Origin of the sequence: Hafnia sp. HMSC23F03, assembly GCF_001816025.1 — a bacterium.
In the GTDB taxonomy this organism is placed as follows: Bacteria; Pseudomonadota; Gammaproteobacteria; order Enterobacterales; family Enterobacteriaceae; genus Hafnia; species Hafnia paralvei.
This window is the reverse complement of the sequence record NZ_KV824240.1, coordinates 1-44,533: the sequence shown is the minus strand read 5'-3', so window position 1 is coordinate 44,533 and position 44,533 is coordinate 1. Positions and strand designations below refer to the sequence as shown.

The 44,533-nt window shown below is 48.3% G+C and carries 38 protein-coding genes and 1 tRNA gene; 27 read left to right on the top strand and 12 right to left on the bottom strand.

Features of this window, described 5'->3' with window-relative positions; genetic code table 11:
• The first annotated feature begins 321 nt into the window (after positions 1-321).
• From fdhF (HMPREF3091_RS18550) to hypE, 9 genes are all read left to right on the top strand, one after another.
• On the top strand, positions 322-2,466 hold the full coding sequence (gene fdhF / locus HMPREF3091_RS18550) for a formate dehydrogenase subunit alpha (RefSeq protein WP_083321466.1): 2,145 nt from the start codon (positions 322-324) through the stop codon (positions 2,464-2,466).
• 448 nt (positions 2,467-2,914) lie between these two features.
• Positions 2,915-3,460, top strand: coding sequence for an electron transport protein HydN (gene hydN / locus HMPREF3091_RS18545; protein ID WP_008815112.1), 546 nt, complete (start codon positions 2,915-2,917; stop codon positions 3,458-3,460).
• 122 nt (positions 3,461-3,582) lie between these two features.
• Entirely contained in the window at positions 3,583-5,844 is a 2,262-nt protein-coding gene (fdhF, locus tag HMPREF3091_RS18540) for a formate dehydrogenase subunit alpha (protein WP_083321465.1), read from the top strand.
• Positions 5,845-6,051: 207 nt separating this feature from the next.
• Positions 6,052-8,352, top strand: coding sequence for a carbamoyltransferase HypF (gene hypF, locus HMPREF3091_RS18535; protein ID WP_070717891.1), 2,301 nt, complete (start codon positions 6,052-6,054; stop codon positions 8,350-8,352).
• A gap of 109 nt (positions 8,353-8,461) precedes the next feature.
• Entirely contained in the window at positions 8,462-8,803 is a 342-nt protein-coding gene (gene hypA / locus HMPREF3091_RS18530; RefSeq protein ID WP_070717902.1) for a hydrogenase maturation nickel metallochaperone HypA, read from the top strand.
• Between the two features lie 17 nt (positions 8,804-8,820).
• The gene (hypB, locus tag HMPREF3091_RS18525) at positions 8,821-9,942 is read left to right on the top strand and encodes a hydrogenase nickel incorporation protein HypB (protein ID WP_035503519.1); all 1,122 of its coding nucleotides are present in this window, start codon (positions 8,821-8,823) and stop codon (positions 9,940-9,942) included.
• Positions 9,933-10,229 carry a hydrogenase maturation factor HybG gene (hybG, locus tag HMPREF3091_RS18520; RefSeq protein ID WP_004093282.1) on the top strand — a complete coding sequence of 99 codons (297 nt, stop codon included), beginning with the start codon at positions 9,933-9,935 and terminating at the stop codon, positions 10,227-10,229. The genes hypB and hybG overlap by 10 nt, the downstream gene beginning before the upstream one ends.
• Positions 10,230-10,242: 13 nt before the next feature.
• A complete protein-coding gene (gene hypD / locus HMPREF3091_RS18515; protein WP_070717888.1) occupies positions 10,243-11,358 on the top strand; it encodes a hydrogenase formation protein HypD in 1,116 nt (371 codons plus the stop codon).
• A gap of 13 nt (positions 11,359-11,371) precedes the next feature.
• The gene (gene hypE / locus HMPREF3091_RS18510) at positions 11,372-12,400 is read left to right on the top strand and encodes a hydrogenase expression/formation protein HypE (RefSeq protein WP_070717887.1); all 1,029 of its coding nucleotides are present in this window, start codon (positions 11,372-11,374) and stop codon (positions 12,398-12,400) included.
• A 56-nt stretch (positions 12,401-12,456) separates the two neighbouring features.
• Here hypE and hycA read toward each other — a convergent pair whose 3' ends face one another.
• The 3 genes from hycA to lysA all read right to left on the bottom strand — a co-directional run bounded on the left by hycA (position 12,457) and on the right by lysA (position 16,852).
• Entirely contained in the window at positions 12,457-12,921 is a 465-nt protein-coding gene (hycA, locus tag HMPREF3091_RS18505) for a formate hydrogenlyase regulator HycA (RefSeq protein WP_004093272.1), read from the bottom strand.
• A 311-nt stretch (positions 12,922-13,232) separates the two neighbouring features.
• A complete protein-coding gene (flhA, locus tag HMPREF3091_RS18500) occupies positions 13,233-15,392 on the bottom strand; it encodes a formate hydrogenlyase transcriptional activator FlhA (protein WP_070717899.1) in 2,160 nt (719 codons plus the stop codon).
• Positions 15,393-15,589: 197 nt separating this feature from the next.
• Entirely contained in the window at positions 15,590-16,852 is a 1,263-nt protein-coding gene (gene lysA, locus HMPREF3091_RS18495) for a diaminopimelate decarboxylase (protein ID WP_070717884.1), read from the bottom strand.
• A 148-nt stretch (positions 16,853-17,000) separates the two neighbouring features.
• On the opposite strand from lysA, the gene HMPREF3091_RS18490 reads away from it, so the two are divergent.
• Positions 17,001-17,927, top strand: coding sequence for a LysR family transcriptional regulator (locus HMPREF3091_RS18490; RefSeq protein WP_070717881.1), 927 nt, complete (start codon positions 17,001-17,003; stop codon positions 17,925-17,927).
• A gap of 89 nt (positions 17,928-18,016) precedes the next feature.
• Positions 18,017-18,208, top strand: coding sequence for a hypothetical protein (locus HMPREF3091_RS18485; protein ID WP_004093260.1), 192 nt, complete (start codon positions 18,017-18,019; stop codon positions 18,206-18,208).
• Positions 18,209-18,293: 85 nt separating this feature from the next.
• Here HMPREF3091_RS18485 and HMPREF3091_RS18480 read toward each other — a convergent pair whose 3' ends face one another.
• A complete protein-coding gene (locus HMPREF3091_RS18480) occupies positions 18,294-18,515 on the bottom strand; it encodes a putative periplasmic lipoprotein (RefSeq protein ID WP_004093259.1) in 222 nt (73 codons plus the stop codon).
• A gap of 763 nt (positions 18,516-19,278) precedes the next feature.
• Between HMPREF3091_RS18480 and HMPREF3091_RS18475 the strand changes: the two genes are divergently transcribed.
• The 14 genes from HMPREF3091_RS18475 to HMPREF3091_RS18405 all read left to right on the top strand — a co-directional run bounded on the left by HMPREF3091_RS18475 (position 19,279) and on the right by HMPREF3091_RS18405 (position 34,416).
• A complete protein-coding gene (locus HMPREF3091_RS18475; RefSeq protein ID WP_004093258.1) occupies positions 19,279-19,821 on the top strand; it encodes a fimbrial protein in 543 nt (180 codons plus the stop codon).
• A 78-nt stretch (positions 19,822-19,899) separates the two neighbouring features.
• The gene (locus HMPREF3091_RS18470; RefSeq protein ID WP_004093257.1) at positions 19,900-20,442 is read left to right on the top strand and encodes a fimbrial protein; all 543 of its coding nucleotides are present in this window, start codon (positions 19,900-19,902) and stop codon (positions 20,440-20,442) included.
• A 179-nt stretch (positions 20,443-20,621) separates the two neighbouring features.
• Complete coding sequence (locus HMPREF3091_RS18465) at positions 20,622-23,096, top strand: fimbria/pilus outer membrane usher protein (RefSeq protein ID WP_070717879.1); 2,475 nt, start codon at positions 20,622-20,624, stop codon at positions 23,094-23,096.
• A 47-nt stretch (positions 23,097-23,143) separates the two neighbouring features.
• Entirely contained in the window at positions 23,144-23,905 is a 762-nt protein-coding gene (locus HMPREF3091_RS18460) for a fimbrial biogenesis chaperone (protein ID WP_004093254.1), read from the top strand.
• A 20-nt stretch (positions 23,906-23,925) separates the two neighbouring features.
• On the top strand, positions 23,926-24,537 hold the full coding sequence (locus tag HMPREF3091_RS18455; protein WP_070717876.1) for a fimbrial protein: 612 nt from the start codon (positions 23,926-23,928) through the stop codon (positions 24,535-24,537).
• Positions 24,537-25,595 carry a fimbrial protein gene (locus tag HMPREF3091_RS18450; RefSeq protein WP_070717872.1) on the top strand — a complete coding sequence of 353 codons (1,059 nt, stop codon included), beginning with the start codon at positions 24,537-24,539 and terminating at the stop codon, positions 25,593-25,595. Before HMPREF3091_RS18455 ends, HMPREF3091_RS18450 begins: the two co-directional genes overlap by 1 nt.
• Before the next feature lie 18 nt (positions 25,596-25,613).
• Positions 25,614-26,162: a fimbrial protein gene (locus HMPREF3091_RS18445; RefSeq protein WP_004093248.1), complete on the top strand. Its 549-nt coding sequence runs from the start codon at positions 25,614-25,616 to the stop codon at positions 26,160-26,162.
• Positions 26,163-26,175: 13 nt separating this feature from the next.
• Positions 26,176-26,850: a helix-turn-helix transcriptional regulator gene (locus HMPREF3091_RS18440; protein WP_004093246.1), complete on the top strand. Its 675-nt coding sequence runs from the start codon at positions 26,176-26,178 to the stop codon at positions 26,848-26,850.
• 2 nt (positions 26,851-26,852) lie between these two features.
• Positions 26,853-28,508 (top strand): PglL family O-oligosaccharyltransferase, encoded by a 1,656-nt coding sequence (locus tag HMPREF3091_RS18435; protein ID WP_246840024.1) that lies wholly within the window; start codon positions 26,853-26,855, stop codon positions 28,506-28,508.
• Between the two features lie 186 nt (positions 28,509-28,694).
• Complete coding sequence (locus tag HMPREF3091_RS18430) at positions 28,695-29,876, top strand: MFS transporter (protein ID WP_070717868.1); 1,182 nt, start codon at positions 28,695-28,697, stop codon at positions 29,874-29,876.
• Entirely contained in the window at positions 29,845-30,804 is a 960-nt protein-coding gene (yidZ, locus tag HMPREF3091_RS18425; protein ID WP_004093241.1) for an HTH-type transcriptional regulator YidZ, read from the top strand. The genes HMPREF3091_RS18430 and yidZ overlap by 32 nt, the downstream gene beginning before the upstream one ends.
• 349 nt (positions 30,805-31,153) lie before the next feature.
• Complete coding sequence (locus HMPREF3091_RS18415; protein ID WP_070717865.1) at positions 31,154-31,792, top strand: OB-fold-containig protein; 639 nt, start codon at positions 31,154-31,156, stop codon at positions 31,790-31,792.
• Positions 31,793-31,828: 36 nt separating this feature from the next.
• Positions 31,829-33,559, top strand: a complete 1,731-nt coding sequence (locus HMPREF3091_RS18410; protein WP_070717863.1) for a flotillin family protein — start codon at positions 31,829-31,831, stop codon at positions 33,557-33,559.
• A gap of 215 nt (positions 33,560-33,774) precedes the next feature.
• Positions 33,775-34,416 (top strand): hypothetical protein, encoded by a 642-nt coding sequence (locus tag HMPREF3091_RS18405; RefSeq protein WP_070717861.1) that lies wholly within the window; start codon positions 33,775-33,777, stop codon positions 34,414-34,416.
• Between the two features lie 115 nt (positions 34,417-34,531).
• Here the strand turns inward: HMPREF3091_RS18405 and HMPREF3091_RS18400 are convergent.
• The 6 genes from HMPREF3091_RS18400 to xerD form a co-directional block, all read right to left on the bottom strand.
• A tRNA-Gly gene (locus HMPREF3091_RS18400) sits at positions 34,532-34,605 on the bottom strand.
• A gap of 302 nt (positions 34,606-34,907) precedes the next feature.
• Positions 34,908-36,425: a lysine--tRNA ligase gene (lysS, locus tag HMPREF3091_RS18395; RefSeq protein ID WP_004093230.1), complete on the bottom strand. Its 1,518-nt coding sequence runs from the start codon at positions 36,423-36,425 to the stop codon at positions 34,908-34,910.
• Positions 36,426-36,434: 9 nt separating this feature from the next.
• Positions 36,435-37,533 (bottom strand): peptide chain release factor 2 gene (gene prfB, locus HMPREF3091_RS18390; RefSeq protein WP_096079952.1). Its coding sequence is split into 2 segments (ribosomal slippage): positions 36,435-37,457 and positions 37,459-37,533, totalling 1,098 coding nucleotides; the frame shifts between segments, so codons are not numbered across the junction.
• A gap of 441 nt (positions 37,534-37,974) precedes the next feature.
• Positions 37,975-39,708 carry a single-stranded-DNA-specific exonuclease RecJ gene (recJ, locus tag HMPREF3091_RS18385; RefSeq protein ID WP_070717860.1) on the bottom strand — a complete coding sequence of 578 codons (1,734 nt, stop codon included), beginning with the start codon at positions 39,706-39,708 and terminating at the stop codon, positions 37,975-37,977.
• Positions 39,709-39,713: 5 nt separating this feature from the next.
• Entirely contained in the window at positions 39,714-40,430 is a 717-nt protein-coding gene (gene dsbC / locus HMPREF3091_RS18380) for a bifunctional protein-disulfide isomerase/oxidoreductase DsbC (protein WP_070717857.1), read from the bottom strand.
• 28 nt (positions 40,431-40,458) lie between these two features.
• On the bottom strand, positions 40,459-41,406 hold the full coding sequence (xerD, locus tag HMPREF3091_RS18375; RefSeq protein ID WP_004093224.1) for a site-specific tyrosine recombinase XerD: 948 nt from the start codon (positions 41,404-41,406) through the stop codon (positions 40,459-40,461).
• 156 nt (positions 41,407-41,562) lie between these two features.
• On the opposite strand from xerD, the gene fldB reads away from it, so the two are divergent.
• A complete protein-coding gene (gene fldB / locus HMPREF3091_RS18370) occupies positions 41,563-42,081 on the top strand; it encodes a flavodoxin FldB (RefSeq protein WP_070717855.1) in 519 nt (172 codons plus the stop codon).
• A 48-nt stretch (positions 42,082-42,129) separates the two neighbouring features.
• Here fldB and HMPREF3091_RS18365 read toward each other — a convergent pair whose 3' ends face one another.
• Positions 42,130-42,543, bottom strand: a complete 414-nt coding sequence (locus tag HMPREF3091_RS18365) for a protein YgfX (protein WP_035503505.1) — start codon at positions 42,541-42,543, stop codon at positions 42,130-42,132.
• Complete coding sequence (gene sdhE, locus HMPREF3091_RS18360) at positions 42,524-42,790, bottom strand: FAD assembly factor SdhE (RefSeq protein ID WP_008815042.1); 267 nt, start codon at positions 42,788-42,790, stop codon at positions 42,524-42,526. The genes HMPREF3091_RS18365 and sdhE overlap by 20 nt, the downstream gene beginning before the upstream one ends.
• A 374-nt stretch (positions 42,791-43,164) precedes the next feature.
• Between sdhE and ygfZ the strand changes: the two genes are divergently transcribed.
• Positions 43,165-44,151: a tRNA-modifying protein YgfZ gene (gene ygfZ, locus HMPREF3091_RS18355; protein WP_070717853.1), complete on the top strand. Its 987-nt coding sequence runs from the start codon at positions 43,165-43,167 to the stop codon at positions 44,149-44,151.
• The last annotated feature ends 382 nt before the right edge of the window (positions 44,152-44,533 follow it).

The following is a 44,533-nucleotide window of genomic DNA, read 5'->3' as shown; positions in this document are numbered from 1 at the left end:
TATGTGATATTCGATGCTTTAGGCGTACGAAACCACACACAGCCCCATTCCCCATTCCCCATTCCCCATTCCCCATTCCCCACCAAATATCGACAAAACTGTCGAACTCGTCACCTCTTTGATGATGTCGATCAGCACACTCTGCCCCCTAGACCCCTTATAGTTCAAGGTATTAGCCATCCCCCGCAAGGGGTATAAAACTGGCACAGTACATGCATATAAATAGGGTGAATAAACATTAAATAACGCTTGGATTGCCGAGCGGTATGAATATGAGCCGGGTTCTGTCCCTTCCGGCTGAATAAAATAGGAGCAATGTTGATGAAGAAAGTCATCACGGTCTGCCCTTATTGCGCATCAGGTTGCAAAATTAATCTGGTGGTCGATAACGGTAGAATCATTCGCGCTGAAGGTGCGAATGGCGTGACGAACCAAGGCGAGCTGTGCCTGAAAGGGTATTACGGCTGGGATTTTATCCACGATACTAAAATCCTGACTCCGCGCTTGAAGTCACCAATGATCCGTCGTGAACGCGGTGGAAAACTGGAAAATGTCTCATGGGAAGAAGCCATTGAGTTCGCCAGTTCCCGCTTACTGGCTGTGAAAGAGAAATACGGCCCTGACGCTATCATGACCACCGGTTCTTCCCGCGGTCCTGGTAATGAAGCTAACTATGTGATGCAAAAATTTGCCCGCGCAACCATCGGCACTAACAATGTCGACTGTTGCGCGCGCGTCTGACACGGCCCTTCGGTTGCAGGTCTGCAGCGATCGGTCGGTAACGGCGCCATGAGTAACTCAATCGTCGAGATTGAAGATACTCAATGCATTTTCGTCTTCGGTTATAACGCCGCGGACTCCCACCCTATCGTGGCTCGCCGCATCATCAAGGCGAAAGCGAAAGGGGCTAAAATTATTGTTTGCGACCCGCGTTTCATTGAAACCGCGCGTATCGCTGACATTCATGTTCCGCTGAAAAACGGTTCTAACATTGCACTGCTGAACGCTTTAGCACACGTCATCATCGAAGAAAATCTTCACGATCGTGAGTTCATCGAACAGCATACCGAAGAGTTTGAAACCTTCCGCGATTTGGTGATGCCATACACACCAGAATCGGTTGAAGAGATCACCGGTATCAGTGCTCAGATGATCCGTGAAACAGCCCGCATGTATGCGAAAGCACCAACGGCAACCATTCTGTGGGGCATGGGTGTTACCCAGTTCTATCAGGGTGTCGAAACCGTGCGTACCTTAACCAGTCTGGCATTGCTGACGGGTAATCTGGGTAAAGCACACGTTGGTGTAGGCCCAGTTCGTGGACAAAACAACGTTCAGGGTGCCTGCGACATGGGTGCGCTGCCAAACACTTATCCGGGCTATCAGTATGTGACTGACGAAGCCGCTCGTGAAAAATTCGCCAAAGCTTGGGGGGTTCCGTCCCTGCCAGCGAATATCGGTCACGCGTTGAGCGAAGTTCCACATAATATCGATCACGGCTTGATCAAAGCACACTACGTGATGGGTGAAGATCCGCTGCAAACCGAACCGGATCTGGCCACTATCCGCCGTACTTTTGAAAAGCTGGATATTCTGATTGTGCAGGATATCTTCATGACCAAAACCGCCGCAATTGCAGACGTTGTATTGCCTGCAACCTCTTGGGGTGAGCATGAAGGGGTATACACCGCAGCCGACCGTGGTTTCCAGCGCTTCTACAAAGCGGTAGAGCCTGAAGGTGATGTCAAACGCGACTGGGAGATCATTAGCCTGATGTCCACCGCGATGGGTTACCCGATGCACTACAACAATACGCAGGAAATCTGGGATGAACTGCGCGAACTGTGTCCGATCTACTACGGCGCGACCTACGAAAAAATGGCCGATTTGGCCTACATTCAATGGCCATGCCCAACGCTCGACAGTCCGGGAACGTCATACCTGTACGAAGGCGGTAACTTCGATACACCAAACGGTAAAGGTCAGTTCTATACCTGCGAATGGCGTCCACCGATTGATAAAGTCAGCGACGAGTTCCCAATGGTGCTCGCTACCGTACGTGAAGTAGGCCACTACTCTTGCCGCTCTATGACCGGTAACTGTAAAGCGTTGGCCGCACTGGCCGATGAGCCGGGGTATATCCAAATCAACACCGCAGACGCCGAACGTTTGGGCATCCGCGACCAAGAGCTGGTTTGGGTACGTTCGCGACAGGGTAAAGTCATTACCCGCGCAGCGGTCAGCGATCGTCCAAATAAAGGGGCGGTCTATATGACGTACCAGTGGTGGATCGGTGCCTGTAACGAATTAGTAGCAGAAAACCTGAGTCCGATTACCAAAACGCCGGAGTACAAATACTGTGCCGTCAGCGTTGATGCAATCAAAGATCAGGAAGAAGCCGAACAGTACGTAGTACGTGAGTACGACAACATCAAACGCCGCCTACGCGTAGCCGCTGAAGGATAAGTTTTTCAGCCAAAGTTGGAACCAACGCCCGACATTGCTTAGCTGCAATGTCGGGCGTTTTTTATCATATTCGTTTCTCATTTTAAGAAAGTTAATCATCGCTAACTCAATCACCTAAGCGATCAACATTTTCGATTTATCAAATTAACACGCCGATTATCACCACCAAGATCAACGAGCCACATTCCTAGACCAACGATAATGTGGCACATGGTAATAGCGAAAATGGTTCGACACTTCTGTCGAATCTCCTGTCGAGGTTGAATTTTCACGCTGTTCTTTTCATTCATCTTAAATAAGTGCTAGAAGCAACTCACTAATTTAAAACAAAAAAACACAAACAAAATACAGTTGGCATGATGTGTGCTTGCTAGTACCGATAAGCAATCTGAGCACGGGCAGTTCCGTTCTGCCCCACCAAATATAATGAGAAATCAGGAGTTAATTGATGAACCGGTTCGTCATTGCAGATCCTAAAAAATGTATCGGCTGCCGCACCTGTGAAGTCGCCTGCGTCATGGCTCACCGTGAAGATAGCGAACTTCACAACCTGTCCAAAGACAACTTCACTCCACGCATTCACGTGATTAAAGGGCAAAACGTTAGCACCGCTATCCTGTGTCGCCAGTGTGAAGACGCGCCTTGCGCAAACGTCTGTCCGAACGGTGCTATCTCTCGCCAGAAAGATTTCATCTACGTATCACAAGAAAAATGCATCGGCTGTAAAACCTGCGTGGTGGCTTGCCCATATGGCACGATGGAAGTCGTAACCTCGCCGGTCGTTCGCCAAAATGGTGCTTCCGCTATGATGGTTTCGTCTAAAGCCGAAGCTAACAAATGCGATCTATGCCACACCCGTGAAAATGGCCCCGCTTGCGTAGAAACCTGCCCAACCAACGCGCTGAAACTGATCGATCGCAATGCTATGCAGGATCTGATCAACGAAAAACGCCGCCGTGCCGCACTCGATACCACCATTGATTTCATGTTTTAACTCTTTTCGCTAAGCAGTTTTGGTCCCTATTGATTGACGTCGCAGTGAATTAACTGCGGCTTCAAACTGAAGGACTTGATTAACAACCATTCATTATCCCCGGTTCGGGGTAAGGTCTCGTTATGAATTCACCTATCGTGAATAATCAAATTGTTGTCAATAATCTTGATGTCGTGAACAACAACGTTGCAGTTAACGATGTTGTTGGGAAAAGCAAAGTTGTTACCGTCTGCCCATACTGCGGCGCAGGTTGCAAAATTAACCTGTGTGTTGAAAACGGCAAAATAGTACGCGCAGAGGGCGCCAATGGGGTCACCAATCAGGGCGAACTATGTCTGAAAGGGTATTTCGGTTGGGACTTTCTTAACGACACCAAACTGCTTACGCCACGCTTGAATGAGCCCATGATCCGCCGTGAGAAAGGTGGAAAGTTCGAGGTCGTCTCTTGGGACGAAGCCATTCGTTATACCGCTCAGCGTCTAAAAGAAATCAAACAAAAGTACGGTGCGAAATCGATTATGCATACCGGTTCCTCTCGCGGAACCGGTAACGAAACCAACTATGTCATGCAGAAATTTGCACGTGCGGTAACCGGCAATAACAACGTCGATTGCTGCGCGCGCGTATGCCACGGCCCTTCGGTTGCAGGCCTGCAACAAACGCTGGGTAACGGTGCCATGAGTAACTCCATCAGCGATATTGAAAACTCTCAATGTTTGCTGGTATTTGGCTATAACTGCGCGGATTCTCATCCTATCGTCGCCCGCCGCGTGATCAAAGCCAAAGAAAAAGGCGCCAAAATCATCGTGTGCGACCCACGAAAAATAGAAACCGCACGCATTGCCGATCAGCACCTGCAAATGAAAAACGGAACCAATATGGCTTTGGTTAACGCTTTTGCGCATGTGCTGATTGAAGAAAACCTCTACGATAAAAGCTACGTCGCTAATTTCACCGAGGGTTTCGAGGAGTATCGCAAAATTGTCGCCGACTACAGTCCAGAAGCGGTTGAAAAACTCGTGGGTATTCCTGCCGAAGATATTCGTCAAGCCATGCGCACCTACGCTGCAGCCCCTTCGGCTACCATCATGTGGGGCATGGGCGTGACACAATTTGGTCAGGCCGTTGACGTCGTGAAAGGCTTGTCGGGTCTAGCCTTGCTCACCGGTAACTTAGGCCGTCCTAACGTTGGTGTAGGGCCCGTTCGTGGGCAAAACAACGTGCAAGGCGCCTGCGATATGGGGGTGCTACCCAATGAGTTTCCGGGTTATCAGTCAGTCACCGATCCTGAAATACGCGCCAAATTTGCCAAAGCATGGGGCATCAACGTCGAAGACATGGATCCCGATGTCGGCTATCGGATCACTGAAGTGCCGCATCTGGCGTTAGAAGGTAAGGTAAAAGCCTACTACATCATGGGCGAAGATCCATTACAGACCGAAGCTGATTTAGGCCTAGTTCGCAAGGGCTTCGAGGCTTTGGAATTTGTCGTTGTGCAAGACATCTTCATGACTAAAACAGCCGAGCAAGCCGACGTGATTTTACCCGCCACCAGTTGGGGCGAGCACGGTGGAATCTTTTCCTGCGCCGATCGTGGTTTCCAACGCTTTGGCAAGGCCATCGAAGCGAAAGGGAACGTTAAACGCGACTGGGAAATTATCAGCCTGTTGGCGACCGAGATGGGCTACCCGATGCATTACAACAGCAACGAAGAAATTTGGGATGAATTACGTGAGCTATGCCCACTTTATTACGGTGCTACCTACGAAAAAATAGGTGAAATGGGCCATATACAGTGGCCGTGTCCAACGTTAGATCATCCGGGCACGCCTTACCTATATAAAGATAACCATTTCGATACACCAACCGGTAAGGGTCAGCTATTCGCCACCGCTTGGCGCGCTCCCGCTGAAGTACCCGATACAGACTATCCTTTGGTGCTCTGTACCGTACGCGAAGTCGGTCACTACAGCTGTCGTTCAATGACGGGCAACTGCGTGGCGCTACAGACGCTGGCCGATGAGCCTGGATTTGTTCAGATCCATCCCGAAGATGCGCAGAGAATGGGCATACTCGATCAACAGATTATTTGGGTTGAATCCCGCCGTGGCAAGGTTATCTCTCGCTGTAATTACAACGAACGCATCAACAAAGGCGCGATCTATATGACCTATCAGTGGTGGATTGGCGCTTGTAATGAGCTAACGCAGGATAATTTGGATCCGGTATCAAAAACGCCAGAAACCAAATACTGCGCGGTACGGATTGAGCCAATTATCGATCAGGATTGGGCTGAGACATACGCCTCTCAGACCTATAACGAGATGAAATCGCGGCTTCGCCATCACGTTGAAGATGCAGAGCGCAGGATGGTGCACGCTTAACCATTCTCAATCTGTTTAATATCCCCTCCCCGAATTTGGGGAGGGCATTAGCACTGCACAATGGGAAAGCTATCACTGTATTTATTTAACCCTTTTTGCATGCTCGCTGCCCCACATCAAAGATGTTTATCGCTTAAGTACGGAAAATAGGCTTCTTCGATGTGGCGAAGTTTTGTCATTCCCACGAGTTAGTGTTCAGGAGCCCCTTTGAGTCAACAATCAATCTTGCTGAGAGTGAAAGGCAAAGTCCAAGGTGTTGGCTTTAGACCCTTCGTGTGGCAACTCGCTCAACGCTTAAAACTACAAGGCGAAGTCAGTAATGATGCTCAAGGGGTATTAATCGCGCTGCGTTTACCTGCCGACGTGGCTTATTTTTGTCATCTGTTGCGTCAGGAATGCCCTCCGTTAGCACGTATTGACAGCATCAGTGAACACGAGTGGACTGGCGGCGAACTGCCCGATGAATTCTGCATTGTGGAAAGTGGTAAAGGCAAAATGGACACCCAGATTGTGCCCGATGCGGCTACCTGCCCTGAGTGTTTACGGGAAATGAGCGATCCCGACAATCGCCGTTTTGGCTATCCATTTATCAACTGTACCCACTGCGGCCCACGCTTCACCATTATTCACCGTATGCCCTACGATCGCCCTTTCACCGCCATGGCTAGCTTCCCGCTATGTCCAACCTGTGCTCAAGAGTACCAAAATCCCGCCAACAGGCGTTTTCATGCACAACCGACTGCCTGCGCCGACTGTGGCCCTCATTTGTGGTGCAGTAATAGGGCTGGAGGACAACCATTCACGGGATTGCAGGCGTGGAAAGAACTGATCGACGTATTGCTTAACGGCGGTATTGCCGCCATCAAAGGGATTGGTGGATTCCATCTGACGTGTGATGCCTCCAATCCACAGGCTGTACGATTACTCCGCGAGCGCAAGCGACGCCCTGCAAAACCGTTGGCCGTTATGTTGCCCGATGAACATTGGGTGCGCGCCTTCTGCCGAGAAGAAGTCTCAGCCGATTTACTCACGCTGTTGAAGAGTCCCGCTGCCCCTATTGTTCTGATCCCAAAATCATCGTTAGTGCTTGATGGCATTGCGCCTGGCCTAGACGAAGTCGGCGTAATGCTGCCATCCAATCCTGTGCACCATCTGCTGCTACAAAAGATCGGACGCCCGCTTGTCATGACCTCTGGTAACGCCAATGGTTTACCACCCGCGCTTAGCAACCAACAAGCGCTGCACGAGCTCACCGGCATTGCCGATATTTGGTTACTGCATAATCGCGACATCGTGCAGCGCGCTGACGATTCCGTTATTCGCTGGCACACTAACGGCAGCGAAATGCTGCGCCGTTCACGCGGTTTTGTTCCTGACAGCTTCGATCTGCCAGAGGATTTTCGTCATTTACCCTCGATTGCCGCCGTCGGCGGAGATTTAAAAAATACGTTTTGCCTTCTGAAGGGTAACCGTGCGGTGCTGAGCCAACATCTCGGTGATTTGAGCGACGAGCGCGTACAGCAGCAATTCACCCAAACATGGGAGCTATTGCACCAAATCTATCAGTTTGTACCTGAAGCATTGGCCTGCGATCTGCATCCAGCCTATGCCAGTACTCAGCTCGCTCAACGGTGGGCAGAAAAGGCGGCTTTAACCTGTTTTCCAATTCAGCACCATCATGCCCACCTAGTCGCGTGCATGGCCGAGCACAACATTGCGCTGGATACACCACCGCTCATTGGGCTTGCGCTCGACGGTATCGGCTACGGAACGGATGATTCGCTATGGGGTGGAGAGTGTCTGCGGGTCGATTATCGGCAAATGCAGCGCCTAGGCGGCTTACCTGCCGTTGCGCTGCCCGGCGGAGACTTAGCGGCTCGGCAGCCGTGGCGTAATCTTTTAGCGCAGCTACTACGCTTCGTCCCCCATTGGCAGCAATATCCTGAAGCCCAATTTATTTTGTCGCAGCCATGGCAGATTTTACAGCGAGCGGTCGAGCGTAATCTTAATAGTCCATTGGCTTCCTCTACGGGAAGATTATTTGACGCCGCCGCCGCTGCGCTAAATATTTGTGCAGAAGCCATCAGCTTTGAAGGTGAAGCCGCCTGCCGCTTGGAAGCGTTAGCTCAGCAGGCAAAAAGCAAAAATACGCCCGTATCCCTCCCCTTGGATGAACAACATAACCTCGATATGGCGGCGTTTTGGCAGCAGTGGTTAAGCTGGCAGGCACCTCCAGAAGAGCGAGCCTACGCATTTCATGCGGCACTAGCCCAAGGGCTGGCGGATTTAGTTCGCGTGCATGCCGAGGCTGAAAATTGTCGCACTATCGTGATGTCGGGGGGCGTATTGCATAACCGCTTACTGCGCCAGCTGTTACATCAAAACTTAGCGGATTTCACACTGTTGCTGCCACAGAAATTACCTGCTGGCGATGGCGCCTTAGCGCTTGGACAAGCCGTGATCGCTGCCGTACAGCTATCGGATGCGAGGACGATCGCAAAGACATAAACGTCACGCTACCACGGTGCCGCCAATGCGTTATCTAATGACGGTAATCAAGGTCTCATCGGGTGTATTCGCCGAGGATATGCCCGCCATAAAAAATAAGATCATAATTATGCATGAACTGACTCTATGCCAAAGCGCATTTGACATCATTGAACAGCAGGCTAAAGCCAACAACGTGAAGCGCGTAACGGGCGTGTGGCTGGAGATTGGTGCGCTATCCTGTATTGAAGAGAACGCCGTACATTTTTGTTTTGACATCGTCTGCCGCGGCAGCGTGGCCGAAGGCTGCAAATTACACATCACCACCCAGCCTGCACAGGCATGGTGCTGGGACTGTAGTCAGTCAATCACCGTATCTGCGCATGACGCCGGATGCCCACACTGCCAGAGCCATAATCTGCGCGTGGACAGCGGCGACAGCATGCAAATCAAACAGATCGAAATCGAATAGTTTTCGGGAGAGAATTTATGTGTACTACCTGCGGTTGCGCGGCTGGCGAACAGCGTATTGAAGGCGACGATCATCATCACGATCATGAGCATCACCATGAACACGGGCATACACACCCGCATGGTGGCGAACATCAACATGAGCATCATCATGAACATGCGCACGGCCACCATCATGACCACGAACACCACGGCCATGAACACCACCATGGGCATCACCACCACGCACAAGATGAGCACCCACAGACCGTCGTCGTCCATCACCATTACCACCACACCGGCGACGTGCATCATCATCACTATAATTATGTTTTGGCTTCTGATGCCGAACTGCATCTTCACGATCATCAGCACAAGCATAAAAATAAGAATAAAAACAAAGGTAAACACCAGCACACACACGAAGAAAAATTCGTGCCAGAACAGCAGGACAACGATCTGCACTACGGCAAAGGTGAAGCGGGTAGCCACGCGCCCGGCATGACTCAGCGCCGTATGCTGCAAATCGAACAAGACGTGCTTGGTAAAAATAATCATCTGGCAGAGCACAACCGTGAGCACTTTACCCAACAGCATATTGCTGCGCTAAATTTGGTTTCCAGCCCCGGTTCAGGCAAAACAACGCTGCTAACCGAAACGCTGAAGCGTGTTGCTGATCGATATAGCTGTGCCGTCATTGAAGGCGATCAGCAAACCACCAACGACGCTGAACGCATCCGCGCCACTGGTGTGCCCGCCATTCAGGTGAATACCGGTAAAGGCTGTCATTTAGACGCTCAAATGGTGCACGACGCCATGCATCGTCTGGATCTACCAGACCACAGCCTGCTGTTTATTGAAAACGTCGGAAATCTGGTTTGCCCAGCCAGTTTTGATTTAGGCGAACGCCATAAAGTAGCCGTTCTGTCCGTTACCGAAGGCGAAGATAAGCCGCTGAAGTACCCTCATATGTTTGCAGCCTCTTCCCTGATGATCATCAATAAAATCGACCTGCTACCGTATCTGCATTTTGACGTTGAAGCCTGCATCGCCAACGCTAAACGTGTAAATCCGCAGATCACCGTGATTCAACTTTCTGCCACCAGCGGCGAAGGTATGGACGCTTGGCTAGCTTGGTTGGAGACAAATGTATGTGCTTAGGAATTCCGGGACAGGTGGTTGCCGTTGGCGATGATATTCATCAAATGGCCACGGTCGACGTATGCGGCGTGAAACGCGAAGTCAATATTGCGTTGGTCTGCGAGGGCTCACCGCAAGATATGCTCGGACAGTGGGTATTGGTTCACGTAGGCTTTGCCATGAGCATTCTGGATGAGGCTGAAGCCAAAGATACGCTAGACGCATTAATGGCAATGCAAGAAGTCGAAGAAGACGTTGGCTACTTTCTCCGTAATGGCGAGCCAGCGCCACAGGTCAGTGAAAAGTAAGGTGATATAAGATATGCAGTTCGTTGATGAATTCCGCAATCCTGAACTGGCGAAAAAGCTAGTTCAGCGTATTACCGAACGGGTTCGTTCCTTGCCTTCACACTGCCGACTTCCTTTACAGCTGATGGAAGTTTGCGGCGGGCACACACATGCGATCTTCAAATTCGGGCTGGATCAATTACTTCCGCCAGAGATCGAGTTTGTGCATGGCCCCGGTTGCCCTGTCTGCGTTCTTCCAATGGGACGTATCGACGAATGCGTTGAAATAGCTAACCAACCAGACGTGATTTTCTGCACGTTTGGGGATGCCATGCGCGTACCCGGACGCCATGGCTCGTTGCTAGATGCTAAACGCAAAGGCGCAGATGTTCGTATCGTTTACTCTCCGCTTGATGCACTAACGCTGGCTCAGCAACACCCTGATAAAGAAGTGGTGTTCTTTGGACTTGGTTTTGAAACCACCATGCCAAGCACCGCGGTAACCTTGCAGCAGGCTAAAGCGCTAGGGCTGAAAAACTTTACCGTTTTCTGCCAGCACATCACCATTACTCCAACTCTGCGTAGCTTATTACAGCAGCCTGACGTGCGCATCGACGGCTTCCTCGCGCCGGGTCATGTCAGCATGGTGATAGGGGCTCATCCTTATGAGTTTATCTGTGAAGATTTCCATAAGCCGCTGGTGATTACCGGCTTTGAACCGCTGGATATCCTACAAGCCTTGGATATGCTGGTGGCTCAGATAGCAGAAGAGCGTTGCAGCGTCGAAAATCAATATCGCCGCATCGTTCCCGATCACGGTAATGCTATTGCGCAAAAAGTATTAGATGAAGTCTTTGTAACCAAAGACAGCAGCGAATGGCGAGGCTTGGGAGAAATTGCTCATTCTGGCGTTGGCTTAAGCCCTGCTTATGCTCAATTTGATGCCGAACTGCGCTTTCATCCTCAAGAACAGAAAGTGGCAGACGATCCACGAGCACGCTGTGGTGATGTTCTGACCGGCCGTTGTAAACCCGCCGACTGCCCTCTGTTTGGTGAAGGCTGTAATCCACAAAACGCATTTGGCGCCTTGATGGTTTCATCTGAGGGAGCCTGTGCGGCGTTCTACCAATATCGTCGTGGGCTTGAATAAAAAGGTACGAATAATGAGTGAATGGTCTAAAGATGATGTGATCACAATGGCGCACGGCAGCGGTGGTCGCGCCATGCAACAACTACTGGATACGCTGTTTCTACCGTTGTTTAGCAATCCCGCTTTAGATGAACGTGAAGATCAGGCTCGCCTGCCGCTGAGCATTTTTAATCAGCACGGCGATCGTCTAGCTTTCACGACCGATAGCTACGTTATCGATCCGGTCTTTTTCCCCGGCGGCGACATCGGCAAATTAGCCGTATGTGGCACTGCAAACGATTTAGCGGTGAGCGGTGCTCAGCCCAAATACCTCTCCTGTGGCTTTATCCTTGAGGAAGGATTGCCGTTGCAGGATTTGGAAAAGATCGTGCGCAGCATGGCTGCAACCGCTAAAGCCGCCAATATTCAGATCGTCACCGGCGATACTAAGGTTGTGCAGCGCGGTGCAGCAGATAAAATCTTTATCAACACCGCAGGTATCGGTGCGATCCCTAATGATATCCATTGGGGAGCCTCTGAAATTCAACCGGGTGACAAACTGATCGTCAGCGGCACCTTGGGCGATCACGGCGCAACGATCCTAAATTTGCGCGAGCAACTCGGGCTTGAAGCCGAATTGATCAGCGATTGCGCTGTCCTCGCTCCATTGATTGCGCCTTTACGCAATATTCCAGGTGTACGCGCTTTGAGAGATGCTACACGCGGTGGAGTTACTGCCATTATGCATGAGTTCGCCAACGCCAGCGGATGCGGTATTGATGTGATTGAGCAGTCACTGCCGGTAAAAAATGCCGTGCGAGGCATTTGCGAATTATTAGGTCTAGAACCGCTGAACTTCGCCAATGAAGGGAAATTGGTTATCGCCGTATCGCCTGAAGCTGAACAAGCGGTACTGGATAGCTTGCATGCACACCCACTCGGCGTAGATGCGGCTACCATTGGTGAAGTTACCGAAGGCAAACAGGTGCGTTTAACGGGAATGTATGGCACTTCACGCCTGCTAGATTTACCGCATAGCGAGCCGTTACCAAGGATTTGCTAAGAAACATATTTATCCACTTCTGGCCGCCATTATGGAGCCAGAAGTGGATAGGCAAACTAGTGCGCCCCTAATTTACCCACCAACAACTCCCGCACAGGCTGGTTGGTATTCATCGCCTGATACAAAGTCTCGTACAGGTCGTGAATTTTATCCAGATAGTGCTCTAGCACAGCATCCATAGAGCGATTGTTGACAGTACCGTCAATCAGGCCATTCTCATCGATTGTCGAATGACTGATTTCAACAAAATGATCTTCACCCTGTTCATCGTTCATACGCAGGCCATACTGAATTTTTTTGCTGTAGAACTCATCTGCCAGCTTCACTTCAACCATAAAGTGATCAAACACGGTGAAGTTAACGCTATCGCCATCCCCGCAGCTGAACTCATGAAAAATCTTCAGTTTTGAAGAGGTCGCGGCTTTGATCAGGCTGCTTTTGTACAGAGCCCATTGCGCCATTAATTTTTCATTTTTGTCATGGATATAAAGCGACTTTTCGGTTAATTCGCTGACCTTCATGCTTCTTTGCCTCGCTCCACATTGTGGGTTGGAGTTTGTTACTCAGGGCTTCGCCCCATTGATAGATTTGACGCTCAATCAGGCCGTAATCCAGCAGCGTTGAACGTTTCAACCCATACAAAGCATAATCCGTGCCAAAAAGAAAAATGAACAATTAATTGATATTATTCAATTGGTTAGCTTGGATATTTTATTAAGAAGGCGTAAAAAATGTGATGATGAAACGAGGAATGATGACGCTTCGACATTTATGTCGAAGAAAATGTCACGGGCGAAAAAAGCCAATTTTCGCCCGAGTCATAAGAGATAAATCAGTCTTTAGCAGAAATGCCTAGACGCTGCATACGGGAAATCAGTGTCGTGCGTTTCAATCCTAGGCGAGCCGCAGCACCGCGTGGTCCAGCCACAATACCGTTAGTTTCACGCAGAGCATTGAGAATACGTTCGCGTTCGCTAAGTTCGCCGTCTTGTTCATGCGGTACTTTTTCGGCAGGCTTAGACGCCTTTGGCATCGTCCATGTCGAGGAAGAAGACGGCATTTCGCTCGCAGGCTTGTTCACCAACGGAGGGGAAAGGTGATATTGCAGTTCGTTAAGCTGTAAATTCAGCACTGGGCCACGCGTCAAAATGACTGCGCGTTCAATGATGTTCTCCAATTCACGAATATTCCCCGGCCATGGCAAATCACACAGCATGCGGATGGTTTCCGTTGGAATGCTATCAATGGTACGGTTCATCCGTTTGGCAATTTTGCGCGTAAAGAATTTAACCAGTAACGGAATATCTTCCGGGCGTTCTCGCAGCGGCGGGATCACGATAGGGAAAACATTTAGGCGATAGTAGAGATCGCTACGGTATTCACGGTCCAGAACCATCTGCTTTAAATCACGATTGGTGGCCGCAATCAGGCGCACATCGACTGGGATAACTTTATTCCCCCCCAGACGTTCAATTTCGCGCTCTTGCAGTACTCGCAACAGTTTAGGCTGTAGCTCGAGAGGGATATCTCCCACTTCATCCAAAAACAGTGAGCTCTTGTTTGCTAGCTCAAAACGCCCCATTCTCTGCGACGTTGCTCCGGTATAAGCCCCTTTTTCATGACCGAACAGATCGCTTTCAATCAGCCCGCTTGGAATAGCCGCACAGTTCATCTTCACCATGCGTTTTTGGTTACGGGAGCTCAGGTTATGAATGGCTTGCGCTATCAGCTCTTTACCTGTTCCGGTTTCTCCCAGAATCAAGACGCTACAATCACTAGAAGCGACCATTTCGACCTGCTCTAGCACGCTTTTGATGGCGGCGCTTTGCCCCACAATCTCACCAAAATCACTATCTTGGCGAATTTGCTCGGTCAAATAACGGTTCTCATGAACCAAACTATCCTTCAGGCGAGAAATTTCACCATAGGCCAGCGCGTTGTCCACCGCGATAGCGATACGAGCCGCTATTTGGCGTAGCAGTTTAAGGTTGTTATCGCTGAAGATGGCCGGCTGACATTGAGCTAGTTTGAGCACGCCCAACACTTTGTTGCCGAAGACCAGCGGAAGCTGACAAATCGTCTGATGACCAAACTCTAACATCTGCGCTAACTGACGATCTTGTGGCGCCAAACGTGTGGAGTCCTGCAAATCCATCAACAGCATCTCTTCACTTTGCACCACCTGCTGAGCAAGAGAACCTTCCAGCGGTAAGTACTTTTGCTCGCGCAGCACCGGCTTTCCACTTTGATAACAGGCCACATAGGCTTTGAAGCGATCTTCCTGTTCATCAAAAATAGATAGGCCGATGTAATCAATACCAAAGAAACGATGGATCTCTTTGGAGACCTCAGCGGCCAGAGCGTCTAGCTCTAGCTTAGAGGTCACGGCATTGGTTACGTCGACTAAAATACGGTAGTGATCGCGCTCGCGGCGGAGGCTCTCTTCTTCAAGCTGAACATGTTCGCGCTCGAGAATATTCTCGAGTACGCTGGCAACCACATCAGCCAACGGCAGCGCCAATGCCAACTCGCTCTCACTAAACTGTTGATTGCCGTGTTTAATAAATTCAATGCCGCCTAGTCTTTGGCGTGGTGTCGTCAGCGGTAGCTGATAATAAACATTAAGAGATCGATACTGCGCTAATTCTGAAACCTGTGGGAACTGCTGAATAAACTGCTCGCGCTGACAGCAAATAGGTTGCTGATCCGCCCACACTTTTCCCCCCGGTCCTTCCGCCAATAAAACATCATTGGAACACTGCATCTGTTTGCTTTCAGGCTCATAGCCATAATGCGTTATACGGTTATGCAGAGGATCAAGGCGCAAGATATTAACGCGATCAAAACGAATAACGGAAAATGACAAGCCGTGGAGAGCCTGCATCAGCTCAGAGAGGGTTCGCTGAGCAAGCAGCGTTTGTGTGGCCTGATGCAGCATATCCTGCCAGACCGGATTCATTCTGGTCGAAGACTGTATTTTGACGGTATTCATAACTGAAGATGATGCGCGTGAAATGATTAGGTCGGTTATTTTACGGGAAAGAAAACCTGAATAGATATGATCTGAATGCTTAAATATGACAATTATTGCCATGGTAATGGTGGCAAATAATAACCATTATTCTTTGAACATGTGCGTCAACAATTCGCTAACGCACATGAAACCATAAATAACTATATTTGGTAAAATTATACCATCTCTAGCGCCAATAATTCTTCAATCGTCTGACGACGGCGAATTAAACGCGACTCACCGTTTTCAAACAACACCTCTGGTAACAACGGGCGGCTGTTGTAGTTCGACGACATCGACGCACCATATGCACCGGTATCATGGAAAACCAGATAATCGCCTACCTGTGCAGCCGGTATTGAACGAGTTTCAACTTCCCCGCCCGCTTTTTGCGTAAACACATCACCCGATTCACAGAGCGGCCCACCAATCACAGACTCAACCTGCGGCTGATCAGTCACGTCTCGCCCATCCGCAGGCAAGAGAGAAATGTGATGATAGCTGCCATACATTGCAGGGCGCATGAGATCGTTAAAACCCGCATCAACCAAAACAAAATGGCGGCTACCCATATTTTTCACCGCGCGAACCTGCGCCACCAACACACCTGACTCAGCAACCAAGTAGCGACCCGGCTCAATTTCCAGATGCACAGGATGACCTAAATGACGAGCAATACGTTCGCGCGCGTCGTTCCATAAGCCATAGTAGTGAGAAACGTTAATCGACTCGTCCCCCTGCTGATAAGGGATCGATAAGCCGCCGCCCGCCGAGATCGCCTGAATATCATGATCTAACTCGATCACCTGACGTACCATCGTGTCGCAAACCTGCGCGAGATGCTGATAGTCCACACCTGAACCAATGTGCATATGCAAACCAATCAGTTCTAGATCGTATTGTTTGATTAATGCCAGCGCCTGCGGCAGTTCTTCAAACCAGATACCATGCTTGCTGTTCTCGCCTCCGGTGTTTGTTTTCTGGCTGTGGCCATGACCAAACCCTGGGTTCACACGCAGCCAGACCGGATGCCCTTTCGAACGTTCACCCAATTGTTTAAGCATATCGGCTGAGCCAGCATTAACGGGAATATTCAGTTCAACCACACGAGCAATCGTCGCTTCATCAAGTACATCAGCGGTAAACACGATTTGGCTTGGCGAGCCTCCAGGTTGAAAACCCGCCAGCAGTGCACGTTCTATTTCCCCTAAAGAAACGGAATCCACCTTCACGCCTTGCTGGTGCATTAACCGCAAAATATGAATGTTCGAGCAGGCCTTTTGCGCAAAACGAATCACATCAAATTCGCGCAGTTTTTCAATTTGCTGTTTAATGATCTCACCGTCATAAACCCATACAGGGCAACCAAACCGTGACGGTAGCGTAATGAGATTATCGGCATTCAGCGCAGTAGTGCGATCGTTTAGCGAACGTGGCATGGCATCCTCTCGGCGGTCAGTCTATTTTTGTGGTTATTTGATGTTGTGCTTTGATTATTGCCACTGAGTGTGCCTTTAATAAAATATCTATTTAGGACAAGTCTATTCATTTATGATATGGCTTTATCTCGCTTGGAGTTCGTCGACCATGTCTGCTATTTCTTTGCGTCAGATCGAAATCTTTCATGCGGTAATGACGACAGGCAATTTGACCGAAGCCGCGGCATTGCTAAATACGTCACAACCCACGGTCAGCCGTGAGTTAGCTCGATTTGAAAAACTGCTGCAGATGTCTCTATTTGACCGAGTCCGTGGGCGACTGAGACCGACCGCACAGGGGCTACAACTCTTTGAGGAAGTACAACGTTCATACTATGGCATTGAGCGCATCGTTGACGCTGCAACTCACATTCGACAATTCCAGCAGGCTCAGCTTTCTATTGCTTGTCTGCCCGCGTTCTCGCAGTCTCTATTGCCCAATGTCTGCCGTACATTTTTGGGCGAGTACCAAGACGTAAGCCTAAATGTGATTCCACAAGAGTCTCCTTTATTAGAAGAGTGGCTATCCGCACAGCGCTACGATCTTGGATTAACAGAGAACACTTATACGCCACCAGGCACTGAACGTCGGACACTGGCAACCTTAAACGAGATTTGCGTACTACCGAGCAATCATCCACTGCTCAGTAAAGAACGGCTGACACCGCAAGACTTTGAGGAACAACGTTATATCAGCCTGTCGCCTAACGATGCCTATCGCCAAACGCTAGACGCACTCTTTCATCGCGAGCAGGTTAGTCGCCAGATGGTGGTAGAAACCCACAGCGCCGCATCTATTTGTGCAATGGTGTGCCAAGGCGTTGGCGTTTCGATTGTCAATCCGCTCACCGCGCTGGATTTCGTAGGGTGTGGCGTAGAAATCCGGCCCTTTAGCGTTGACGTCCCCTTTACCGTAAGTCTGATAGTACCGAAGCATCGCCCTTCTTCGGCTCTGGTTGAAGCCTTTATTGCTCATCTGGAAGGCTACATTTCCGAGGTCTATCTACGCCTTAAAGGGTCTTTACCCCCATTCTAAGAATCGTCGGTTTTATCTGAGCATCCTCCAACATTGTCTATACTGAAAAGAACTATGACACCGATTTCATCAGACAATAAGGAGCAAAAATGGCAGGTAAACCGCCCTATCCAAGACATGCAGAGATCGTTGAAATCCGTAAAGGTACACAGGGAGCAACTGAAATTTGGTATGAGCTGCGGGCAGATCATCCTCGTCCCAATACATTAATCAGCGAGCATCCAACACATCAAGAAGCACTGGACGCAAAAACACGCTATGAAGATGAAAAGAAAGAATAATGTAGCTTTACTAAGCACTAAAACAAAAACTCAGCCTAGGCTGAGTTTTTGTTTGTCTACCGCTAACGACATCTAAACGATAGCGTTATTTAGTTAGCGCTATGATACCCAACGTCAGACCTGCAACCGCCGCTGCACCACCAGCAATAGCCCCTGCCGTCTCCCAATTATCCTGAGTCGTGCCTTTCATACAGGTATTGGTATGTACTAGTCGCCCTTCAGAATCATAGCTCGGCACACAAGGCGATTCTGTTGCACAACCCGCTAACAGCGTTGAAAACAGCACGATAGCAATTAACTTTTTCATGGTACACCTCAAGAGGCTCAAGCCTTAAGCAACATGCTTCAGGTGCAACTCTAGCACTCTACGCACGATGAGAGAGTAATGAATAGTTGCAAAGTATTTGGATTGTAAAGAGTGTGATGCCGTAATTGACTCTGACGATCAGATGCATGTTGGCCCCAACGCCCATTTAGCGGCCAAATAACAAGATATAATCAATCCAGAGAAAAGTCTTAAGCAAATAAGTTAACCCTCAACCAAAAGCATTACCTTACTCCAGCACGCCATCAAAACCTGCCAAGAATTTATACCTTATATATTTTCCTAGAGCCAAATTATTAAAGCATTAAGAATAAACCTCATAAGTTTAAGGTTTATATAATATCAACATGTTGCATTTTTGTAATTTAAATTATTTAAAAATAAAACCATAAGGAATTATCCTAATTCATGATGGGATTAACTAGGAACATTCCAAATAAATCCAGATATCAGGACTTTTATTCCAACAGTGGCACAAGCATTGTTAACAAACGATCTGAACCTCTAAGGATAAAATAACAATTAGAAAAATATACCGAATTCTTTTTATTGATTAGCAAAGCCTTTTATGTATAAACAAAATAATTGTAATATTGATTTGTTAAATGGATTTATGAAATATCTTTCATTTAATAAAAATCGACATTTAAAACCACTGAATAAAATAGAGTAGCAAGTACATAAATTTTCAACATGTGCTGTTACTTATTGATAGCAATACGCTAAATCTCTAGGAATATACAATATGCAAACGAATAAACTGGTAATTATTGCAGCTTTAGCTGCTGGCATGACGTCTATGACTGCATTCGCGGCTTACACGGGTTCTCCAACTACAGGTGAAATTCAATTCCAGGGCGAACTGGTTAACTCTGCCTGTGGTTTAGCGCCATCATCTAGCCCAGTGGTTGTTGATTTTGGTCAGATCCCAACTTCTGCTTTAGCTAATGGCCAGCAAGCTGGCAATATTCAGAAGAATATTGAATTGCAGGACTGCGATACTACTGTGGCAAAAACTGCGACTGTTACCTATAACCCAAATACCATTAATACAGCCGATAATACCTTAGCTGCCTTCACTTCTGGCACTGCTTCAGGCGCAGGTATCGGTCTGAAAGACAACGCAAGTAACAACGTGGTTTGGGGCCAAAAAATGACGCCAGTTCAGTTGGTTAACGGCACTAACAAGATCCCATTTGTCGCTTATCTGAAAGCTGACAATGCATCAGGTGCTGTGACTCCAGGTGCATTCCAATCTACCGTTAACTTCCAGATTGATTATCAATAAATCAGCCGTACAACGCGGGAGCATTCCCGCGTTTATTTTCACCCTTGGATAGAACATTATTCCTGACAGGGAGACATCATGTTTATCCGCAGCTGGCTATATATCGCTATCGGTGTCATTCCGATCTTTGCCCATGCGCAAACAGGAAATATAACACCGGGTAGCCTAAGTATGAAAGGTGAATTAATCGAAGCTGCCTGTGTGATTGATCCACTCTACCGAGAACAGTGGATCGAGTTTGGAAATATCTCAGCGAGGGATATAGCGCAAGGTTCCGGCGTGTTACTCACAAAAAATTTTAATATCAAACTGACCGGTTGTGCATTGGCTAGCGTTATAAAACCCGGCAATTATTACCATAGCGCAAACGTAACATTCACCGGCATACCTGACTCATCCGATAACCAACTATTAGCCATTGACGGGGAAGCTAGAGGCTTTGCAATTCAATTAGCTGATACTCATGGTGAAATATTAACGCTGGGTAAGAACACACCAGATTATGCCTTGATGGATGGTGACAACATTTTGAATTTCAGCGCGTCACTCGTCTCAACAGGGCGAAATATTCGTGCTGGCGATTTCTACGCTACGGCGCGTTTTTTCATGGACTACCTGTAACTCCACGGCAGGCTAGCTATGTCTATCCAAAATAATTCAAGCCGCATTGGGGTGAAAAAAAGTAAGCACCGTTAATAAAGATGCAGCTTGAAGTATGAAGGAAATATCTGATGGGGGGCGTTTTAGCTCGCTCTTAAGGGCTGCGCATGACAGCCGGTAAAATATAACGTAGTGATATTATGCTTTATTCACCGAAAACGAAAAAAAATTTACTGGCTGTTTTGATCGCCCTGTTTTGCTACAGCGACAGGGTCACGGCCGATCCTATGGTGGAATTTAACACCGACGTTTTAGACGCGTCCGATCGTAAAAATGTCGATTTAAAGAGATTCTCATCCGATAACTATGTCGTTCCAGGGAATTATCTTTTAGATATCCGTGTTAATGGCCAAGCAGTATCACAGCAAAACGTAATCTATCGCGCCACAGCTAATAATGCTGACACCAGCTTTGTCTGCTTGACGCCAGAGCAGGTCGATTTTCTCGCTTTAAAAAAAGAAGCACAGGAGAAAATACAACACGTTGACCCCCAGTGCCTCGACATCAAAGCGATCCCTGGCGTTGAACTCAACAACCATGAAGGGATTCTGGATATCACCGTACCGCAAGCATGGATGAAATATAACGATCCTGATTGGGTACCGCCAGAACGCTGGGATGACGGCGTGGCAGGCTTAGTATTTGATTACAGCCTTTCTGGCCAAATGACTCACCAGCTTAAAGAAGGTGATAGCACACACTCGTTGTCAGCCTATGGTCAAACCGGTTTTAACGCCGGTGCTTGGCGTATGCGTGGTGAATATCAGGCAAATTACGACAATGATGGCCAGCATAATCTTGACTGGAATCAGGTGTATGCCTACCGCCCGCTGCCAAGTCTGGCGTCAAAACTGACCGTTGGCGAAATCTATCTTAACTCACAGGTTTTTGACACCGTACGCTTCACCGGTATCAACATGATTAGCGATGAGCGTATGTTGCCGCCAAGCCTACAGGGCTACGCGCCTGAAATTCACGGTATCGCAAAAAGCAACGCAAAGGTCACCGTTAGTCAAAGTGGCCGCGTTATTTATGAAACGACCGTGCCAGCGGGACCATTTAATATTCAGGACTTACGCAGTTCTGTGCGCGGTACGTTGGACGTTAAAGTTGAAGAACAAGATGGTTCGGTTTCGACTTTTCAAGTCAATACCGCCAATATCCCGTATCTCACACGCCCTGGCTATGTGCGCTACAACACCTCTATCGGTAAGCCATCACGCTATAACCACCAGTTAGAAGGGCCGGCTTTTTACGTCGGAGACTTCTCATGGGGGATCAGCAATGCATGGTCACTGTACGGAGGCACCATGCTGACGGGCAATGACTACAACGCATGGTCTTTAGGTCTGGGCCGCGACCTGAACGTGCTTGGCGCATTATCTGCTGACGTGACGCAATCCATCAGCCGCGTCCCCGATCAGGATAGCCAAAAAGGGATGTCCTTTAAGCTTAGCTACGCTAAAACCTTCGACGAATATAACAGTGCAATCACCTTTGCAGGCTACCGCTTTTCTCAAAAGACTTTCCGTTCTCTCTCCCAATACCTTGATGAGCGTTACCAGAAATACGACAACGTGGGCCGAGAAAAAGAGATGTACACCATTACGGGTAATAAAACCTTTTGGGCTGACAATCCTGACTGGGCGACCACCATGTTTCTTACCTACACCCATCAAAACTACTGGGATCGCAGCGGGCAAGATCGTTACGGGATCACGCTTGGGCGTTCTTTCCGATTGGCTGGTGTCAATGGCATCACGGCGAACGTATCTGCTTGGCGTTCAGACTATCAGGGCCGACGCGATGACAGTTTTGCCCTCTCGCTCTCCATCCCGATCGGCGATAGCCGCTGGATGGGCTATGACCTACAAAACAGCGCAGGCAGCACGACTCAGTTAGCGTCTTATAGCGATAACAGCGACTACAACAACCTGTGGCGAGTACGAGCCGGTTTAGGTCAAAACGATCGCGCAGCAATGGACGGTTATTACCAGCATCGCTCTCAGATGGCCGAACTCAACGCTAACTTGAGTTATCAGCAATCTCGCTATGTTTCTGTCGGCGGCACCATGCGCGGTGGATTTACCGCCACGCAATACGGAGCCGCCTTGCATAACAGCAGTGCAACGCTCGATACGGCTCGCATCATGGTGGATACCAGCGGCATCGCCGGTGTTCCTCTTAATGGTAAGCATGCTTGGACCAACAGCCAAGGTGTCGCCGTCGTACCTGATGTCGTGAGCTACAACAGTTTTGATACTCGAATCGACGTTGATGCGCTGGATGAAGATATCGAAGCCAGCAAAGCAATTTCGACAACGACGCTCACCGAAGGGGCTATTGGTTATCAGCGCTTTGCTGTTGCTCAGGGTGAAAAAATGATGGCACTCATTCGCCTTGCTGATGGTTCTTTCCCTCCGTTTGGTTCAGAAATCGTCAATCGCGACGGCGTGAGCGTGGCCATGATGATGGATAACGGTATGGCGTGGATCGCGGGTGTGACGCCTGGGGAAACACTCTCAGCCAATTGGAACGGCAAGAGCCAGTGCCAACTGAAAATTCCTGACCATAACCTTAACTCTTCCAAACAATTACTACTGCCTTGCCAGTGAAATAACGGCCGCTTTATGGCGGCCTGCTTAATAGCGAAAGGAATAATATGAACAAATTAACAGTCAAACGTTGGCTAAGCACGCTATGCCTATTCAGCGCCATTACAGGAAGCGCACACGCAGGGATTTCATTGGATCGCACCCGCCTCATTATCACGGGTAACGATCGCTCGGCCAGCGCCAACCTGAGCAACACCAGTCCCGATATTCCTTTTTTAGCCCAGTCTTGGGTGGAAGATGCTGAAGGCAAAAAAATCACTTCACCGTTAGTCGTACTGCCTCCTCTCCAACGAATTAACGGGGGGCAAAAAGGCGTGGCTCGTGTCACTAAGACCAATGGCATCGATGATTTACCACAGGATCGTGAAAGCCTGTTTTATCTCAATGTCAGAGAAATTCCGCCTAAACCGACAAAACCAAACGTGTTGCAGTTAGCTATGCAGTCACGCATTAAGCTCTTTTACCGCCCTAGCGCCATCGTGCCAAAGAGCAAAGGTGAGATATGGCAAAACCAAGTCGTTTTCCATAAGCAATCTGGCAACCGGATGACAATTGAAAATCCAACGCCTTACTACATCACGATTATTGGTTTGGCGCAGAAAACGGTGAAAGAAGGCGGAGGCAAACTGACCCAGTTTCCTGGCGTATTGGTTGCACCAAAGTCATCACTCGATATTGACGTCACTAATTCCGCGGTGAGCAGTTTCGCGATGATGTACATCAACGATTATGGCGGTCATCCCGAACTGAAGTACAGCTGCCAAGGAAGCGTGTGTAAGGCATTACCTGCCGATCAGCAGCCTCGCTGACCTACATAAAGGAGGATGTGATGAAACAGTTCCGGTTACCGATAATCGTATTAGCCGCAATGCCGCTCATGTTGCAGGCAGCACCGACCTTTCGACAAGATTTCAGTCAAGTCGAAGGGGAAAACGGCGTCGTGCATTTCTCTGGAAATGTTTACGTTGCCCCCTGTGTGCTCGATCCCCAATCTCGTGAGCAATACATCGATCTGGGAGATATCAGCGCTCGGCTGTTTCATCAGTCAGGAGACCGCAGCAAACTCATTCCTTTCACACTGCGCCTTCGTGATTGTTTGAGGGGCGCCTCTCAGTCCGCAAGCGATATAACAAGTCAGAGCGTCGGACAACCGACTCAGCGCTACACCAGCGGTGAACAGGCGGTTTCTCTCCGCTTGGAAGGGGAATCGTCTCCAATAAACCAAGACCTATTACGTATCCAAGGCGCCGTCAAAGGCGCGGGAATTCGCCTGCTTGATGACAAAGGACACGCATTAGCACTTAACCAAAAAGCAAACACTTGGCTGCTCTCTCCCGGCGATAACGAGCTACAGCTTAATGCCGCACTGGAATCCACACAGTCGAGCATCAGCGCCGGTGACTTTCGCAGCCTACTGCGGCTAATCATGGAGTATCAGTAATGAAAAAAGTAAATCAGTTTAGCCGCCGTTGGAGTACTGCTCTCGTTCTTGTTGCGCTCGCGTATACATCAAGCGCCCAAGCTTGGATCGAAGGCGAAGTCGTACCTAACAGCGGTACACATACGTATGACTTCGATCTGGAAACGATGGATATCTCCAACAACGTCGTGGGGGGAACCATCTCTAAGTCATGGGATTTGGGCGGTAATTTCGGCGTCACCGAATACTGCACTCAACGGATTAATGACGCTCGTTATTACTCAACGACGTCAACCATGACCCCATCAACGTCAAATCCGGGCTACTACCGCTTAAATGAATATTTTGACGTTAAAGTAGAGGTCTGGATTGCAGGGAATCGAAGCGAGTATGTAACGTCGCCCTTCACCGATGAAACCAACCGCTATAGTGAAAGCTGTAAGCCGCCGTCATCTCGTTTTAACAACGTGCGCTCGGGGTCAAAAGGTAAAATAACCTTCCGTATCACCAAACCCGTTATTAACGGTATTGTATTGGTCGATCACGAACTGGTGAAGGTATTTGGTCGCCGTGGATTATTATCCGCGGGCGTTTTATCCGGCGAGGCATTATCCACTATTAATATTCGCTCGGGCATTATTACCGTTCCAGACAAATGTATTATTAACCAAGGCACGCCAATTAGCGTCGAATTTGGAGCCATTCCTAATACCAGTGAAAAGCTAAATGGCAATAATTATGTGCAGCAAGTCCCTATTCAAGTTCAGTGTAAAGGGGGCAGTTTTGATACGGGATACCTTAATATAAAACTGGGTATTCAGTCTGCTGGTTCTGGTGTGGCAAGTTTTAACTCTGACTATTTGGGTACAAATGGCGCAAACGATCGTCGCGATCTTGGTATTGTCATAAAAGATTCATCAGGTAGTACGGTAGTCCCCAATCAATTCTACGACGTCCCTGGGTTTAATAATAACCAAGGTGTATGGAATTTAACCGCAGCACCGATTGCGAAACCGGGCAGTATTATTCCTGAAGGGGAATTTGATGCTGCAGCTACCGTCGTCGCACAGTTTCAATAACCAGGGAGAATAGCAACGATGCCACAACGCCATCAATTATACGGTGCCGCTATTTTTCTGCTTTTGAGTGGCCCTATCTACGCGCAGACAGAGCTCATTGGCGGAGACATGCGCTTCCACGGAACCGTGGAGGCGCTGCCGTGCAGCGTCAAACCAGGAGGAGATAAAATCGGTGTTAATTTCAAACAAATATCTACTAAAGATTTATACAGTAATAAAACGAGCCCACCCGTTCCTTTTACCATACCTCTAGAAAATTGCAGTGATGCCGTATTTAAAACCGTTTCAGTCACGTTTAGTGGAATAGAAAGTACAGAACTTCCTAATCATCTGATTATAAATCCTGTCTCTCCAAGTTCAGCTTCAGGGGTTGCAATTGGTTTAAAAGAAAGCAATGGTTCGACAATAGAACTCAATAAACCGACTACGGCAGAAAATATTGCTAACGGTTCTATGGATTTAACATTTCAAGCTTGGGTCGCAGGCGAACCAACTGCATTGCAAAATGGAGATATAACACTGGGGCCATTCACCGCCACGGCGAATTATACGCTGACTTATCAATAAAGGTTAATATTGTATGGAACTCCAACTCTGTATTTTTGACAGTGACGTTTCTTTCGTTCAGGGAATAAAAGCAATTATTGATACCAAAAATATATCCACACAATCTACGTTGGAATATTTTGATCGCGACTTTCAAAAACTCGTCGATCACCTTGCTACACCTATTTGGGGAAATAAACAGCAAATCATACTTTGTGATATTGCTAGCCTACCTGAGGCACGATTTAAAGCGTTAAGTCTCCTTCGTCACCAATATTTGAAAGGTGAACAACGTCAGTTGATTATGCTCGTTGAAGAGGGACAGGTTCCCCTGCTGTCAGCACTGTTCACCGAACTGCCTTTGGCGAGTTGGTTCTGCAAGAAAGAGCCGCCCCAAGAATTAGTCAACATGCTGGAGCACCTACGCTTAACCTCATTTAGCGCGCCTTATTACAGCAGTATGATCCGTAAAAGTATTGAGCATTACCGCAATCAGGCATTCTCGGTGCCGAGGTATGGCATCACCCATACAGAATGGTGGCTAATGGAGGAAATTCTCAAGGGGCAATCACTCACACAGATTGCTCTCAACAGCGGCATCAGCGTTAAAAGCGTTAGCTATCGCAAAAGGCGCTTAATGAAAAAACTCAATGTGACCAGCACAGTATCTCTGGCGCAAACATTCCGCCACCTAACGGGGTTTGCTTAACTATGCGCCGAATTTCACCGCGAGCTGGTTACTATAGCGCATTAGTACCAGCTCTTTTTTTTGGCTGTATCGTGATGACCGTTTACCAGCCCAACATGGGAGGAAGCGGGCTATCTTTACCCCTGAATATCCTGAGTTGGATAGCCTTGTGCTGCTTTGCGATACTTATCATTCAGGCGCCTACAGTCTGGCGGCGGTATCGCCGCTCAGCATCACTGCTCTGGCTTTACGCTGGATGTGCGGTGCTGGTTATTCGAGCCCTATTGACCCCTTTACCTTGGTTTAACGACGCATTGATCGTCGCAATGGGTATAGCCGCTGGATTATCGTTCTACCGTTTATTACTCCAGTTACCGTGGCGGCGGCAACACCTCTTGGCGATACTCTCCACAGTGTGGATAGCGTCAGTTTTGCAGTGTTTCATCGCTGTTATTCAGCTATTTCATCTCAAAGCTGCAGCGTGGTGGGAGTTTTCACCCGCGCAGTTACGCCCCTATGGTATTTTCCAGCAGGTTAATGTCTTAGCGAGCTTTATCGCATGCGGCATAGCAGCCACGCTGTTATTGCTTTTATATCGCAGCAAAACTATCCCGTGGATGCGCGCTCTGCTGCATATCAGCCTCACGCTGCAAGGTTTTATTCTTTACGCATGCCAATCACAAATTGGCTATCTGAGTACGGCGTTGGCCATACTCGCCTGTTTAGGACTGTTTTGGCCGCAGCGTTTTATCATCTTTGCCGCCATTATAAGCTTGGTAGCTGGGGGCATCCTGTCGTTTGCCGTGCATGTTTGGCTACAGTTTCCTACCGTAGCTCACACTGACAGTACCCATACTCGGCTGTTAATTTGGCAGCATAGCTGGCAGTTATTCAGTATGCATCCGCTGTTTGGATGGGGCGTTGGCAGTTTTGAGTCCGTTTTTCTGCATCAGTTTGGCGGACAAATCACTAACGTTGGCATCAGAACCGTCAATCATCCGCATAATGAAATACTTTTGTGGCTGGTGGAAGGGGGGATATTTGCCGCCGTAGGAATGTTAATGCTGTTAATGGCAATCATCACGCTTTGGCTGAATGGGGGACGTCTTCAACGTGCCATGCTGCTAACCGCCTCTCCTATTGCATTACATATGATGACGGAATTTCCCTTATATCAATCGGCCCCACACTGGATTTTACTGATCGTTCTGCTGCGCTGTGCGGATCGTCCGTACTCCACAAGCACCATGCCGGTGTTCATGAAAGGGATCCGTGGAGGCATGATATTTTTCACCGTATTCACCATCGGTGTTTTAACCCAAACCCTGTACCTACAGAATCAGCTAACGAACGTTGAAAGGAATGGCACACAGTATGAGCTCCCGTCCCGTGCGGTTTGGCAGACGGTATTGCAACAGGATCGCTATGAGTATGATCGGCAAATGGGGGAACTGTTACGCTTTAATCACGTTCAGGATATTAATGCGTTGCGTAACGTTGAACAGTGGGCCGCAGACTATACGCTTCGCCATCCAGACAACAATCTGTATGCCGTTCGCATTCAAATCGCGACATATTTAAACGATCCCGTTCAGGCGGAACAACTCACTAATGAAGCCCGCTGGCTGTTCCCTGCGGATCCTCGATGGACAGTGAATCGCAATACTGAACAACCATGATTCGGTCTAGGCACAACAAATAACAAAGTTAGCATATTAGAAAATGTTGTCTTTATTGGACGCGTCTCAACATCGCGGCCATGTTGACGTCGATGTCCCATATGGAAATCAGCGTTGTCCAAATGGCAACTCGCCTCACTCACACCTTGCCGCTATCCTTGCCGCCACTCTATTCGTGAGGATGCTATGACACGTTTTCTAATCTGCAGTTTTATCCTTGTGTTGCTCTACCCCACTGGAATTGATATGTATTTAGTGGGACTACCTCGCATCGCAGCCGATCTCAACGCCAGCGAATCACAATTACATATCGCCTTCTCTGTCTATCTGACCGGAATGGGCTGTGCCATGCTGTTTGCAGGCAAAATCGCCGATCGGTCGGGAAGAAAACCGGTGGCGATAGTGGGAAGCGTGATTTTCATTATTGCATCTTTACTCTGCTCTCTAGCGCAAGATAGCTTGCTGTTTCTAACGGGGCGTTTTATTCAAGGCATTGGTGCAGGTAGTTGCTATGTCGTGGCATTTGCCATTCTGCGTGACACGCTAGACGACCGCCGACGAGCAAAAGTGCTCTCTCTGCTAAACGGAATTACCTGCATTGTGCCAGTTCTAGCCCCTGTTCTTGGGCATTTAATTATGCTCAAGTTCCCATGGCAAAGCCTGTTTTACACCATGATGGCTATGGGCTTCTCGGCGTGTATGCTCTCCCTATTTGTTCTGAAAGAGACTCGTCCTGAATCAGCTCCCGCATCATCACTTTCACAAATAACCGCTGAATCACTGCTCACCCGTGTCTTCCTCAGCCGGTTAGCCATTACCACATTGAGCGTGTCCGTGATCCTCACCTTTGTAAATACCTCGCCGGTATTGTTGATGGAGGTTATGGGGTTCGAGCGGGGAGAATATGCCATGATCATGGCGTTGACGGCGGGTGTGAGCATGGCAGTATCATTCTCAACCCCATTTGCTCTGGATGTGTTTAAACCCCGGACGCTCATGATGACGTCTCAGGGGCTATTTCTGGTCGCCGCCGTGGTGTTAAGTCTTGCAAACTCAAATACCACGACGCTCTTTGGCTTAACGCTAATCTGCGCGGGCTTCTCTGTGGGATTTGGCGTGGCCATGAGTCAGGCGTTAGGACCTTTCTCACTGCGCACGGGCGTGGCGAGCTCTGTGCTAGGCATCGCCCAAGTTTGCGGTTCGTCACTCTGGATTTGGCTAGCAGCGATACTCGGCATCAATGCGCTGAATATGCTGATCGCAATTCTGATTGTCTGTAGCATAGTCAGTCTCTCATTGATCATGCTCGTTACGCTCAAGAGTCCTGTACCCAACCATGAAGAAATCCATCAGCAGTCTCGATCTTAATTTGTTGTTATGCCTACAGCTTCTTATGCAAGAACGCAGCGTAACCAAAGCGGCAAAGCGTATGAACGTAACGCCTTCGGCGGCGAGCAAGTCACTGTCGAAGCTCCGCTCATGGTTTGGTGATCCGCTGTTCGTCAATACGCCGCTGGGGCTAACGCCTACGCCGCTGATGATCAGTATGGAACACAATTTGGCCGAGTGGATGCAGATGAGCAATCTGTTACTTGATAAGCCACATAATGAAACGCCGCATGGTCTCAAATTCGAGCTGGTTGCAGAATCTCCGCTAATGATGATCATGTTCAACTCCCTATCACAGCAGATTTACCAGCGTTATCCGCAAGCGACGATCAAAGTACGCAACTGGGATTATGATGCACTAGACGCCATTACTCGCGGCGAAGTAGATATTGGCTTCACTGGTCGCGAGAGTCACCCTCGATCGCGCGAACAGCTCAGCCTGTTGCCTTTGTCGATCGATTATGAAGTTCTGTTTTCTGATTTGCCGTGGGTTTGGCTACGAGAAGATCACCCTGCGCTACAAGAGGAATGGAATTTAGAAACCTTTTTACGCTATCCCCATATCAGTATTTGCTGGGAGCAAAGCGATACATGGGCGCTGGATGACGTGTTGCAGGAAGTGGGGCATAAACGCAATATCGCACTGAGTCTGCCCGGTTTCGAGCAATCGCTGTTTATGGCTGCTCAGCCCGGTCATTCGCTAATATCGACCGCGCCCCTCTATTGCCAACGCTATAATCAATTACACCAACTCCCCTTGGTCGCACGCCCGCTCCCTTTCGACGAAGCGCTACGGGAAAAGCTGATGGTTCCCTTTACGCTGCTATGGCATAAACGCAACAGCCATAACCCTAAAATTATCTGGTTACGAGAAACGCTTAAGGCACTCTATAAAAACCTTACCTGATGCAAAAGCATAAAAGGAAAATATCGAAGAGAAATTCATTCATAGTCAAAATGTAAACGCGGCCTACCACATCTTCACATAGTGTGATATCTCAGCTTTATATCGTGACGATATTGATAATGATTGTTTTATTTTGATATCTAGACTTAAGGTGAAATATTTCTCTAACCCTAACTTTAATTTCTGATACTTGACGAAAGCAATTTTAAACATTGATGCTTCAGCGGCAAACATGCTTTGAAAATTATCTTTCACAAGCAATTATCCTATATTTCTCCCCCTCCATATCCGAAAGCAAGAAATAACGATAGAATGACAATATTGTGGACATACATCGAAAGGAGTCCTAGTGGTACTACTGTCTGCTTATAATGCCCCTTTTCTCTTCGCGCTTGCGTTTATAATTTCTCTTGGTGTATTGGAAATATTATCGCTACTAATAGGTGCTAGTGCATTTAGCCATTTAGACTCCTCCTTAGGATCTCATATTGATCTTGCCAGTGGCGATAACTTACTCATACAGGCTCTGAGTTGGCTGCACATTGGCAAGCTTCCATTGCTGGTTATGCTCGTTTTACTGCTTGGCAGTTTTGCGATTATTGGTATCAGCGGGCAGTATCTCATGATTAGCCTGCTTCAAAAGCCGCTACCGGCAGGTTTAATGGCTCTGATTGCATTTGTGCTATCACTGCCCACCGTACATTTCATAGGGCGATGGCTTGCTCCTTATCTTCCCAAAGATGAATCCTTCGCGGTGTCAGAAGATAGCTTTGTCGGCTCTATGGCTCTTGTAACCCAATCCGCAGAGCAACCTGGGATGTCAGCCGAATGTAAAATTGTTGATACCTACGGACAATCTCACTATTTATTGATTGAGCCAGAAAACCCCGACGTTATTTTTACGCGGGGAGAACGCGTGCTCATTATTGCAAAAATAACGTCAGCGCGATTTTTAGCAAGCAAAAACCCGTGGCCTAATTTACTTTAAAATTTATCTTACTTAATGATATCACAAGGAAATTTTATGTTTGAAATGGATAACATTCCTTATTGGGGATTTGTTTCTTTTGGCGTATTAATCATATTATTGGTCATCGGGATTATTTTCTCTCGACTCTATGAGCGCGCTTCTGCAGAGCAATCCTTTGTTAGAACTGGTTTGGGTGGACTGAAAGTCGTGATGAGCGGAGGCGCCATTGTACTTCCAATTTTTCACGAGCTTATTCACATCAATATGAATACTCTCAAACTGGAAGTCAGTCGCTCCATGAAAGACAGTTTGATCACTAAAGATCGTATGCGAGTCGATGTTGTCGTTGCATTCTTTGTGCGTGTAAAACCAACCATTGAAGGAATTGCTACCGCAGCACAGACGTTGGGGCAAAGAACGCTGTCACCGGAAGATCTACGCATTCTTATCGAAGATAAATTTGTGGATGCGCTGCGTGCAACAGCTTCACAAATGACGATGCATGATCTGCAAGATACCCGCGAACACTTCGTTCAAGGCGTACAGAATACGGTCGCAGAGGATTTAACCAAAAACGGCTTGGAGTTAGAGAGCGTTTCATTAACTAACTTTAACCAAACCTCGAAAGAATTCTTCGATCCTAACAATGCGTTTGATGCAGAGGGTCTAACAAAGCTGACTCAGGAAACTGAACGCCGCCGTCGTGAACGTAACGAAGTCGAACAAGACATTGAAGTCGCCGTACGCGAAAAGAACCGCGATGCCATGTCACGTAAGCTGGAAATTGAGCAACAAGAATCGTTCATGACTTTTGACCAAGAGCAGCAGGTGAAAACTCGCAGCGCAGAGCAAAGCGCTAATATTGCCGTATTTGAAGCGGAACGCCGCCGAGAGGCTGAACAGAGCCGTATTAGCACCGAACGTCAAATTCAAGAAGCGGAAATCGCAAGGGAACAGGCTGTTCGTACTCGTAAGGTAGAGGCTGAACGTGAAATCAGAATAAAAGAGATTGAGCAACAACAGGTGACTGAAATCGCCGCTCAGGATAAAGATATTGCGATTGCCAGTAAATCAGAGCAGCAATCTCAAGCTCAGGCAAGAGCAAACGATGCATTAGCCGAGGCTGTACGCGCCGAAGAACACGTGGTTACGACTCGGGAAACCGCCGAAGCAGATCGTGCTAAACAGGTTGCGCTAATCGTCGCAAAACAATCCGCAGAAACCGAAGCGGTACAGCTAACGCTGAAGGCGCAGGCCGAGAAAGAAGCAGCCGAAATGCAAGCAGCAGCCATCATTAAACTTGCAGAGGCGACGCTGAAAAAAGGGCTTGCTGAAGCTGAGGCACAACGGGCATTAAATGATGCGGTCAATATACTGTCCGATAATCAAACCAGCCTAAAATTCAAACTGGCACTATTGCAGTCCCTGCCAAGTATTATTGAGAAGTCCGTTGAACCAATGAAATCTATCGACGGTATCAAAATCATTCAGGTTGACGGTTTAAACCGTAGTGGCTCTGCCACATCAGGCTCTTCATCTGAACCAAGTACCGTCGGTGGAAGTAACCTCGCAGAACAGGCAATGACAGCTGCGCTATCCTATCGCACGCATGCGCCGATTGTAGATTCCCTACTTAAAGAGGTGGGTCTTTCAGGTGGTTCATTAGCCGCTCTGACTGCAGCATTACCTAATGGCCTTGGCGATGCAGCTCTGACAGCGAATGATCTTCCAGTACAAGAAAATGTACCCGTCGTTGATAGCGAAAATCATCCGCGCCCTGCTTAATCTATTTTCACTATAACTAGGCTGTGTCACTCGCGAATCAGGAGCAACTTGTGAAAAGCGTCTGACGCAGCCTAGATAGCATGAACCATCCGTAAAATGCAAGTTCTGTTCATACACATGAGCGTCGGATATATGTGTTCAGGCAGGTTTTGCAACTATGTATAAATTGAAAAATAACGTTTTATTGTCAATAAAAATAAGAGATTGACGTCATTATGAGCGATGGAGTCCGCACCAAACCTCCCATTGATTTAAGGCTGTTACAACAGGTCATTTATAAGCATGCATTGATATTTTTTATGCTCCTAGTCTTAGGCTCACTCTTTATTGCCGTATCCGCATTTCTATTATTGACGTACTGGCAAAGCTCTAGGATTTTTTATAACCTCATGCCGATTTCGCTCGGCGTCCTATTTTTGACTTCCGGCTTATTCCTGATTTTTTTTGCAGCAAAATCGACAATCAGCAGTGTGAGTTACTACTACCATAATGGGCTTCTAAAGCACCATGGAGTCAATCTCTCCGCAAAACTCACGCATAAAGAATGTCATGAAACCGTTGTTGATATTGATAAAGTGGATCGCCACCTACACATTGATGAGCTGGAACTCAGCGTCTATTTTGAATTTCAGTTTGATGGCAGATTGTGGCAATGCGCCGATTTGATCACTAACCAGCAGCTGTTTAATTCCCTAGCTGAAGGACAAACACTCCCCATTCGCATCCTGCCGTGGATGCCAGAACAGGCAAGCATTCGCCAACGAGCATTGCTGAACCAGCTAAAGAGAAACAATCTAATTACTGACGAAAACAGTTCACGCATCGGGAAGCCGCTTGCTGAGTATGATGAGATATAACACGGCAGATAGCCCACAACCGACCTAAGCATTTCTAAAATCAGACAAACATTGGCTAGAACAGAGATTGAGATTACGCGAAATAAAGAATTTGAAGGGTTTTCTGAAGATAGCTTGGAGCGGGCGAAGGGAATCGAACCCTCGTATAGAGCTTGGGAAGCTCTCGTTCTACCATTGAACTACGCCCGCATCAATGTGAACACCATTATAGCCGCTTATGTTAACCCGGCAAGCAGATAAATGCGCTAACAGCTTATAATTTAAGCAAATAGACATGCACCATACGCCGCATAAGATAATTAAGAGTCAATCAAACTATCCCCTCTTTCTACGTTGATATGCGCGCAGAAGATCATCAGCCTTCCTCTGGTGGCCTTCTCGAGGCAATCACACGGATGAGCACAAAGGGAAATAAACACGGGCATAAAAAAACCTCATTAAGCACAGAATGCATTAATGAGGTTTTTATTAAATTAAATCAGTACGTTGATTTATTTAATTGGACGCATTGCAGGGAACAGAATAACGTCACGGATGGTGTGGCTGTTGGTGAACAGCATCATCATACGGTCGATACCAATACCCAGACCTGCGGTTGGTGGCAAACCGTGTTCCAGAGAAGTCACATAGTCTTCATCATAGAACATTGCTTCATCATCACCTTCGTCTTTCGCACGAACCTGATCCTGGAAGCGTTCAGCCTGATCTTCCGCATCATTCAGCTCGGAGAAACCGTTACCGATTTCACGACCGCCGATGAAGAATTCAAAGCGGTCAGTGATGAACGGATTATCATCGTTACGACGTGCCAGCGGAGAAACCTCTGCTGGATATTCGGTGATGAAGGTTGGCTGAATCAGGTTTTTCTCTGCGGTTTCGTCAAAGATTTCACACTGAATACGGCCTAGACCCCAGCTCTTCTCAATTTTAATGCCCAGAGATTCAGCGATTTTGGTAGCTTTTTCCAGATCATCCAAATCTTCCATTTTAATGTCTGGACGATAATGGTTGATGGACTCTTTCATGGTCATTTTGATGAAAGGTTTGCCGAAGTCGAAAGTCTGGTCGCCGTACTGAACAATGCTGCTGCCCAGAACTTCCTGAGTCAGAGTACGGAACAGATCTTCGGTCAGAACGATCAGGTCTTTGTAATCCGCGTAAGCCATATAGAGTTCCATCATGGTGAACTCTGGGTTATGACGCGGAGACACGCCTTCGTTACGGAAGTTACGGTTAATTTCGAACACGCGTTCGAAGCCACCCACAACCAGACGTTTCAAATACAGCTCTGGAGCGATACGCAGATACATATCGATATCCAGCGCATTGTGGTGAGTGATGAATGGACGTGCAGACGCACCACCAGGGATCACTTGCATCATAGGAGTTTCCACTTCCATGAAGCCTTTGTTCACCATGAAGCTACGGATAGCAGCCAGCGTTTTAGAACGAATGCGGAAAGTCTCGCGAGACTCTTCGTTAGCAATCAGATCCAAATAACGCTGACGGTAACGTGTTTCCTGATCGGCCAGACCGTGGAATTTATCTGGCAGTGGGCGCAGAGCCTTGGTCAGCAGACGAATTTCGGTACAGTGGATAGACAACTCACCGGTTTGAGTGCGGAAAACTTTACCACGTGCGCCGATGATATCGCCCAGATCCCATTTCTTGAACTGGTCGTTGTACAGGCCTTCTGGCAGATCGTCACGAGCAACATACAGCTGGATGCGACCACCCATATCTTGCAGCGTCACGAAGGCAGCTTTACCCATGATACGACGGGTCATCATACGACCTGCAACAGATACCTCGACGTTCAGATCTTCGAGTTCTGCCTTATCCTTTTCGTCGTACAGGCTATGCAACTTGTCCGAAGTAGCATCACGGCGGAAATCGTTAGGGAAAGCGATCCCTTCCTTGCGCAGCGCGGCCAATTTCTCACGGCGTGACTGCATTTCATTGTTTAGATCAAGAGCCTGTTCGGCACCTTGTGATTGTTGTTCAGACATATTGTTTCCTCATAACCCGGCTTTCAAACTTGCCTCAATGAATCTATCCAGGTCGCCATCTAACACGGCCTGTGTATTACGCGTTTCAACGCCAGTACGTAAATCCTTTATGCGAGAGTCATCCAGTACATAAGAACGGATCTGGCTCCCCCAACCGATGTCAGATTTATTATCTTCCATCACTTGTTTCTCAGCATTTTTCTTCTGCATTTCGTACTCGTACAGCTTAGCTTTAAGCTGACGCATTGCCTGATCTTTGTTCTTATGCTGAGAACGGTCATTCTGACACTGGGTCACAATGTTGGTCGGAATATGGGTAATACGTACAGCGGATTCCGTACGGTTAACGTGCTGACCACCTGCACCGGAGGCGCGGTATACGTCAATACGCAAATCGGCTGGATTGATCTCGATATCAATATCGTCATCCACTTCTGGGTATACAAACGCAGAGCTAAATGACGTATGACGGCGACCACCGGAGTCAAACGGGCTCTTACGTACCAGGCGATGTACGCCAGTTTCAGTACGTAACCAGCCGTAGGCATATTCACCGGAAATTTTTACGGTCGCAGATTTCAGACCAGCAACTTCACCGTCTGACTCTTCAATAATTTCAGTTTTGAAACCTTTGGCTTCAGCCCAGCGCAAGAACATACGCAGCAACATGCTTGCCCAGTCCTGTGCTTCTGTCCCACCAGAACCCGCCTGAATGTCGATATAGCAATCGGCACTATCGTATTCACCCGAGAACATACGACGGAATTCTAACTGAGCGAGTTTCGCGTCTAACTGATCCAGCTCAACGACGGCCTCATTGAAGGTCTCTTCGTCGTCAGCTTCAATAGCTAACTCCAGCAGCCCGGAAACGTCATCCAGACCCTGCGTCATTTGATTGATGGTGTTAACAATTTCTTCTAGCGAGGAGCGCTCTTTACCCAGCGCCTGTGCCCGCTCTGGCTCGTTCCACACATCGGGTTGTTCAAGCTCAGCGTTGACTTCTTCTAGCCGTTCTTTCTTGGCATCATAGTCAAAGATACCCCCTCAGAACTTCTGTCCGTTCAGACAGGTCCTGAATACGGCTTTTTACCGGATTAATTTCAAACATATTTTCTTATATCTTTCGTTAAGTGTTCAAAGACGGAACCACAGCATTCCCATAAAGGAAATCCTAACCCGCCATAAAGAGACGATAGAAATAGCCTCAAAGCAGCATAATGAACGAAAAAATCGCTTACGCTCAGTTTTCGACTCAATCAAAATGCCCTTACAGAATATAGCAACTCACATCTATAAATGGCAGTCATTCCGCGCTTTTCAAGCTCTGTTGCTGCAAAATCGGACGAGGATCGACGAAACTAAAATGTGTAGCTTATTGCTGGGTCGCAGTTATTACTTTTTCTTATAAAAGAGCGATGCCTCATAGCGCTACCCAACTCGGGTTGTATGGTGGAATGCGATTACGTCATACCGCTTGAGCTATGATGAGAACAAAAAGGGGCAGCTTGTGCTACCCCTTCTACATTACATGGATTTTTATTCGAACGCGTCAGCGCGGCCAAAGGTGTTGAATCATCAGCTGTACACTGCGGTTGCCACGATATTCGTTAATGTCCAGCTTATATGCCAGTTCGACTTCACGCACGCTGGGATCTGGCCATAATGTGGTATCCACGTTAAACGCAATTCCATCTAACAACGGTCCACCACCAAGGGGCTCAACCATCAGCTTTAGATGGCGCTCGCCAACCAAACGCTGTTGCAGAATTTTAAACTTGCCGTCAAACGTCGGATCAGGGAATGCCTGACCCCAAGGGCCACCATCGCGTAACAGTTCGGCAGTTGGTAACGAAAGCTCGTCCATCGCCAATTCACCATCAGACCAAATCACGCCTTCCAACTGAGAGGCATCCAGCCACTCGCCCACCAGCTCAGCAAAACGCAGGCGGAACTCATCAAAGCGCGACTCTTCCAGAGATAATCCAGCCGCCATTGCATGACCACCAAATTTCATGATCAGACCGGGATTCTGTGAATCTAGACGTTCGAGAGCGTCTCGCATATGCAAACCGTGGATCGAGCGTCCTGAACCTTTCAAAATGCCATCCCCCGCAGGAGCAAAAGCAATGACCGGACGATAGAAACGTTCTTTAATGCGTGATGCTAAAATACCGACCACGCCCTGATGCCATTCAGGGTGATACAACGCTAAACCATACGGCATTTCTACCGTAGTGCGTTCAAGCTCGCTGCAAATCTGCAACGCCTCAACCTGCATGCCCTGCTCGATTTCACGGCGTGTGACGTTTAGGCTATCCAAATCACTGGCTAATGCCCGCGCCTGCGGCATATCTTCACACAGCAATAATTCAACGCCCACGGACATATTATCCAAACGCCCCGCGGCATTTAGCCTTGGCCCTAGCGCAAAACCCAAATCGCTTGCCACCAATTGTCTCGCATCACGATTGGCAATTTCCAGCAGTGCGCGGATACCGACTCGGCATTTCCCTGCGCGAATACGATTTAACCCTTGATGAACCAGAATACGGTTATTGGTATCCAGAGCGACCACATCAGCAACCGTGCCTAACGCCACAAGATCTAACAAATCAGCCAAATTCGGCGCGGGAATGCCATGTTGTTCGAACCAACCATGTTCGTAGAGATGCTTACGCAGTGCCAGCATCAGATAGAAAGCAACCCCTACACCGGCCAATGATTTGGATGGAAAGTCACAATCATTGAGGTTTGGATTCACCATGGCATCGGCTGCTGGCAGCGTTTCGCCGGGTAAATGGTGATCGGTAACTAAGACTTTAATTCCGCGCTCATGAGCGTTATCCACGCCAGCATGCGAAGAAATGCCGTTATCGACGGTCATGATCAGTTCAGCACCCATTGCCGCCGCCTGCTCGACCACTTCAGGACTTAGCCCGTAGCCGTCTTCGAAACGATTCGGCACTAGGTACTGGACGTTGGCCGCCCCCATACTACGCAACGCCAACATTGACAGCGCGGTACTGGTGGCACCATCGGCATCAAAATCACCAACGATAACAATGCGTTGATGCTCACTCAGCGCCTGATGCAACAGTTCTACGGCTCGCTCGATACCGGATAGCTTCTGGTATGAAAGTAGGCCTTTAACGCTGCGCTCTAGCTCCTGAGCATTGAGAATGCCGCGATTAGCATAGACACGACGCAGCAGAGGATGAAGATCTTCGGGCAGTTCATGATTTTCCACCGCCTCACGGCGGCGGAGTTGTGTCGATACGATCAAACTTATTAACCTTTTGCTTTGCTCATTGCTGCCTGTGCATCCAACATCGCCAACATCTCTTTAGGTCCCTGATAGCCAGGGATCACAGTGCCATCATTCAGCACGATGGCTGGGGTGCCCTGTACGCCAAATTGCACGCCCAGTTCATAATGTTTTTTGATGTCTACATTACAGGTTGCGGGCTGAGTGGCTTCACCGCTCAACGCAGCATCAAACGCTTTACGGCGATCGGCCATACACCAGATGGATTGCATATCTTTTTCCGCCTGCGAGCTTAAGCCCTGACGCGGGAATGCCAGATAGCGTACGGTGATACCAAGATCGTTGTACTCTTTCATCTGAGAATGCAGTTTGTGGCAGTAGCCACAGGTGATATCCGTGAAAACAGTAATCACATGTTTTTCTTTCGGTGCCTTATAGACAATCATTTCAGGCGCCAACTTCTGCAAACGCCCAACGAGAATCTGGTTGGTCACGTTAACCGGCACGGCACCACTGACGTCATACATTGGACCTTGAAGGATATGTTTGCCGTCGCTAGTGACATACAGCACGCCGTTGTCAGTAAACACCGTTTGTAAACCAGCCACTGGCGATGGCTGAATTTCTGCTTTTTGCACGCCTAACGATTTCAGCGACTGTTGAATTTCCGCGTCACCTGCATGTGCGGCACCGGTGACTGAAGCCGCCAACAGAGACAGCCAGATTAAACCTTTCTTCATTGCATAGTCCTTGTAATTCCCCATCGCTTCAGGCGCGAGGATGATGCTGTTGATGTAGCTGTTTCAGTCGTTCAGTGGCTACATGCGTATAAATTTGGGTGGTGGACAGATCGCTGTGTCCCAGTAACATCTGTACGACACGTAAATCAGCCCCGTGGTTCAGCAAATGCGTCGCAAAAGCGTGCCGTAACACATGGGGGGACAAGCGCGAACTATCGATTCCAGCAAGCACCGCGTAATGTTTAATACGATGCCAAAACGTTTGGCGCGTCATTTGCTGCGCGCGATTACTGGGGAACAGTACATCGATTGTTTGGCCGTTAAGCAACCATGGGCGGCCATATTCCAGATAATACTCAATCCAGTAAACCGCCTCTTCGCCCAGCGGAACTAATCGTTCTTTATTCCCTTTACCAATCACGCGAACCACGCCCTGACGCAAACTCACATCGGCCTGCGTCAGCCCAACCAGCTCAGATACGCGCAGCCCAGTCGCATAGAGAACCTCAAGCATTGCCTTATCACGCAGCTCAATCGGATTTTCTATACAGGGCGTTTGCAGCAAAGTATCCACCTGCGCTTCAGTGAGATCTTTAGGCAAGCGCTGCGGCAATTTTGGCGACGATAGCAGTGTTGTAGGATCGTCGCTGCGCATCTTCTCACGGTAAAAATACTGGAACAAACGGCGCATTGCGCTCAATAGCCGAGCTGAACTGGTCGCCTTGTAACCACCATCAACACGCTCAGCCAGAAAATCTTGCAGGTCGGAGACCTGAGCCTGTAATAAATCAGAATGATGATGCGCCAACCATTCGGCCAGCGACCGAAGATCCAGACGATAAGACGCCAGCGTATTTTCTGCCAAATTACGCTCTAGCCATAACGCATCTAGAAATTGTTCTATCAGTGCCTGATCTTGCTCGTGCACCGCTGACTCCGTTTTATATAAAGGCTCAAACTTAGGTTTAGTGTGCATTATGCCTGATACGGATTCAAATCTGATACACTCTGCTGTTATGTATTTGTAACCCGATGGCTGCGAATTCCCCCCATGTCAATGCGGGTGGTGTTAGCGTCCCTCGTATCCCCCAGTTGCCGGCTTGCCGCAGCTCGAATGTTTTTGGGTATAACTATGAAGATAGGTCTTTTTTACGGCTCCAGCACCTGTTACACCGAAATGGCCGCTGAAAAAATCCGCGATATTCTCGGCGCCGAGTTAGTCGATTTGCACAACATCAAAGATGTGCCGATCCAACGGATGGAGGATTACGATATTTTAATCCTTGGGATTCCGACCTGGGATTTCGGTGAAATTCAAGAAGACTGGGAGGCGGTCTGGGACGCGCTACCTAGTCTGAATCTGCAAAACAAAATTATCGCTATGTATGGCATGGGCGATCAGCTCGGCTACGGTGAGTGGTTCCTCGACGCACTCGGTATGCTACACGATCGTTTACTGCCGCTCGGCGTACAATTTGTGGGTTACTGGTCAACGGAGGGCTACGAATTTACAAGCCCTAAACCTGTTATCGATGACGGTAAGCTCTTTGTCGGGCTGGCATTAGATGAGGCCAACCAATATGATCTCAGTGACCAGCGACTTGAGCAGTGGTGCGAACAGATCATGTTAGAAATTGCTGAACTGCTGTAAATCACGCCCCAACAAAAATGCCCGATAGAAAACCTCGGGCATTCTTTGTTAAGCATCATGACGCATCTGCATTAAACTGCGTCGCAAATGAGACCACGCTTCTGGCGTCAGGCTATCTGCTGCAATCCACAAACGCTTTCTTTTATTCTGATCCTTCAAACTCTTCAACGGTAGCAAAGCGCCAAAATCACTGATCCACGGCGTCTTACATAGCTCCCATTCTTGGTGCTGCCAACTGATGCGATTTTCCGCCAGAAAATTCAACTCTCCCTGAACCTTAGCAATCTGCTTCTGGCTGCGAATACTTTCAAATACCACTAATGTCAGCAAAATGAGCCAATAAATACTGTAGTTTTCCGGCCAAGGAGCTAACAAAATCAATAAAACCAGAGTGCCATGCGTAACCAACAGTAATAGTTGTGTACGCCATGACACCCGCACATCACAACGCCATTGGTCCACGGTCTTTGTTTCGCGTTTGAATGAGTTTAACCATATGCGCCAATTCAGGATCTTTTGGTGAGCCGTGATTCATTAGCCAATTAAAAAGATCGGGATCGTCGCACTCAAGTAAGCGTACAAATGTCTGCTTGTCTGTGTCACTCAGTGAATCATACTCATGTTCGAAAAACGGCATAATAGAGATATCCAGTTCACGCATCCCACGGCGACACGCCCAATGAATTCGTGATTTATTTTCTATATCCATGATTTACCGACTCCTGATCAGTTAGCCTTATTCTTATCATTAATCCTGTAAGACACCCCATATCATACTGGGTTCCCAGCCTCTACAAGACGCCGAGACTCTATTTTAGCGCGATTCAGGCTAAGATTTAGAAAATAGGTTCACAAACTGACATATTTATTAGCGCATTATGTACCAAAGCGTGCCTTTAACATTGGAAAAAATAGGGCTTTTATCGAAACTCGGAATTCTCCCCTGCTCTGACCACTCAACAATTCATATGCGTTTATGACTCCATTTTTATCGCCACGGTGCAATATTTCCGTTTGCAATCCTACCGCCCTCTCTTAACATGGAAGAATTCCATTTCGGAACGGCATTAGTAGGGAACCATCATGACTTTGAACTCTCTTTTCGCACCGCGCCAACCTGTTGCTTCAAGCCACCTTCCACTAACGATTATGCTACTCAACGATTGGCAGTTGGTGAATGTGACAGGTCCTGACGCAGGTAAATATTTGCAGGGACAATTAACGGTGGACGTCGCCGCGCTGACTGAGCAAGAGCACACCCTGTGTGGCCACTGTGACGCAAAGGGCAAAATGTGGAGCGATTTACGTTTATTCCACCGCGCAGAAGGTTTCTCTTATCTGCTTCGTCGCAGCGTCGCGGAGAACCAAATCGTTGAACTAAAGAAATATGCCGTGTTCTCCAAGCTCACCATCGCTGCCGACACTGACGCCGTCGTTCTTGGCGTTGCCGGCTTTAAAGCCGCCTCTGCGCTTGCCCCCCTGTTTTCACAACTGCCTGACTCGACGACGCCGGTGGTAGCTCATGAAGAGACAACATTGCTGTATCTGGCCCAGCCAGAGGATCGCTATCTAGTGATTACATCAACCTCGATGGCTGAAGCGCTGGTTGAAAAGCTTCAGGGTAGTGCCCAATTTAACGATAGTCAGCAGTGGGTTGAACTGGATATCGAAGCGGGACAGCCTGTTATCGATGTTGCAAACAGCGGCCAGCTTATTCCACAGGCAACCAACCTTCAGGCTCTGAATGGCATCTGTTTCAAAAAAGGCTGCTATACCGGACAAGAAATGGTGGCTCGAGCTAAGTATCGTGGTGCCAATAAACGCGCACTCTATTGGCTGCAAGGCTCAGCAAGCCGAGTTCCGCAGGCTGGCGAAGATTTAGAACTGAAGCTAGGTGAAAACTGGCGCCGTACAGGCACTGTACTCGCTGCAATCCAGCTTAACGACGGCACTCTAAACGTTCAGGCCGTGTTAAATAACGATTTGGAAGCCGACAGCGTACTGCGAGTACGTGATGATGAAGGCGGTATGCTGACTATTCTGGCATTGCCGTATTCATTGGTGGAGTAAGGTTTTTTTCCGGTCGTTGATGGGAAATATTGCACACACTGCCGTTTATGGGGCTACTGTGTAATGTTCCGCACACTGGCCGTTTATGGGGCTGCTGTGTAATATTCCGCCCGCCTGTTCATACCGAGCCTCATTGATACACCGATGAAGGCGTACGGGCAGAGACCACCTGCGCGTGGTCTCTGCACTCACGCGCTTTTATCCGAGACGCCATCTCCGCTCCGGTTTGGTATCGCCCATCCAGGGCGCCCCAAACTCCGCCGATACATCCCTGTATCGGCGGCTCTCCCAGCCAAGACTTAAACAATTAAAGAGACAAAAACAGAGTGTGGTCTTTATGTTTTGCTGTTGACCTTTCCGGCACGTTGTTCTTCAGCCGAAG

Bases quoted from the DNA above. Each gene is read 5' to 3' on its own strand.
- hydN (WP_008815112.1), top strand. From the start codon at position 2,915: ATGAACCGGTTCGTCATTGCAGATCCTAAAAAATGTATCGGCTGCCGC.
- fdhF (WP_083321465.1), top strand. From the start codon at position 3,583: ATGAATTCACCTATCGTGAATAATCAAATTGTTGTCAATAATCTTGAT.
- hypA (WP_070717902.1), top strand. From the start codon at position 8,462: ATGCATGAACTGACTCTATGCCAAAGCGCATTTGACATCATTGAACAG.
- hypB (WP_035503519.1), top strand. From the start codon at position 8,821: ATGTGTACTACCTGCGGTTGCGCGGCTGGCGAACAGCGTATTGAAGGC.
- hybG (WP_004093282.1), top strand. From the start codon at position 9,933: ATGTGCTTAGGAATTCCGGGACAGGTGGTTGCCGTTGGCGATGATATT.
- hypD (WP_070717888.1), top strand. From the start codon at position 10,243: ATGCAGTTCGTTGATGAATTCCGCAATCCTGAACTGGCGAAAAAGCTA.
- hypE (WP_070717887.1), top strand. From the start codon at position 11,372: ATGAGTGAATGGTCTAAAGATGATGTGATCACAATGGCGCACGGCAGC.
- hycA (WP_004093272.1), bottom strand. From the start codon at position 12,921: ATGAAGGTCAGCGAATTAACCGAAAAGTCGCTTTATATCCATGACAAA.
- flhA (WP_070717899.1), bottom strand. From the start codon at position 15,392: ATGAATACCGTCAAAATACAGTCTTCGACCAGAATGAATCCGGTCTGG.
- lysA (WP_070717884.1), bottom strand. From the start codon at position 16,852: ATGCCACGTTCGCTAAACGATCGCACTACTGCGCTGAATGCCGATAAT.
- HMPREF3091_RS18490 (WP_070717881.1), top strand. From the start codon at position 17,001: ATGTCTGCTATTTCTTTGCGTCAGATCGAAATCTTTCATGCGGTAATG.
- HMPREF3091_RS18485 (WP_004093260.1), top strand. From the start codon at position 18,017: ATGGCAGGTAAACCGCCCTATCCAAGACATGCAGAGATCGTTGAAATC.
- HMPREF3091_RS18480 (WP_004093259.1), bottom strand. From the start codon at position 18,515: ATGAAAAAGTTAATTGCTATCGTGCTGTTTTCAACGCTGTTAGCGGGT.
- HMPREF3091_RS18475 (WP_004093258.1), top strand. From the start codon at position 19,279: ATGCAAACGAATAAACTGGTAATTATTGCAGCTTTAGCTGCTGGCATG.
- HMPREF3091_RS18470 (WP_004093257.1), top strand. From the start codon at position 19,900: ATGTTTATCCGCAGCTGGCTATATATCGCTATCGGTGTCATTCCGATC.
- HMPREF3091_RS18465 (WP_070717879.1), top strand. From the start codon at position 20,622: ATGCTTTATTCACCGAAAACGAAAAAAAATTTACTGGCTGTTTTGATC.
- HMPREF3091_RS18460 (WP_004093254.1), top strand. From the start codon at position 23,144: ATGAACAAATTAACAGTCAAACGTTGGCTAAGCACGCTATGCCTATTC.
- HMPREF3091_RS18455 (WP_070717876.1), top strand. From the start codon at position 23,926: ATGAAACAGTTCCGGTTACCGATAATCGTATTAGCCGCAATGCCGCTC.
- HMPREF3091_RS18450 (WP_070717872.1), top strand. From the start codon at position 24,537: ATGAAAAAAGTAAATCAGTTTAGCCGCCGTTGGAGTACTGCTCTCGTT.
- HMPREF3091_RS18445 (WP_004093248.1), top strand. From the start codon at position 25,614: ATGCCACAACGCCATCAATTATACGGTGCCGCTATTTTTCTGCTTTTG.
- HMPREF3091_RS18440 (WP_004093246.1), top strand. From the start codon at position 26,176: ATGGAACTCCAACTCTGTATTTTTGACAGTGACGTTTCTTTCGTTCAG.
- HMPREF3091_RS18435 (WP_246840024.1), top strand. From the start codon at position 26,853: ATGCGCCGAATTTCACCGCGAGCTGGTTACTATAGCGCATTAGTACCA.
- HMPREF3091_RS18430 (WP_070717868.1), top strand. From the start codon at position 28,695: ATGACACGTTTTCTAATCTGCAGTTTTATCCTTGTGTTGCTCTACCCC.
- yidZ (WP_004093241.1), top strand. From the start codon at position 29,845: ATGAAGAAATCCATCAGCAGTCTCGATCTTAATTTGTTGTTATGCCTA.
- HMPREF3091_RS18410 (WP_070717863.1), top strand. From the start codon at position 31,829: ATGTTTGAAATGGATAACATTCCTTATTGGGGATTTGTTTCTTTTGGC.
- HMPREF3091_RS18405 (WP_070717861.1), top strand. From the start codon at position 33,775: ATGAGCGATGGAGTCCGCACCAAACCTCCCATTGATTTAAGGCTGTTA.
- lysS (WP_004093230.1), bottom strand. From the start codon at position 36,425: ATGTCTGAACAACAATCACAAGGTGCCGAACAGGCTCTTGATCTAAAC.
- dsbC (WP_070717857.1), bottom strand. From the start codon at position 40,430: ATGAAGAAAGGTTTAATCTGGCTGTCTCTGTTGGCGGCTTCAGTCACC.
- xerD (WP_004093224.1), bottom strand. From the start codon at position 41,406: ATGCACACTAAACCTAAGTTTGAGCCTTTATATAAAACGGAGTCAGCG.
- fldB (WP_070717855.1), top strand. From the start codon at position 41,563: ATGAAGATAGGTCTTTTTTACGGCTCCAGCACCTGTTACACCGAAATG.
- sdhE (WP_008815042.1), bottom strand. From the start codon at position 42,790: ATGGATATAGAAAATAAATCACGAATTCATTGGGCGTGTCGCCGTGGG.
- ygfZ (WP_070717853.1), top strand. From the start codon at position 43,165: ATGACTTTGAACTCTCTTTTCGCACCGCGCCAACCTGTTGCTTCAAGC.